The sequence below is a fragment of the Allokutzneria sp. A3M-2-11 16 genome, assembly GCF_024213555.1.
GTDB lineage: Bacteria > Actinomycetota > Actinomycetes > Mycobacteriales > Pseudonocardiaceae > Allokutzneria.
Genome location: NZ_JANAVO010000004.1, coordinates 461,372 through 511,587 on the forward strand (window position 1 = coordinate 461,372; position 50,216 = coordinate 511,587).

Genomic DNA, 50,216 nt, shown 5'->3' on the forward strand with positions numbered 1-50,216 from the left:
GTGGTCCGGCGCGACGACGAGTACTCCGACCACTTCCCGGTCGCGGGGTCCGCGGGATGAGACGGCTTTGAGACGCTTTCGGCAACAGTGAGCCCGTTTTCGCAGCTCAACGGCTCATAACCTGCTCACATGGCCCTCCCGATCACCGTCGACCGCGACCGCGGCGTCCCGCTCCACCGGCAGATCGCCGAGCAGCTGACCGAGCTGGTCGAGCGCGGAGTGCTCGGGGCGGGCACGCGGCTGCCGTCCACGCGCGCCCTCGCCGCGTCCTTCGGCGTCTCGCGCGGGGTGGCCGTCGCCGCCTACGACCTGTTGTTCGCGGCTGGGGTGCTGCGCGGGCGGCGCGGCGCGGGCAGCTACGTGCAGGGCTTGCCGAGCGTCCGCAGGACGACGGGCCCGATGCACGGGATGCCGCCGCCGATCGATCTTCGGCCCGGGCAGAGCAACCTGACCCGCTTCCCCCGCGAGGCGTGGCGGGCGGCGTGGCGCGCGGCCGGGCACGTCCTGCCGAGACCCGCGCCACCACTGGGATTGCCCAGGTTGCGGGCCGCGCTGACGGACTACCTGGAGCGCAACCGCGGACTGGCGATGGCCAATCACGAGGTGATCGTGACTGGCGGGCCGAGCCATTCGGCGGAGCTGCTGGTCCGCGCGGTGTGCAAAGCCGACGACATCGTCGCGGTGGAGGACCCGGCGCCGTGGCCGCTGCGCGCGTTCGTCGGCGCACTCGGCCCAATGGTGCGGCCGGTGCCGGTGTGGCCGGACGGCTTGTGGCTGGACCTGCCGTCCAAGGCGCGCCTCGTGTTCACCTCGCCGGACGGCCACGATCCGCTCGGCACGCGGATGCCCTTGTGGCGGAGGCGGGCGCTGCTGGACTGGTCGCGCGCGGCGGACTCGGTGCTGGTCGAGCTGGGCCAGGAGGTTCCGGAGCACCACGAGCCGGTGCCGAGCCTTCTCCAGCTCGGAGACCGAGCATCGGTGGTGCACATCGGTTCTCTGCGCTCGCTGTTCGGTTCCGCGCTGCCACTGGGCTATCTCGTGGTGCCGCGGCGGTTCGTGCCCCGGCTGGAGGTGGTGCTGACCGAGACCGTCGCGCGGCCCGCCCCGGTTCCACAGGAGGCGGCGGCCGAACTCCTCCAGCGCGGCGCGGTGCAGCGCTACCGCACCCGGCTCACCGAGCTGCACGCGCTGCGGTTGGCCGCGGTCCGTTCCGGGTTGGAGGACCTGCCGGTGGAGGTGCGCGGGTCGATCAGCGCGGGCACGGCGACGGTGCTGCTGCCGCAGGGCGTCACCGCGGGCGCCGTGCTGGAGCGGCTGCGGCCGAAACTCGTGGTCGACCCGATCGTGTTCAACGGGGGCGAGGGCCTGGTGCTCGGCTGCGCGCACCTCGACGAAGGCACCTTGCGCACCGCGATCTCCTTGCTGGGCAAGGCGATCGCCGATGTGCCACCCATGCTCAGCCGCGCGGGCTGACCTGTTCGGTAACCCAGTCGAGGTAGTCCTGCGAGCCACCGGTGATGGGCACGGCCACCAGTTCGGGCACCTCGTAGGAGTGGTGCGCGCGCACGTGCTTGCTGAGCTCCTCCATGCGCTCCTCGGCCGTCTTGATCACCAGCTGCCACTCCTGGTCGACGCACACCTCGCCCCGCCACCGGTAAACGCTGCGCACCGGGCCGACGACCTGCACGCACGCGGCGAGGCCATCGGCGACCAGCGAGCGCGCCAGGTCCTCGGCGGCGTCCGCGCTGTCCAGGGTGGTGAAAACCATCAGGTGTCCCACACCACGAGGCTAGGACGAAGCCCCATGCTTGTCACGCAACAGGATCGCGCGCTGCACAGCCGTCCACGCGGTGGTGACCAACAGGTAAATGCCTGCCGCGAGCGGGACGAACAAGGCGATCACCACGGTCACGTAGTGCACCATCCGCAGGCACCCGGGGCCGCCCGGCGGCTGTCTGCGCGCGGTCCACCAACCGACCAGCGTGATCAACCCGAGCAGCGCGCCGAAGACGACGACCGCCTCCACGCTGAACCCGACCCCGAACACGTACGAGCCCAGCGGAACCCCGAGCACGTCCTCGGTGAGCAGGTCGTTGGCCTGCCCGTTGACGGCGGGCATGCTGAACAGCCGGTACATGACCACGAAGAACGGGATCTGCGCGAGCGTGGGCAGCATCCCGACGAAGATCCCGGAGCTGCGGTAGAACGCCAGCGTCTCGCGCTGCAACCGCTCCTGGTCGTCGGAGTACTTCTCCTGGAGCTCCTTCAGCCGCGGCAGCAGCACCTCGCGCTTGCGCTCCGCCTTGGCCTGGGCGAACCCCAAGGGCAGCAACAGGATTCGCACGGCCATGGTGAACAGGACGATCGCGACGGCCGTCGCCGCGCCCCCGAAGACGGATTGGACGGCACCCGCGATGGCGCTGACGAGGTGGTAGGCACCTTCGATCGGCGCACCGAAGACGGTGTCGAGGAAGTCGGACATTGCACCGTCCACAGTAGATGGTCAATCCCGGTGCGCCCGGAACCGCATCTTTTCCTTCGGGCGCACGGTCATTTCTACCCTGTCGAAGCCCGCCGCGCGCAGCCTCCCGGGCAGCGTGTCCGGATCGACCGGGTTGAAGGTGTCCCCGATGTGGATCAACCTGAAGCCCAGCGAGTGGACGCCGTCCGAACCGGTGAACACCCCGCCGGGCCGCAGCACCCGGAACGCCTCGGCGAAGAGCCGGTCCTGCAACGCCGCGGTGGGCACGTGGTGCAACATCGTGAAGCACACGACCGCGCTGAAGTCCTTGTCCGGCAAGGGAAGTGCGGTGCCGTCACCCTGGAGGACGCGAACCCGGCCACCGTGCAGCCGCTCCAGCCGCCCCGCCATCGCCTCGTCGATCTCGACCGAGGTCAGCCGGGGAACCAGGTCGACGAGGGCCCGGGTGGTGGCGCCGTATCCCGGCCCGATCTCCAGGACGTCCTCACCCAGGTCCGTCCCGTCCAGCGCCCACGGGATCTGCTTGTCCCGCACGTCCTTCGCCCACGTCTCGGAGCCGCACAACCACTGGTGGTACCGGTTCATCCCCATGCCGCGACGGTAGGGACGGCGCCGCCGTGACCGCTACGAGCTACGCTGCCAACTGATGTCGCTCAACGGCCAGCTGGTCCCGGAACCCTCCTTCAACGTGATCATGGTGGGCAGCCTCGACATGCCGGGCGGGCTGCGCTTCGAGCGGCACACCCATCCCGTGCACCAGCTGAACTGGGCGACCGACGGCGTGATCACGGTGACGGCCGACAACGGCACCTGGGTTCTGCCGAGCACGCGCGCGCTGTGGATTCCGGCCGAGGTCGAGCACAGCACCGCCGCGATCGGCCCCGCGGTCATGCGCAGCGTCTACTTCCCGTTGCGGGACTGCCCGATCGACTGGTCCGAGCCGACCGTGATCGCGGTCAGCCCACTGCTCGGCCAGCTCATCGACCACCTCAGCCGGGACGGCCTCGCCCCGGACGAGCGCACACGCGCCGAGGCCGTGGTTTTCGACCTGCTACAGCCGGTTTCGGTGACCACGTTGGAGCTGCCGATCCCTGCCGACGCACGGGCCCGCGCGGTGGTCGACGCGCTGCGCGCCGATCCCGCCGACGACCGCGACCTCGCGAGCTGGGGTCGCTTCGCCGGGGCCAGCGAACGAACACTGGCCCGGCTCTTCGTCGGCGAGACCGGCATGACCTTCGGCCACTGGCGCGCGCAGAACCGCATGTGCGCCGCCCTGCCGCTGCTCGCGGAAGGGATCGCGGTGGGCACGGTGGCCCGCCGCGTCGGCTACGGCACCGCGAGCGCCTTCGTGGCCGCGTTCCGCCGTGCGTTCGGGGTTTCCCCCGGCAGCTACTTCTCGAGGGCCTCTTTGTGAGGTCTCGTTCGATGAGAGTCGGGATCGAGGTCGTTCCTGGCAAGACTCGGGGGAGGCCGCGTACCGGTGTTGTACGTGGCCTTCGCCGAGGCGCAGCCAGGGGCGGGCTCGGCCCGGCTATCGCGAACACGGACCTCTCAAAGAGGCCCTAGATAGGTGTCTGTTCGTTCTCGGGCCAGGGCGAAGTCGTCCGCGGCGGAGAGCAGGTCCCCCGCGGCCGCTCCGAGCAGGGCCATCGCGTCCTGCAGCTCGTAGCCCGATCCCGGCTCCATCACCGAGTTCAGCTCCGGCCGCAGCTCGTCGAGGATGCGCCCGGCGAGCTCGCGCAGCTGCTCCTCCGGGAGCGTGCCGCGCGCCATCGCCAGGCGCCGGTGCACCGCGCCGATGGAGGTCATACGTCCTCCCGCGCGGCGCGTTCGCGGACGGCGGCCTCGCGCAGCAGTTCCGCGGCGCGGTGCAGCCGGTAGACCGCGTCGTTGATCTTCTGGACCCCTGTCGCGGCATACGCCTGGGCCGTGGCGGCTTCCGGATGGGACGAGCCGACCCACGTCAGCACCAGTTCGGAGTGCGCGTGCTCGGCGGCTTCGCGGTGCCCCGCCGTCTCCCCCGCGCACTCCCCGGTGCGGTCGGCGAGGGCATACAGCACCTCGGTCCCGGTCTCCAGCGTCGTCAACGCCTAACCCTCCTCGCCAGCTCCCGGCCCCGGACGCGTACCCCTTGATCGTGCCAGCAACCGCGGCCCGCCCGCGCGCGGGTCACCGCTACGGAGTACTGGCGGAAACGGTGGACCCCGCGAGGAAAGTCAAGTCTTTCGACTCACGAAGAAAACTGTTAGCCGGTTCGGCCCAACCTATTCACACGCGGTCCACAAAAAACCGCCGCCGCCCTCATCGAGGACGGCGGCGGAGTGAACTCAAAATGTCACCCGATAGCGGCCTTGAACGCCGCGAGGTAGCCCTGGGAATGTCCGTTGGTGTTCGGGTGGTAGGACTCGTTGATCGGCCAGGACAGGCCGTTGAGCCATTCCGCGCTGGAACAGATGCCGTGTCCGTTGAACCGGTCGCGGATGTCGGCGAAGCGGAAGCCCGCCGCGGCGACCCGGCCGGAGATGACGCCGGAGAGGATGTCGGCGCCCTGGTTCAACCGCTCCCGCTTGGCCTTGCTCAGGCCGCCGAGGCCGCAGGTGCCCAGGTCGAAGAGGCGGGGGTAGTTGAACACCACGACCTTGGCCGACGGCGCCTTGGACTTGATCTTGGAGTAGGTGGCGTCGAGCTTCGCGGGCAGGGTGGTCCGCGCCTGGTTGACCGCCTCGGCCACCTTGTCGAAGCAGCTCTGGTCGCTGCCGAGCTGGCAGGAGGTGAGCACGCTGGCGAAGCCGACGTCGTTGCCGCCGACCGACAGGCTGATCAGCGAGGTGGACGCGGTGAGCTGGTCGGCCTGCTTCTGCACGTCCGGCGTGCGCCCGCCGGAGCACGCGATGAACTTGAAGGAGGCCGGGTTGTTGGCCTTCGCCCACAGCGGCGCGTAGGCCACCGGGCTCCTGCGGCAGTCACCGCTGGAGGAGTCGTAGGTCCGGGTGCCCACCCCGGAGTCGTACGAGTCGCCCATCGCCACATAGTTCTCCGCCGCCCTCGGAGCCGCAATTGCGGGCGTCGCGGCGACAATGCTTAACGAGATGGCCGCGGCTGCCACCGCGAAATATGCCTTTGCGCCCACAAGGGCCTCCCCACGACGTTGCGTGACCTAACACATAACTCATGAGTAGCACGCAGCGTCGCGGGGAGGAAGATGCAGAATTCGCCGGTGAGGCGAAATTAGCCTGAACAGCTCTCCTTATCTGCTCCATCCGCCTGACGACGTCAGGCTGGCACCACGCAGACCGGCCTCGGCGTGCTCAGCGCGGTACCGGCCCGGGTGAGCCCGCCGGTGGCCCGGTCCACCTGGAACACGGCCACCCCGGGCGAGCGCTCGTTGGCCACGTACAGGAAGCGGCCGTCGTTGGTGAGCACGATGTGCCGCGGCCACGCACCGCCGCAGGAGGGCGTCCCGACCGGCTTGAGCGCCCGCCCGGCCGCGCCGACCGCGAAGATCGCGATGCTGTCGTGGCCGCGGTTGGACAGGTACACGAAGCGCCCGTCCGCGGAAACGATCACCTCGGCCGGGTAGTTGCGCACCGCCCCGCCCGCGGGAGCAGTTGGCACCGTGGCGCCGGGCGTGAGCTTGCCGGTCACCGCGTCCCACGCGCAGACGGTGATCGTGGAGTCCAGCTCGTTGGCCACGTAGGCCGCGGTCCCGTTGGGGTGGAAGGCGATGTGCCGGGGACCCGCGCCCGGCTTCAGCTTCGCCTGCGAGTGCCGCTTCAGCTTCCCGGTGCCCAGATCGAGCCGGTAGACGTACACCGAATCGGTGCCGAGGTCGACCGCGTGCAACCACCGACCGCTCGGGTCGGTCAGCACCTGGTGCGCGTGCGGTCCCTGCTGCCGATCGGGGTCCGGCCCGGAACCCTTGTGCTGCACCAGGTCCGTCGCCGGGCCCAGCGCTCCGCCCTCGCGGATCGGGTGCACCGCGACCGATCCGGAGGAGTAGTTGGCGGTCAGCACGTACCGCCCGCTGGGGTGGACCGCGAGGTGGCACGGGTCGGCGCCGAGCGCGGACTGCGATCCGAGCGCCTTGAGCCCGCCGTTGGCGTCCACCGCGAACGCGCTGACCCGGCCCTCCGTTGTCTCGTTGACCGCGTAGACGGTCCTGCGGTTCGGCGCGAGGGTGAGGAAGGACGGGTTGACCACGCCTTCCACCGTGGAGACGACCTTGAGCGCTCCGGTATGGAGGTCCGCGTCGGCCAGGCCGATGCCCTTCCCGCCACCCGTGCCCAGGGTGTAGCAGCCGAGGTACACCCGCCGCGTCGCGACGCCGTGCGTCGACGCCTGCGCCCCGTGCGTCATGAGCACGCTCCCCCCGACCACACCACCGAGCACACCGAGGAACCGCCGCCTGCCGAAGCCGTCGCTCTCGATCATCCCAGACCCTTCCGCTCGTCCGCCGCAGCAGCACAGTGGACTGGACCATTGACCTTTGGGAAGGGCTCTTGGCAAAGATTGCACAGCGGGCAATCCGCGGCCCCCGCGATGCCTGCCGATGGCGCAGCGGATGCCGCCATCGGGTGGAAAACCGGCCCCGAACACCCCTTGACACAACGGATCACCGTGGAATCACCCGATCGCGCAACAAACCGCTGCCCTGAGCAACACCTGACGGCTGAAATCGTCGGCTGGCGCGGCTTAGCCTTACGGCATGACCGCCATCGCCGATCGCCCGACCACCGGCCCGCTGAGCTCCTCGGCCGAGTTTGTCGCCCTCGACGAAACCTGGAGCACGCACAACTACCACCCGCTCCCGGTCGTCATCGCCCACGCCGAGGGCGCGTGGGTGACCGACGTGGAAGGCCGCGGCTACCTCGACTTCCTCTCCGGGTACTCCGCGCTCAACTTCGGCCACCGGCACCCCGACCTGGTCGCCGCCGCCGTCGAGCAGCTGAACCGGGTCACGCTGACCAGCCGCGCCTTCCACCACGACCAGCTCGGCCTGTTCTGCCAGGAGCTGGCCGAGCTGACCGGCACCGACCTGGTGCTGCCGATGAACTCCGGTGCCGAGGCGGTCGAGTCCGCGATCAAGGTCGCCCGCAAGTGGGCGTACCGGGTCAAGGGCGTCCCGGCGGACCAGGCGCAGATCATCGTCGCGGGCTCCAACTTCCACGGCCGCACCACCACCATCGTCTCCTTCTCCGACGACGAGGTGGCCCGCGCGGACTACGGCCCCTACACCCCGGGCTTCGTGGCGACGGCCTACGGCGACGCGACCGAGGTGGCCGCGGCGATCACCCCGAACACCGCCGCCGTGCTGGTCGAGCCGATCCAGGGCGAGGCGGGCGTGCTCGTCCCGCCGCCGGGCTACTTCACCGAGCTGCGGCGGATCTGCGACGAGAACAACGTGCTGCTGATCGCCGACGAGATCCAGTCCGGCCTGGCCCGCACCGGTGAGCTGCTTGCGCTGGACCACGAGGGCGTGCGGGCCGACCTCTACACCCTGGGCAAGGCGCTTGGCGGCGGCATCGTCCCGGTCTCGGCCGTGGTCGGCCGCCGCGACGTGCTCGGCGTGCTGCGGCCCGGCGAGCACGGTTCCACCTTCGGCGGCAACCCGCTGGCCTGCGCGGTGGGCCGCGCGGTGATCAAGCTGCTGGCCACCGGCGAGTTCCAGCGGCGTTCCCGCGAGCTCGGCGAGCACCTGCACGGCCGCCTCGCCGACCTGGTCGGCAAGGGCGTCTCGCAGATCCGCGGCCGGGGCCTGTGGGCCGGTGTGGAAATCGCGCCCGGCGGACCGGCGGGCCGGGAGGCGTCGAAGGCCCTGGCGGCGCGCGGGATCCTCTGCAAGGAGACCCACGACAACACCCTCCGCGTGGCCCCGCCGCTGGTGATCACCCGCGAGGAGATCGACCGCGGCGTCGACGCCATCGCCGAGGTCGTCCGCCCCTGACCCACAGCGTTCCTGACCCACAGCGTCACTGCCCCACAGCACCCCTGACGCACCGCGTCCGTGACCCACCCCGTCACTGACGCACCGCGTCACGAAGGCCCGCTCACCCCCGCGGTGTGCGGGCCTTCTCCTTTCCGCGCAGGGGTTCACCCGTCTTCAAGTCCTACGAACCCACCCCTCAGCGGTCGCTAACCGCCCCCAACCCCCAGCACCTGTGTGCCGACAGCCGGGGGGTTTGTCGTCGTTTGCGACCGCTGGAGCGGGGGTCGGCGGTACTTGAAGACGGGCGAACCCGGGTGGGACGCGGCGGCGGGCCCACGGGTGGGTGATGTGGAGGGCGGAGGGCGCGGGGGTGCTCCACGCTGACGGCATGACTACGCGGCGGGCGTTGCTGGGCGGGATCGTTGCGGCGGCGGGAGCCCTGGCGGTGGGTGCGGGGGCGACCGCCAAGCCCCGGGCGCGCAACGCCGGAGGGCTCACACCACCGGGGCGGAGCGATCTCGCGATCACCGCGCGGAAGCGGGCCGCGTGGGGCGCCAACGAGGCGGTGCGGGTGAAGCCGGACGGCTCGGAGCAGTGGCCGTTGCGGTTCTCACCGGTGCAGGGGCTGGTGGTGCACCACTCCGCGCTCCCCGTCGAAGCCGACCGCGACGCGACGATGCGCGGCATCCACGACCTGCACGCGGTGCGCCGCCAGTGGGCCGACATCGGCTATCACCTGATCATCGATCCCGAGGGCGTGGTCTACGAGGGCCGCTACTCCGGGCGTGATCCGGTCCCGGTCTTCGACGCGCACCCGGTGCAGGGCCGCAAACCGCTCGTGGTGACCGGCGGGCACGTGTCCGGGCACAACATGGGCAACATCGGGATCTGCCTGCTCGGCGATATGACCGCGGTGCAGCCCGGAGCGGGCGCGCGGTCAAGCCTGGTGCGCACCCTCGCCGGGCTCAGCCTGCTGTGCGGCGTGGACCCCGCGGGCTCCTTCGAGTACGTCAACCCGGACAACGGCGCCCGCGTCACCAAGCCGGTGATCAGCAGGCACCGCGACTGGGTCGGCACCGCGTGCCCCGGCGAGGCGTTCGCCGCGCAGTTCGACACGGTGCGGGCCGAAGTCGTGCGGCTGGTCAAGGGTCACCGTGCGCGCTGAACCCGGGCCTCGTCCCAAACCGGCTCATCCGACTCGACCACCGAACCGTCCGAGCGGAACACCACGAACCGATCGAACGAGCGGGCGAACCACCGGTCGTGGGTCACCGCGACGACCGTGCCGGTGAACTGCTCCAGCGCGGACTGCAACGCCTCCGCCGAAGTCAGGTCCAGGTTGTCGGTCGGCTCGTCGAGCAACAGCAGCGTGGCGCCGGTCAGCTCCAGCAACAGGATCTGGAACCGCGCCTGCTGCCCACCGGACAGCGTCTCGAAGCGCTGGTCCCCAGACTCCGCCAGGCCGTAGCGCTGCAACGCGCCCATGGCCTTGCCGCGATCCAGACCGGAACGCTGGTCGTCGCCGTGCCACAGCACCTCGGTGAGGGTCTTGCCGACCCACTCGGGATGCTCGTGGGTCTGCGCGAACAGCCCCGGCTCGACCCGCGCGCCCAGCCGACACGCCCCCGTGTGCGCCACGGAAGCCTTGTCCGACAACAACCTCAGGAAGTGGCTCTTGCCGGAGCCGTTGGAGCCCAACACAGCCACGCGGTCGGCGAAGAACACTTCCAGGTCGAACGGCTTCATCAGCCCGGTCAGCTCAAGCCGCTCGCAGGTGATCGCGCGGATACCGGTGCGGCCACCGCGCAGGCGCGGCGTCACCTTCTCCTCGCGCGGCATCTCCGGCGGTTTGCCCGCCTCCTCGAACTTCCTCAGCCGCGTCTGCATCGCGCGGTACCGCGACGCCATGTCCGGGCTGTTCGCCGCCTGCTGTTGCAGCGTCCGCACGAGATCCTTGAGCCGCTGGTGCTCTTCGTCCCACCGCCGGTGCTGCTCGGCGACGCGTTCCCAGCGCGCTTCTCGCGCCGCGTGCCAGGTGCCGAAGCTGCCGACGTGCGTCCAGGCCGTGTGCGCCTCGACGGTCACCACGTGCGTGGCCGCGACCGCGAGCAGTTCGCGATCGTGCGAGACGAGCAGCACCGCCTTGTCGGTCTCGGCGAGTTTCTGTTCCAGCCAACGCTTTCCGGGCACGTCGAGGTAGTTGTCCGGCTCGTCGAGCAACAGCACCTGCTCGCGGCCGCGGAACAGCGCCTCCAGCACGAGCCGCTTCTGCTCACCGCCGGAGAGCGTCTTCACCCCGCGGTACTGCGCGCGGTCGAAGGGCACGCCCATCGCCGCGACGGTGACGGTGTCCCACAGCACCTCGGCGTCGTAGCCACCGGCCTCGCCCCACGCGGTGAGCGCGTTGGCGTAGCGCATCTGGGTGGTCTCGTCGTCGACCTCCATCAGCTTCAGCTCGACCGCGTCCAGCTCCGCCGCGGCAGCTCGAAGTGGTTGGGGCGCAACGGAAAGCAGCAGATCGCGAACCGTGCGCTCATCGCGGACGGAGCCGACGAACTGCGGCATCACCGCGAGGCCGCCGTGTACGACGGAGGACCCCTCGTCCGGCTTCAGCTCGCCGGAGAGCAGCCGCAGCAGGGTGGTCTTGCCCGCGCCGTTGGCGCCGACGAGCGCGACGACCGCGCCCGCGTTGACCTTGATGGCGACGTCCCGGAACAGCTCTCGTCCGTCCGAGAGGTGATAGGACAGACCAGCCGCGTCGAGATATCCCACGGTCCCCATGATGCAGCAGGGCGCGACCGATTATCGGTTGGCCATGCGCGAAAGGGCGGTGAGCCTGCTGATCGCGCGCAGGTACTTCTTGCGGTAGCCGCCGCGGAGCATGTCCTCGGTGAACATCGCCGACAGCGGGCTCCCGGAGACTGCGACGGGGATGTTGCGGTCGTACAGGCGGTCCGCGAGCACCACGAGCCGCAACGCGACGTCCTGGTCCGCCGCGGGGCGCACTCCGCTGATCAACACCAGGGGCACGTCGTCGACGAGGCGCCCGTAGCGCGAGGGGTGCAGGCGAGCCAGGTGCGCGCACAGCTCGTCGAAGGTGTCCAAAGTGGCGCCTTCGACTTCCGAAGCACGCGATGCCAGCTCGTCGTCGGTCAACGGCTCCGGCGCCTCCGGCAGCCCGCGATGGCGGTAGTCGGGCCCGTCGACCCTGGCCACGTCGAAGCGCGCGGACAGCGCCTGGATCTCGCGGAGGAAGCTGTCGGCGGCGAAGCGCCCCTCGCCGAGCTTGTCCGGCAACGTGTTCGAGGTCGCCGCCACGTGCACACCCGCGTCGGTCAGCTCCGCGAGCAGGCGGGTCACGAGCATCGTGTCACCGGGATCGTCCAGCTCGAACTCGTCGATGGCCAGCAGCTTGTGCGCGGACAGCCGCCGCACCGCCTCGCCGAAGCCGAGCGCGCCGACCAGGTGGGTCAGCTCGACGAAGGTGCCGTAGGACTTGGGTTCGGGCGCGGCGTGCCAGATGGAGGCGAGCAGGTGCGTCTTGCCGACGCCGAAGCCGCCGTCGAGGTACAGGCCGGGCTTGCCCCCCGGCTTGCCCCCGCCGAACAGGCTGCTCCACCACGACGTGGCGCGCTCGTCCTCGACCACCCGTTCGGCGAAGTCCCGGCCCCGTTCGAGGGCCTCGGCCTGGCTGGGCTCCTCGTGGCTGGGCAGGTAGGTGTCGAAGGAGACGTCGTCGAACATCGGGGGCGGGACCATCGCCGCGACCAGCTCATCGGTGCTGACCTCCGGCAACCGGTCCACCAGGCGGGGCGCGGACATGCGGCTGAGCCTATCCGTGCTGAGATGGGGTGGTGGACGGACTGTGGCCAACGACCGGTTTCGACGACAGCCGGATCGAGGAGTTCTACGCCTACCCCCCGGGGCTGGACCGGCCGTGGGTCCGGGTCAACTTCGTGTCCAGTGTGGACGGTGCGGTGACGGTGGCCGGCCGCTCCCGCGGGCTGTCCACCCCGGCCGACCACCGGGTGTTCCAGCTCGGCCGGGACCTGGCCGACGTCGTGCTGGTCGGCCTCGGCACGGCGGCGGTCGAGGGCTACGGCGGGGTGCCCGTCGGCGAGCGCCGCACCGAGCGGCGGCGGCGCCTCGGCCTGTCCCCGGTGCCGCCGATCGCGGTGGTGACCGGGCGGTGCGCGTTGAGCCCGGACTCGCCGCTGCTCACCGACACCGCCGTGGCACCGCTGGTGTTCACCTGCTCGTCCGCCCCGGGAAGCGCCCGCGAGGACCTCGTGGCCGCGGGCGCTGAGGTGATCATCGCCGGGGAGGACCGGGTGGACCTGCACCGGATGCTGGCCGAGCTCGGTGAGCGCGGACTGCACCGCGTCGACTGCGAGGGCGGACCGACGCTGTTCGGGAACCTGATCGCCGATGACCTGGTCGACGAGCTGTGCCTGACCCTCTCCCCGCTGCTCGCGGGCGGCGACGCCGGGCGGATCGCGACCGGGCCGCTGCCCGTGGAGCCGCGCGCGCTGTCGCTGGTCTCCGTGCTGCACGAGGACGACACGCTGCTGCTCCGCTACGGACGGGGGCCGGGGTCTCCGGTCGGGTGACGCATCGGGATGATCTCCCCCGCACCGGCGTGATCGGAAAGGGAGCACCCATGGCTCAGAAGAACGAAACGGCCCTCGCACCCGTGCAGCGCGCGGCGGCCCCCGCGCCCGCCAGGCTCGGCGACGACGCGGTTCAGGGCAGGACCACCATCGCCTCCTCGGTGGTGCAGAAGATCGCCGGTGTCGCGGCGCGCGAGGTCTCCGGCGTGCACGCGCTCGGCGACGGCCTGTCCAGGGCGTTCGGCGCGATCCGGGAGCACATCCCTGGTGGCGGCGGTGCGGTGAGCGCGGGCGTGGGCGTCGAGGTCGGCGAGAAGCAGGCCGTGATCGACCTCGACATCGTCGTGGAGTACGGCGCGTCCATCCTCGACCTCGCGCGGGCGGTGCGGCGCAACGTGATCACCGCGGTGGAGCGGATGACCGGGCTCGAGGTCGTCGAGGTCAACATCTCGGTCAACGACATCCACCTCCCCGAGACCGAGTGAGCGGAGGGGGACCCGGCTCGCTGGAGATCCACCCCGGCGTGCTCCGCAAACTGGTCGAGCGGTTCGTCGACGACGCGCCGGAGACCGCGCGCGAGTGCACCGCCCGGATCACCGGGACCGCGCCGGTGATCGACATCGCGCTCCGGCTCGCGCTGCGCTACCCGGCTCCGGTCCGGGACGCGGCCGAGGCGGTGCGCGACCGGCTCGTCGCCGAGGTCGGCCGGGTCACCGGCTATCACGTGCGGCGACTGGACGTGACCGTGTCCGCGCTGGTGCCACGAGGTGACAAGTGATCTGGCCGTGGCCGTGGAGGAAGCACGACCTGGTGCTGAACTCGTGGCTGAGCGTGACGGCCGACGCGGTGAACGAGCTGATCAGCGCGGAGGCGGGTGCGATCACCGGAGTCAGCCGCGCCCGCGCACGCCTGCGCGGCAGGAAACCCGCGCTCCGGCTGGTCCTGTGGCTGACCGAGGACACCGACCCCCACGAGGTCCGGCGGTCCATCGAAGCCGACGTCCTGCCCGCGATCCGCTCCGCGCTCGGCATCACCACGCTCCCCACCACCCTCCGCCTGAAACGGGGTCAGCTGTTGAAGCCGCGGTCGCCGAAGCGTTCCTGGCGCTGGTCGTAGCGCGACATGTAGCGGTCTTTGCCGCGGTGGCCATCGCCCACGCTCGCGATCAGCGCCCCGCCGACGCCGCCGACCAGCAGCAGCCCCGCCGCGGCGAGACCGGCCACCCATGCCTTGGCGTGCACCATCTTCGGCTGCTTCGGGGCGGGCGGCGGGGGCACCGGGGCGGCCTGCGCCTCGGGCTGTTCAGGTTGGGACTGCTCGGGCTGTTCCGGCTGGGGCTGCTCGGGCTGTTCGGGCTTGTCGTTGCTCATCTTCTTCTCCTCAACTCAGTTCCACGACAGAGCGGATACCGGTGGTGCACTCGACGGAGCCGTCGAGGCCGACGACGACGGCGTCGTAGCCGTCCTGGGTCTGCAACCACTCCAGGGCGCCGACGCCGCGCACGAACGCGGCGGTGGCCAGGACGTCGGCCCACATCAGCGACGGTCCGACCACGGTCACCGACCCCAGCTCGGCGGCGGGTTCCCCGTTGTCCGGGCGCACCAGGTGACCGCCGCGGTGGGCGTTGCCGGAGGTGGCGATCCCGCCGTCGAACAGCGGCAGCACGCCGACGAGCGTGTCCGCCGACCCGCCCTCGATGCCGATGCGCCACGGCCGGTCTCCCCTGGAGCACAACGCGATGTCGCCGCCCGCGTTGACGTAGTAGTCACCGGCCCACCGCTTGCCGAGCCGGGCCGCCGCGCGCTGCACCGCCCAGCCCTTGACCAGCCCGGAGGGGTCAAGCCGGTAGGTGCCGTCCGGCTCCGGCAGCAGCACGTCGAACCAGCCGTCGGTGGCGGCGCGGGCCTCGTCGGAGAGGGCGAGCACCTCCGCGACCAGTGGATCGCAGTCGCCGAGTTCGAGTTCTCCCTTGCCCAGCAAGCTGATCTGGCTGTCCGGGCGGTAGGTGCTGAACAGCCGGTCCACTTCGCGCAGCTCGGCGAAGACGTCCGTGACCGCCTTCGGCGCGCGCTCGCCCACCTCGGCTCCGCGCAGGTGGATGCTCACCGGCATGCCCATGATCTGTTCGACCCATGCCGCCGTCATGTCAGCCCCGCCTCGTCCAAGGCCGCCTGCAACGAGTCGCGGTAGCCCTGGCTGGTGGCCGTCGCGCCGGTGACCGCGTCGATGTCGGCGCTCTGCGCGCGCACGGCCTGCGCGTTGAGCTGCGGGATCGCGCGGCTGTTGATCTCGCGGTGCCGTCCGGGCTCGTTCGGGAAGCGGACCGCCTCGGATACGGAGATCTTGTTGTCCTGCAAGGTGATCCGCACCTGCACTACACCGCGGCTGGTGGTCACCGCCGGACCCGTCACGGTGCGCGCGCCCGCGACGGGAGCGGGCGCGGGCACCGCGGGAGCGGCCTGCACCTGCTCGGCGGACTCCCCCGTGCTCGTGCGGTAACCGAAGAGCAGCACCAGCACCGCGACGGTGCTCAACAGCGCGAAGGAAATGCGCCCCATCATCTTCTCCCAGTCACCATGCGAAGCGTTCGAAGTGGATGCGCGCGCGGGGCACTCCCGCGGTGCGCAGCGTCGCGACGACGGTTTCCATCCACGGCTCCGGGCCGCACAGGAACACGTCCCGCTCAAGCAGATCGGGCACCATCCGGTACAGGGACTCGACATCGTCGCCGTACCCGCGCGGCAACCACGAGTCGCCGCGCGGTCCGTCCAAATAGGACACGTTCACGCCGCGGTTGGCGGCGAACCACTCCAGTTCCCCGGCGAAGACCGCCTCGGCCCGCGACCGGACCCGGTAGAGCAGCGTCACCTTGCCGGGCTGGAAAGCCAGCTCCTCCAGCAGCGACCGCATCGCGGTGATGCCCACTCCGGCCGCGATCAGCAGGGACCGGTCCGAGCTCCGCTTCGCCGAGGTGACCGCGCCGTAAGGCCCCTCGATCAGCACCCGCGTCCCCGGGCGGAGGGTGGCGACGCGCGCCCCGCCGTCACCCAGGTCCTTGACCGTGATCCTGAGCCGATCCCGTTGCGGCACAGCGGAAAGCGAGAACGGGTTGGCCCGAGTCCTGCCGCGGCCGTCCAGGAATCGCCACAGGAAGAACTGCCCGGCCCGCGCGGGGAGCTTGTCGAGTCCGTGGCCCGCCATGTGCACCGAGACGACGCCGGGGGCCTCGGGGGTGACGGCGACGACCCGCAACTTGTGGCGCCACGACCGCCACAGCGGCAGGCCGACGCGGAAGACCAGGACGGCCGCGAGCGTGCACAGGTAAGCGCTCCACCAGTACGCGGTGGCCAGCGGGGAGTCGAGGAAGTCGGAGCCGGTCCACAGCTGGTGCGGCAGCGCGAGCCCGACACCGAGGTAGGCGTAGAGGTGGATCAGGTGCCAGGACTCGTAGCGCAGCCTGCGCCGGGCGGCCCTGATGGACAGCACCACCACGGCGACCAGCGCGACCGCTCCGGCGAAGGCGAGCAGCATGCCGGGTTCGGTGGTCACCAGCAGCCAGCCCTGCTCCAGGAAGCCCGTGCCCGCGTCCGCCGCGTACCCGGTGGTGATCAGCACGATGTGCGTGATCATCAGCCAGAACGAGGTGAACCCGGTGACGCGGTGCAGCCTGGCCAGCTTGTCCTGGCCGAACCGGCGCTCCAGCAAGGGGATGCGCGCCATCAGCAGCACCTGGATCAGCAGCAAGTTCGACGCGATCAGCCCGCCGAGCCTGCCCAGCGCGGACACGGCGCCGCCCTGGGCGAGACCGCCGTTGCCCTGCCACAGCGCGACGACGAAGAGCAGGGACAGGGCGGCCGCGCCGATCAGCGCTCGCCCGGCCCACGGGCCGGGAGCGCGGTGCCGCGCCGCGGGGAGCGGGCGGGCTACTGGAGATGTCGTGGTCACACCACAACGGTGCTGGCGTCACATAAGCGCCGCTTCAACCCACCATGAGAAAAGGATGAGACCCGCCCTCACAAGCACTTCACAGCAGGTGGGCGTAGCCGTGGTGGATTGCCTGCGCGGTGAGGAAGGCGGCCAGCTCACCGGTGCCGGGACCGAGCTCCACGACGTCGGGGAGCCCGAACTCGCGCTCCGGGTTGTGCAAGACGAAGCCCCGGAACCCGAGGCCCTCGCGCTCGGGTTCCGGGGTGGCGGGCAGGAGAGCCACGAGGCGGCGCGCCTCGGCGCCGGACAGGGTCCAGCGGGGGTTGGGAACCCCGCTGAACACGTCGAGTTCGATCTCCATCGCGTTCTCCTCCCCGCCGGGGCGGTCAGCGGATCAGCAGGCCCACCGGCACCCAGAAGTATCCGCAGAACTGCGTGTACGGGCCGCGGTTGCAGTTCGCCGGGTTCAACGACCCGCCGATCACGTTGCCGGAGTTGTCGGTGTTGCGCGCCGCGGTCTTACCGGGCTTGTGCCCCCAGAAACCGTCGGAGTGGTAGCGGTACCAGTGGTAGTCGCCGCCCGGCCAGACCACGAGCGCGACCAGCCGCTGCTGCCCGTCGCACGAGGGCCGGACCCCGTCGCACAGGGCCGCGGCGCGCACCGCCGCACAGGTGAGCGAGGTGTACTGGTGCCCGCACTGGCGGCCCGGCTGGGCGAAGGTGTTGGTGCGGCGGTTGACCGCGTAGTTGTAGCAGTTGTTGGTGGTTCGGACGGTGGCGTCGTTGTTCCAGAACCCCGGGTTGTACGGCGTGTGGTACGGCTGGCACGGCGCCGCGGGCTGGAGGTCGGCCTTGGCCTCGATCGAGCGGCTCTCCAGGTTGCCGCGCAGTGCCCGCATGACGTGCTCGCGGATCTGGTCGTCCACGTGGTGCCGCGAGGTTTCCAGCAGCCAGCTGACCGCGTCGACGGACTCGTCCGCGGTGAGCGCGTCACGCGAGTCCTGCGCGACGCCGACCGCGAACCGTTGCGGCAGCTCGCTTTCGGTCGGGTCGTCGGTGTCCGCGGAGATCACCAGACCGCGGAACCCGAGTTGGTCCGGCAGGTCGGCCGGTTCGGCGAGGGAGCGCCCGGAGAACCGGTCGAGCGCTTCCCTCACCTGGCTGTCGTCCAAGTGCCACACCGGGTTCGTACGTCCGGAGAAGACTTCCAGTTCGACTCGCATGGCAGGACCCCTTCTGTGGAGTGCCCCTCACTCCACAGCCCAAGCTGCTCGGGATCCCGTTGCCGGATAAGGGTATTTCTACTCACCGGCTTCGCACGAAGGGGCAGACTTCCGGGCCGGGAACCTAGAGATCAGGTCGACCTACCGGGAGGCGAAACCGCACCGTAGCACCGATGCCATCGATTGGTTCGACGAACTCCACCGAGCCCCCGTGCGCCGCCGCGGTCTGCGCCACGATCGCCAGCCCGAGCCCGGAACCCGGCAGGCTCCGCGCCGACTCCGAACGCCAGAACCGTTGGAACACCATGGCTCTCTCGTCTCGGGCGATTCCCTGTCCAGCGTCCGCCACGGTGATTTCCCCTGCCACCGAATGGATGCGCACGGTCGAGGACGGCGGCGAGAACTTCACCGCGTTGTCCAACAGGTTCAGCACCGCGCGCTCCAGCTCGCCCGGATCGCCCACCACCGTCCAGGGTTGGCTGTGCACGTCGAAAACGTGGCCCCTGGCCCGGGCTCGCGCCCGCTCGACCGCGCGTTCGACGACCGCGCCCATCGACACCGGAACGCGCTCGGTCTCGTGCTCGTCCCGTGCCAGCACAACGAGCTCGCCCACCAGGTCGCCCAGTTCCCTCGCCTGGTCCTGCAAGCTCGCCAGCAACGCGCGCCGCTGCTCGTCCGGGATCGACCTGCCGGTCTTCTCGCTGCGCACCAACAGGTCGACGTTGGTGCGCATGCTCGTCAACGGCGTGCGCAGCTCGTGCGCGGCGTCCGCGACCAGATCCTGCTGGCGTTTCCTCGACTCCGCCAGGGCCTTGGTCATCCGCGAGAACGCGCGGCCCAACCTGCCGATCTCGTCGCGGCCGCGCACGTCCACCGGTGCGGCCAGGTCCTCGGTCTCGGCGATGTGCTCGACGGTCTTGGTGAGCCGCTCCACCGGGCGCAGCGCGAGCCTGGTCAGCAGCAGCCCGGACACCGCGGCCACCAGCACGCCGACCACCGACACGATGGCGAGCACGGTTCCCAGCTGCCGCAACGTGTCCCGCACATCGGCCGTGGAGCGACTGGTCACCACCGAGTACCCCGCGCCGATCGGCTCGACCAGAACGCGCACGCCCACGTGGCCGTAGGTCATGCCGTCGCGGAACGTCGGCACCGGCTCCCGGTCGCGCGGGCCGAGCTTGACCTTGTCGACCCCCTTGGGGCAGCACGTCGTCCCGTTCGGCCGCAACAGCTGAACACCGACGATGTACTTCTGGTAGCCCTCTTTGTCCTGTTCGCTGCCGCACAGCGACTCCGGGTCGACGCCCGGCTTCTTCAGCTCCTTCGCCGGTGACGACGTTTGGAGCGACACGTCGATCTGGCGGCGCATCGTCACGTCCGCGCCGAACCACGCGAACACGCTCACCACGATGATGCCCAGCGCCACCACCAACGCCGTCACCAAGGCGACGCGGCTGCGCAGCAGGAGTCTGCGCTCCCTCATGAGCGCGACCGCAGCACGTAGCCGACGCCGCGCACCGTGTGCAGCAACCGCGAACCGCCCTCGGCCTCGGTCTTGCGCCGGAGGTAGCCCACGTAGACGTCGAGGATGTTGGTCCCTGGGTCGTAGTCGTAGCCCCAGACCTCGCGCAGCAGCTGCTTGCGGGTGAACACCTGCTTCGGCGCGGAGAGGAACAGCGCCAGCAGGTCGAACTCCGTGCGGGTCAACTCGATCTCCTGGCCGCCGCGGTGCGCCTCGCGCGTGCCAACGTTGACAACAAGATCTTCGTACTTGAGCACCCCGTCGGACTCCGCCACCACCCGGCCCCGCCGCAGCAGCGCGCGCAGCCGGGCCAGCAGCTCCTCCAGCGCGAAAGGCTTCGGCAGGTAGTCGTCCGCGCCCGCGTTCAGCCCCGACACCCGGTCGCTGACGGCGTCGCGGGCGGTCAGCATCAGGATCGGCACGTCCGCCCCCGCCGACCGCAACCGCCTGCACGTCTCCAGGCCGTCCACGCCCGGCATCATCAGGTCCAGCACCAGGGCGTCCAGCTTGCGCCCGTCCGGATCGAGCACCCGCTCCAGCGCACGCTGACCGTTCTCGGCCGTCTCCACCGTGTACCCCTCGAAGAGCAGACTGCGCTCCAGGCTCTCGCGCACGGCGGGCTCATCGTCCACCACCAGCAGGTGCATGCCCGCCATCTTCACCCATCCCCCCGGGTACAACCGTCTCCAAGTGGAGTACGGCCGTCTTCAAGTCCCCCCAACCCCCTCCCCCGCAGTCTTCAACCACCCCCAACCCCCCACGCTGACGTGCTGAATGAGTCATCGGGGTGACTGAACGCACCGAATGAGTCATTGAGGTACTTGAGCGCCCTCAATGACTCATTCAGCACGCTCAACGCACCAAACGCGTCATTGGCGGCACACGATCACGAACCTGAACACCGGAGCACATCGTGGGGTTATGCCCTGAACGGGTCGTTGAGGGCACTGAACGCCCCGAACGACCCGTTCAGGGAACCCAACGCCCCAAAGGCGGCGTTGGCGCGCGGGGGTTGGGGGCGGTTTGAGACGCGTGGAGGTGAGGTTCGTAGGACTTGAAGACCGGAGAACCGGGCTCAGCGAAGGAGAGCGCGCATCCGGGCGATCTCGGCGGTCTGCGTCGCGATCACATCGTCGGCCATCTGCTCGACGAACACGTCGGCGCCGTCGCGGCGGACCTGTTCGGCCATCACCAGCGCGCCCTCGTGGTGGGCGATCATCAGCTCGACGAAGCGCTTCTCGAACGCCGCTCCGGTGAGCCCGGCCAGCTCCCGCAGTTGCTGCGGCGTCGCCATGCCCGGCATTCCCACATGCTGGGAAGCATCTCCGCCGTGGCCGTGCCCGGTTCCGGGGACCGGCTTGCCGTTGTTGCGAAGCCAGCCCTTCATCCCCTCGATCTCCGGCCCCTGCGACTTCTCGATCCGGTCGGCCATCGTCTTGACGGGTTCGGAGCCCGCCCGCGAGGGCACCAGCCTGGTCATCTCCAGCGCCTGCGCGTGGTGCGGGATCATCCGCTCCACGTACAGCGCGTCGGCGTCGTTTGGCTTCGGCTTCTGCTGCGCTCCGGCCGCCTGATCTGCGGGAATGGTGCGCGCGGACTGCCCGGGACCGCCGGGGAGGATCACCGGGGCGCTGGTCTCCTCGCGGCTGGAGGCGGCGCATCCGGCGGCCACGATCGCGGGCACCGACATCGCCAGCACCAGCCCAGCGGCGCGCAGCGCGCGACCGCGCCGGTTCCCGTTCGTCACCTCGTCCGCCTCCACGCTCGTCGACCTCGCACGTCGAACGGTAATGGCTAGCACGGTATTCCCGGGCGCGCGGGCACATCAAGATGCTCTATTCGGCCCTATGACCGCCGGTTTCCACCGCGCAGACTCCCCCGTGGGCGGGCGTGATGCCCGCCTGTGGTCGAGGGGAGCAACTTACGTGACGCCGGGCAAGAAGAGGACTACGGCGCGAGCGATCGCGATCGCCGCAGCCGGTCTGCTGGCGTTGTCGCTGACGACCGTTCTGGGCGGAACGGCCGCGGCACAGGACACCGCCGGACGGCAAGACACAGTTGCGGCTCCGGGCGAGAACGAGATCTCGTCGAGCCGCAACATCCGTCAGATCGCCAACATCCCGAAGCAGGCCCCGTTCAACACCGAGGCCGCGCTGGGCACCGACATCGCCTTCACCGGCAAGTACGCGGTGGTGGGCAACTACGACGGCTTCATCATCTACGACATCTCCCGGCCGGCGAAGCCGAAGATCGTCAGCCAGGTGCTCTGCCCTGGCTCGCAGAACGACGTGTCGGTCTCCGGGGACCTGCTGTTCCTATCGACCGACTCCTCGCGCAGCGACGACAGCTGCAACAGCTCGCCCAAGCCCGCGACCGAGAAGGACGCGTGGGAGGGCATCAAGGTCTTCGACATCAAGGACAAGGCCAACCCGAAGTACGTCTCGGCGATCGAGACCAAGTGCGGTTCGCACACCAACACCCTGGTGCCGGACAAGCGGAAGCAGAACGTCTACATCTACGTCTCGTCCTACAGCCCGAGCGCGACGTTCCCGGACTGCCAGCCGCCGCACGACCTGATCTCCATCGTCAAGGTGCCGGTGAAGAACCCGGCCGCGGCCAAGCTCGTCGGTGAGCCCGTGCTCTTCCCCGGCGGCGGCAACCCCGGCCTTCCGGGCTCGTTCCCGGCGCCGTACGTGACGCCGACCTCCGGCTGCCACGACATCACCGCGTACCCGGAGAAGGACCTCGCCGCCGGCGCCTGCATGGGCGAGGGCGTGCTCTTCGACATCTCCGACCGCGAGAAGCCGCGCGTGATCAACACGGTCAAGGACGACAAGAACTTCGCGTTCTGGCACTCCGCGACCTTCAACAACGACGGCACCAAGGTCGTCTTCACCGACGAGCTCGGTGGCGGCGGTAGCCCGGCCTGCACCGCGGCGATCGGCCAGGTCCGCGGCGCCAACGGCGTCTACGACATCACCGGCCGCGGCGACAAGCGCAAGCTGGAGTTCCGCAGCTACTACAAGATCCCCCGGGTGCAGACCGAGACGGAGAACTGCGTCGCCCACAACGGCTCGCTGATCCCGGTCTTCGGCCGCGACATCATGGTGCAGGCGTGGTACCAGGGCGGGATCTCGGTGTGGGACTTCACCAACTCCGCCCGCCCGGTCGAGATCGCGCACTGGGAGCGGGGCCCGTACAACGCCAACAAGCTGGTGACGGGCGGCTCGTGGTCGGCGTACTACTACAACGGCCACATCTACTCCAGCGACATCCAGAAGGGCCTGGACGTGCTGGAGCTCAACGACTGGCGCACCTTCAGCGCCCAGTTCGTCCGGATGCGTGAGTTCAACCCGCAGTCCCAGGGCCACTACCTGGGCTGAGCCCGACCACGAAGAGGGCCGTCGCTCGATCGAGCGACGGCCCTCTTTGGCATTTCCCGTGATCTCCCCGTGCCCCGGCCGCGCTCCTGGTTCCATGGGCATGCGGGGGTGGCAAAGCGAGGTGGGGAATGTCGGGTTCGTCCGCAGGCCAGGACCAGGGTCCGGCGCCGTACCAGGTCTCGGAAATTCCGCAGGTGGTGATCGGCGGCAGCGCTCCGGCGGGCGGCTACTCCGTCAGCCCGGAGTACGCCCCGATGCTGATCAAAGGCTTGCGGGAGGCACAAAAGAAGCTGCAGGAGATCGACCGGCAGCGGCAGCACCTCCAGTACGTGAAGGATCCCGACACGGATCCGTACAGCATCATGGTCGCGGCCGCGATGCGAAGAATGCTGGGTGATGAGCCAGGTGGCTACGGCTACGCCAACCGCCGAGCCCAGGAACAACTGGTCAGGCTGATCGAGAGGCTGGAGGCTTCGCTGAAGGTGTACCGGGACAACGAGGACCGCATCCGGCGCAACTTCATGCGGGGGAAGTGATGCGCGGACCAACCGCCTGGGCCGTCACAGCAGTTCTGCTGGTCGTGGCGACTGGATGCACGGCGATCAGCGCGGGAGAACCAGTCCCCGGAGTCACAAGCGGCTCAACCGAGAACACGGTCGCGCCGCCGGTGACCCAGCCAGCGCTGTCCTTCGGGCGTTTCACATCCCAGCCCTGTCAGATCCTGCGTCGGGAGCAGCTGGCCGCGTCGGGGACGACCAAGGACCCGGGTGAGGCGAAGACACAGGTCGTCGGACCCGAATGCGGTTGGCAGGCGGACGCTGTGTCAGGAACCCACATCGCAGTGACATTCCTGACCAACACCCGCGGTCTGGACGCCCTCTACTCCACCCGGGACGAGGGCTTCGGGTACTTCGCGCCGACCGAGGTTTCCGGCTATCCGGCGGTCAATACAGACAACAGGAAGCCCATCGGAAGAACCACGCCGGAAGGGGTGTGTTTCACCGCGGTGGCGGTCGCCAAGGCCGTGGCGTTCCAGGTGCACGTGACGGCGTTCAACCCGAATCCTGACAATGACGCGCCGTGCAAGGCGTCGGAGCGGATCGCGGCGATGGTCCTGGAAAACCTCAGGGCGGGCTGAGCGATGTTCACCAACGAGATCGCGGGAGAACCCAGACCGGCGGGCTACGACGCGGAGACCATCTACAACTGGTTCCACGACAGCGAAGGCCCGCAACCGATCCTCTCCGCCAGCGAGACGATCCTGAGGCAGATCGTCACCGGCCACGCCGAGGTGAACGCGATGATCAAGCGCGTGATCGAGGACTCCCGGGCGGTGTGGGACGGGCGCGCCGCCGACGCCGCGCGGGGTGGGATCGGCCCGATGGGAACGTGGGCCGACCAGATCACCGACGGAGCGACCAGCGCGCAGGGCCAGGTCGCGGCCGCCCGCGACGCCTTCCACCGCGCGAAGAACAGCGTCGAACCGCCGCTCCGCCAACCCGATCCGCGCCAGGTCACCATCGAGTTCACCCCGTTCGGCGGAATGGACCCGACGAAGTTCGTCAAGGCGGTGGAGAAGTGGCAGGCGAACCAGAGCCACAACGTCCACGTGCTGGAGAGCTACGGGACGAGCACGAACACCGCCGTGCGCGCCCTTCCCGAGTTCGTGCTGCCGGAGGGCGTCGGCGGCGAGGTCAAGCCACCCGCCCCGCCGTCACCGGACCCCGGCGGACCGCCGATCGGGCCGCCCAGCGATCCCGGTGGTCGCGGGCCGCGAGGCGGCAACCTCGACGAAAGCGGCCCCGGAGTCACCAACGGCTCCGGGCAGCGCGGCGAGTCGGAGAACGCCGCGTTCGCACCGCAGCCTGGGCAGCACGGCCAGGCGGGCCCAGCGCCTTGGCGGCCCGAGCCGGGCAACCAGGGCACCCCGGACCAGAGCGGCTTCACCGGTGCGATCGGCGGCTTGGGCGCCTTCGGAGGCGGCCTCGCAGTCGGTGGTGGAGTCGGCGCCGGTGGCTGGGGCGGCGGCGACTCACGCGAGAAACCCGGCCAGGGCGGACGCGGCGCGCCAGGCGAGAACAACCGTGGCACCACCGGAACATCCTCGACCACCCGAGGCGGCGGGAAGCCGACAGCCACTCCCTTGGCCGGGCCCCTGCCCGGGCCGACCGGCAAGGCCGAGGACGAGGAGCGCCAACGGCCGTCCTGGCTGGTGGAGGTCGACGACGTGTTCACCAACGACATGCAGCGGGTCGCGCCCCCGGTGATCGGCGAAGACCCCGGGGACTGACCCCGCTACAGGCCGACGAGGCGGTACAGCTCGCCGATCTCGGTCGCGGTGAGATCGCGCATGACACCCGGCTTCTGCGTGCTCAGGAAGACCGGCCCGATCGCGGTGCGGACCAGCCGCTGCACCGGGTGGCCGACCGCGTCCAGCAGCCGCCGCACGATGTGGTTGCGGCCCTCGTGCAGCACCACCTCGACCAGCGCGCGGCCGGAGTTGTTGTCCTTCATCTTGAAGCCGTCGACGACGACGGGGCCGTCCTCCAGCTCCACCCCGGCCCGCAGCTGCCTGCCGACCTCCTTGGAGACCGGTCCGGGCACCTCGGCCAGGTAGGTCTTGAGCACCTTGTACGACGGGTGCGTCAGCCGGTGCGCCAGCTCCCCGTCGTTGGTCAGCAGCAGCAGCCCCTCGGTGTCCGCGTCCAGCCTGCCCACGTGGAACAGCCGCTCGTCGCGCTCCCGCACCAGGTCGCCGACGCAGGACCGGCCGCGGTCGTCGGACATCGTGGTGTGCATGCCGCGCGGCTTGTTCAGCGCCACGTGCGCCAGCTCGTCGGTGATCATCACGCGGAGGCCGTCCACGTGGATGACGGCGGTCTCCGGGTCGACGCGGCGGCCCTGCTCGGTGACGACCTCGCCGTTCACCTTGACCCGCCCGTCGGCGATCATGTCCTCGGCGACGCGGCGCGAACCCACGCCCGCCTTGGCGAGGACCTTCTGCAACCGGACGCCATCCGGCTCTTCGTCATACATCGTCGATCATGTCCACTTCGGGCAGCAGGGGGGCGAGTTTGGGCAGGTCCTCCAGCGAGGTCAGCCCCAGTCGCTCCAGGAACAGCTCGGTCGTGCGGTAAAGGATGCCGTTGGTGTCGGGGTCGGCGCCGGTCTCCTCGATCAGCCCACGGGCCAGCAGCGTACGGATGACGCCGTCGACGTTCACCCCGCGCACCGCGGCGACCCTGGCCCGGGTCACCGGCTGCCGGTAGGCGATCACCGCGAGGGTCTCCAGCGCGGCCCTCGTCAGCTTCGCCCGCTGCCCGTCCAGCAGGAAGCGTTCCACGTACGGCGCGAACCGGTCCCGCGTGTAGAACCGCCAGCCGTCGGCGACGCGGCGCAGGTCGATCCCGCTGCCCGCCTCGGTGTAGCGGGCCGACAACCGGCGCAGCGCCGCCGCGACCCTGGCCACCGGCTGGTCCACCGCGTTGGCGAGCACCTCGTCCGAACCGGGGCTGTCGATCACCAGCAGCAGCGACTCCAGTGCCGCCTCCAGCTCGGACTCCTCGACCAGTTCCGGTCCGGCTTCCTCGATCTCCTCGCCCTCCGGCTCGGGTTCGGGGTCCGGCTCGGGCGCGGGTCCGGGTTCCGGTGCGGCGTCGACGGTGGGCGCGGGCGCACCCGTCGCGAACCGCCCGGCCGCCTCGGAGTACGCCGCGATCCGCCGGGACTCGGCGTCGTCCTCGGGCACCTCTCCCGTGACGGCGACGGTCTCGGCCTCGGCCACGGCCGCTTCCTCAGCGGCGGCAACGATCTCGGGCGCCTCCACCGGTTCGGTCACCTCGGCGCAGGCGGCGTCGACGGCCTCTTCCGCCGAAGCCACCGGCTCGTCCTCTGGCCGGGGCAGGCCGAGCAGCAGCTCCACCGGCTGTCTGCGCGTGGTCTCCGAGGCCCGCATCCACTCCGGCCGCGGCCGGTCCCCGGAACCTGAACCGTCCACAGTGGACTCCGGGTCGTTCACCCGTACTCCTCCTCATCGCTTTCGGCCCGCTCCAGTGCGACGGCCGCGTCCCGCCTGGCCTCCTCGGCGCTGCCGCCGACCCACCGCACGGCCAGCTCGCCGAGCGGCTCCGGCTGGTCGAACTGCAGCACGGCCTCGCGGAAGAGCTCCAGCAGCGCCAGGAACCGCGCCACCACCTCGATCGGGTGCTCGCAGTCGGCGACCAGTTCGCTGAACGTGAGCTGCCCGCACTCGGCCAGCCGCACCCGGATCGCCGCGACCTCCGAGCGCACCGACACCTGGTGCATGTGCAAGTGCGCCAAGGACACCGTGGGCGGCGGCTTCGGCCGGAACACCGTCGCGGCGATCTCGGCGAACTGCCGGGGGCTGACGCCGAGCATCACCTCGGGCAGCAGGTCGGCGTAGCGGTCCTCCAGCGCGACCGAACGCGGGTAGCGGCGCAGCGCCCCCGCCTCCAGTTCGCCGAACAACGCCGCGACCTGCTTGTAGGCCCGGTACTGCAGCAGCCGCGCGAACAGCAGGTCGCGGGCCTCCAGCAGCGCCAGGTCCTCCTCGTTCTCCACGTCCGCCGACGGCAGCAGCCGGGCCGCCTTCAGGTCGAGCAGGGTCGCCGCGACCACCAGGAACTCGGTGGTCTCGTCCAGGTCCCAGTCCGAGCCCAGTCCGCGGATGTGCGCGATGAACTCGTCGGTGACCTTGTGCAGCGCCACCTCGGTGACGTCCATCTCGTGCTGCGAGATCAGTTGCAGCAGCAGGTCGAACGGGCCCTCGAAGTTCGCCAGGTGCACCCGGAACTTCCCGTCCGGCGGCGGCACGAGGACCGGCTCGCCACCGGCCTCGGCGACGAGTGCGTCTTCGCCAGAACTCACGCCATCACCGGGCGATCACCTCGCGGGCCAGCGCCCGGTACGCCTTGGCACCGCTGGAGCGCGGGGCCCAGCTGGTGATCGGCTCACCGGCGACGGTCGTCTCCGGGAACCGGACGGTGCGGTTGATCACCGTGTCGAACACGATTTCTCCGAACGCCTCGACCACTCGGGCCATCACTTCGCGGGAGTGCAGCGTACGGGGGTCGTACATGGTGGCGAGGATGCCGGTGATCTCCAGGTCCGGATTCAGCCGTTCGCGCACCTTCTCGATCGTGTCGATCAGCAGCGCCACCCCGCGCAGGCTGAAGAACTCGCACTCCAGCGGGATCAGCACGCCGTGCGCGGCGGCCAGCGCGTTCACCGTGAGCAGGCCGAGCGAGGGCTGGCAGTCGATCAGGATGTAGTCGTAGTTGTCGATCACCGGCCGCAGCGTGCGGCCCAGGGTCTGCTCCCGGCCGACCTCGGAGACCAGCTGCACCTCGGCGGCGGAGAGGTCGATGTTGCTCGGCAGCAGGTCCATGGCGGGGACGCAGGTGCGCAGCACCGTCTCCTCGACGGTGGTCTCGCGCTCCATGAGCACGTTGTAGATCGTCCGTTCGAGGTGGTGCGGCTGCATGCCGAGGCCGACCGAGAGCGCGCCCTGCGGGTCGAAGTCCACCAGCAGCACCCGGCGGCCGAACTCCGCGAGCGCCGCGCCGAGGTTGATCGTGGACGTGGTCTTGCCGACCCCGCCCTTCTGGTTGCACAGGGCCAGGATTCGCGCCGGGCCGTGCTCGGCGACCAGCGGCGGCTCCGGGACCTGGCGCAGCGGGCGGCCGGTCGGGCCGAGACCGCTCTCGCCGAAGTCGACGTCCTCCTCGGTGTGGTCGGCGGGCCGCGGTGCGAGATTGAGATCGTCCACCTCACCACGGGACCGTCCCCAGGACGGTTGCGGTGTCGACATGGCGAACCGGCTCCTCGTCTCCGCGTCCCCGGGCCGCCCCCGGAGGATCATGATCTGCGCATAACCTTCCGCAGCCTAGGCGGCGCCCGGCGACATCAGCAACGTACCGCCCGGCGTGTTGTCAAGGCAGGTCAGCACGGTGCACCCAAGCGGATGACGGAAGCCAACTCCCGCCATCCGCCGGGTGGGAGATCAGTAGCGGCTGATCGGGGCGAACTCGGTGGTGTCGTCCTGGTCCTCCGGCCTGCCGAGGCCGAGACCGGTCCGGGTGACGCTCTTCGCGCCCAGCCCGATGTTGGCGTACACCCTCGGCTTGCGGCCGCGCAGGCGGAAACCCCACAGCAGACCGACGAGCAACAGCACCAGGTAGCCGCCGGGGATCGCCCAGTGCAGCGTCGAGTTCGGCGGCACACCGAGCGTCACGTCGAAGTTCGCCAGCACCAGCACGAACGCCACCAGCGTGCTCGCCGCGGCCAGCACCGGAGCGATCGTGCGCTTCCACGCGCTCTCCGGCGTGAGCGTCCTCGCGAAGAACAGGACGATGGCGAAGGAGGTCAGCACGATCAGCAGCAGGATGCCCATGGCGCCCGCGCTGGTCCAGATGAAGAACACGTCCCGCAGCGGGTGCAGCCCCGCGACACCGAAACAGATGATCGCGACGAAGCCGAGCACGCTCTGCAGGATCGACCCGCCCCTCGGCGAGCTGTTGCGCGAGGAGGTCTGCCCGAAGAAGGAGGGCAGGAGCCGCTCGCGGCCCATGGCGAAGGCGTAGCGCGCCGCGGCGTTGTGGAAGGCGATCAGGCACGCCAGCACACTGGTGACGTAGAGGAACCGGCCGATGCCGACCATCATGACGCCGAGCTGGTCCCCGGCGAGCCGGAAGACCAGCTCCGACCCGTGGGTCCCGGCCTGCTCGGTGATCCGGCCGGGGCCGGTGGACACGCTCATCGCCCAGGAGCCGAGCACGTAGAGCAGCGTGGTCACGCCGAGCGAGAGGTAGGTGGCCACCGGCACCGTCCGGCCGGGGACCTTGGCCTCCTCGCTGAAGACCACCGCGGTCTCGAAGCCGACGAACCCGAGGACCGCCAGGCAGAACAGCGCTCCGACACCGGGCTCGAACAGGTGTTGCGGCGCAAGGGTTTCCAGGCTCACGGTGCCGCCTGCCGGATGCAGGAGGAAGGAGACCGCGTACACGAGGATCACCAGGCACTCGGCGATCATCAGCACCGCGAGGATCTTGCCGTTGAGGTCGATGTGCTGCGTGCCCAGGACCGCGACGATCGCCCAGCCGACCAGCGAGATGACCCACCAGGCGACGTCGATGCCGAACCAGGCTCGCAGCAACGGCTGCGCGGCGTCCCCGAGCGCGCCGTACACGCCGATCTGCATGGCGTTGTAGGACGCCAGCGCCAGCCAGCTCGCGGCGACGCCCGCGGGTCTGCCGAGCCCCTTGGCGATGTAGGCGTTGAACGCTCCCGCGTTGGGCACGTACGGGGCCATCGTCACGTAGCCCACGCAGAACACGGCGAGCACGACGCCCATCGCCAGGAAACCGATCGGGATGCCGATCTGGCCGGTGACCGCGTAGCCGGTGGTGGTCACACCGGCGAGCACGGTGAACGGCGTGCACATGGAGATGGCGAAGTACGTCACCGCCGGGACACCCAGCCGGTTGGCCGCGAGGGCCGAGGTGACTTTGGTGTCCCCTCCTGCTGCGTTTGTGTTGAACATTGGCACTGCTCCGGAGGGGAGAGGGGAACTGCTCGTCGGGGAAGGGGATCCGAGGCCGAAGGCCCGTGCGCGCCGCGATCTTCGCGACGCCGAAGGAGGGGATGCGCCGGTGGCTTCAGTAGCGGTTGATCGGGGCGAACTTCGCCGTGTCCGCCTGGTCCTCCGGTCTGCCGAGGCCGAGACCGGTCCGGGTGACGCTCTTCGCGCCCAGCCCGATGCTGGCGTACACCCTCGGTTTCCGGCTGCGCAGGCGGAAACCCCACACCAGGCCCAAGAGCAACAGCACCAGGTAGCCGCCGGGGATCACCCAGCGAAGCGGCGAGTTCGCGGGCACGTCGAGGGTCTTGTCGAAGTTCGCCAGCACCAGCACGAACGCCACCAGCGTGCTCGCCGCGGCCAGCACCGGAGCGATCGTGCGCTTCCACGCGCTCTCCGGCGTGAGCGTCTTGGCGAAGAAGGACACGATCGCGAAGGCGGTCAGCACGATCAGCAGCAGGATGCCCAGGCTGCCCGCGCTGGTCCAGATGAAGAACACGTCCCGCAGCGGGTGCAGCCCGGCGATGGCGAAGGCGATGATCGCGACGAGCCCGAGCGCGCTCTGCAGGATCGACCCGCCCCTCGGCGAGCTGTTGCGCGAGGAGGTCTGCCCGAAGAAGGCTGGCAGCACCCGCTCCCGGCCCATGGCGAAGGCGTAGCGCGCCGCCGCGTTGTGGAAGGCGATCAGGCCCGCGAGCACACTGGTCGCGTAGAGGAACCGGCCGATGCCCATCATCGCGACGCCGAGCTGGTCCTGCGCGAGGTGGAAGACCAGCTCCGAGCCGTTGGCCCTGGCCATCTCCGCGACCCGGCCCGGACCCGTGGCCACGCTGATAGCCCAGGAGCCGAGCACGTAGAGCAGCGTGGTCACGCCGAGCGAGATGTAGGTGGCCACCGGGACCGTGCGGCCGGAGACCTTGGCCTCCTCGCTGAAGACCACCGCCGTCTCGAAGCCGACGAACCCGAGGATCGCCAGCGAGAACAGCGCCCCGGCTCCGGGCTCGAACAGGTGCGCCGGGTCCAGCGTCTCGAAGCTGACCACCCCGCCCGCGGGTTGCAGCAGGAAGGACACCGCGTACACGAGGATCACCAGGCACTCCGCGGCCATCAGCACCGCGAGGATCTTGCCGTTGAGGTCGATGTGCTGCGTGCCCAGGAACGCCACGAGCGCCCACGCGCCCAGCGAGATGACCCACCACGCGATCTCCACGCCGAACCAGCTCTTGATCAGCGGCTGGGCGGCGTCGCCGAACGCCCCGTACACGCCGACCTGCATGGCGTTGTAGGACACCAGCGCCAGCCAGCCCGCCGCGACGCCCGCGGGCCTGCCGAGCCCCTTCGCGATGTAGGCGTTGAACGCCCCCGCGTTGGGCACGTAGGGCGCCATCGTCACGTACCCGACGCAGAACACGGCGAGCACGACGCCCATCGCCAGGAAGCCGATCGGGATGCCGATCTGCCCGGTGATGGCGTAGCCGGTGGTGACGGCGCCCGCCACCACGGTGAACGGCGCGCACATCGAGATGGCGAAGTACGTCACCGCCGGGACGCCCAGCCGGTCGGCGGCGAGGGCCGATGTGACGTCGGGGGCCCCTCCTGGCGCGTTTGCGTTGAACATTGCAGTGCTCCGGGGGATGTGGGGGGTGGGGGGAACAGCTACTGCTCGTCGGGGGCACCGAGCCCGAGTCCGAGCCCGGTGCGGGCCGCGCTCTTCGCGCCGCGGCCGATGTTGGCGTAGATCTCCGGCCGGTTGGCCCGCAGGTGCAGGCCCCACAGGACGCCGAACACCCCGATGAGCACGTAGGCGCCGGGGATCGCCAGCAGCACCGGCGAGGAGGAGGGCAGGTCGAACACCTTGTCCAGGTTGACCAGCACCAGGACGAGCGCGATCACGGTGCAGACCGAGGAGATCGCCGGGGCCACCACGCGCCGGAACACCGGCTCGCCGGAGGGGTTGCGGGCGAAGTAGACCAGGACCGTGATCGAGGTCAGCGCGAGCAGGATGAGGATGCCCAGCGCGCCGGCGGAGTTCCACAGGTAGAACAGGTCGCGCAACGGGTCACCGCCGATGACCGCGTACACGAGGATCACCACCAGGCCGAGCGCGCTCTGCGAGAGCGAGCCGACCTTCGGCGAGCTGTTGCGGTGCGAGGTCTGCCCGAACACGGCGGGCAGCACGCGCTCGCGCCCCATGGCGAAGGCGTAGCGCGCCGCGGTGTTGTGCACCGCGATCATGCACGCCAGCACGCTGGTGAAGTACAGGAAGCGGCCGATGCCGACCATGGCCGGGCCGAGCTGCTCGCCGGCGAGGTGGAACACCAGGCCGGAGCCGTACTGGTGGGCCATGTCGCCGATGTGGGCGGGGCCCGCCGCGACGCTCATCGCCAGCGAGGCCAGCAGGTACAGCACGGCCATCACGGCGAGCGCGGAGAAGGTGGCGACCGGGACGGTGCGGCCGGGCGAGCGCGCCTCCTCGCTGAACACCACCGCAGTCTCGAAGCCGATGAAGGCCAGCAGGGCCAGGGCGAGCAGGGCTCCGACGCCGGGCTCGAACAGGTGCGAGGGTTCGAGCGCGACCAGGCTGACCGAACCGTCCGCGGGGTGGAACAGCGACGAGACCGCGTAGACCAGGACCACGAGCACCTCGGCGGCCAGCAGCACCGCGAGGACCTTGCCGTTGAGGTCGATGTGCTGCATGCCCAGGAACGCCACGATCGCCCAGCCGACCAGCGCGATCACCCACCAGGCCACGTCGATGCCGAACCAGGCGCGCAGCAACGGTTTCGCCGCGTCGCCCAGCGCCCCGTAGAGCCCCACCTGCATGGCGTTGTAGGACAGCAGCGCCATCCAGCCCGCCGCGACGCCCGCGGGCCTGCCGATGCCCTTGCTGATGTAGGCGTTGAACGCCCCCGCGTTGGGCACGTAGGGCGCCATCGTCACGAACCCGACGGCGAACAGCGCGAGCACCGCCCCCATCACCACGATGCCGACCGGGATGCCGACCTGCCCGGTGATGGCGTACCCGCTCGTGATGACCCCGGCCGTGGCCAGGAACGGCGACCCCATGGAGATGGCGAAGTAGGTCACCGCGGGAACGCCGAGGCGATCCTTGGCCAGCACCGAGGTGACTTTTCCGGTCTTGCTGGGCTTCGGGGTGGTGTGCATCGGCCTACCTCGGCTCGGGGTGGTGTTGGCGTACCGGTGGTCAGCGTCGGTGTCGGAGGACCGCGTCACCCACCGCGGCCTCGGTTTCACTGAGCAGTGCGCGCAGCGCGGGCGGCAGCCCGGTGAGCTGGCGGCGCAGGGGCCGCGCCACCTCGGACGCGACGTGCTGGAAGACCTCCAGCTCCAGTTCGGTCGCCACCACGAGCCCGGAGAGCACGACGTCGGGGACGGGCAGCTGCTCGTTCTTGGACAGCGCGTTGGCCAGGCGGGCGGCGACCCAGGCGGCCACGTTCATGTCCGTCGGCACGTAGATCGTGCGGGTCTGCAACAGCCGCCGGACCTCGGTGGGGCGCAGGTGTCCCGCGTGCAGCAGCCGCTGCACGACCTGGGACTGCGCCTTCTGGCTGAGGTACTGCAACCAGTCGGGGACCGAGGTGACGTCGCTGTTGCGGAGCAGTTCCTCCAGCAGCGCGCGGGCGAGCGCGTCCCCGGGCGAGGGCGCGTCGAGTATCACGATGTTGCGGCGCTCGATGTCGATGGAGCCGAAGAGCACGAGTTCGCCGAGGAGGGCGCCGGCGAGTCCGAGCCCGGCGCGTCCCTCTCCGCACCGGGCCGTGCCGGAGACGTCGTCGTGCGCGATGAGGTAGTAGTCGTCGGCCAGCAGCAGGGGCACGGTCAGGACTCCCCGCCGGTGTCGGCATGCGGTCGAACGCCACAACGCCGCGCTTGTAAGACGCGCCGACACGCCATCATCGCTACCACCGTCACCTTTTCCCGCCTACTGGGCCCTGGAGAGGCGAAATGCTAGCGCCATCGCCAAGAGTAGTTTCGCCAATCTCCTTCACCCCGCCGCGTATCCAATCGGACAGCGAGGCGCGATCCATGACAGTGCGGGCGTCACAACCCGTTGATGACAACCCAAAAGAGTGAAAGGGATGGGGCTCAGCCCAGCGCCCTCGGGTGCGCCGTCGCGTACACCTCGCGCAGCGTCGTGACCGTGACCAGCGTGTAGATCTGCGTCGTGGTCACCGAGGCGTGGCCGAGCAGCTCCTGCACCACTCGAACGTCCGCGCCGCCCTCCAGCAGGTGCGTGGCGAAGCAGTGGCGCAGGGTGTGCGGGGAGATCTCGCTGCTCACTCCTGATCGTTCCGCAGCCCTTTTAAGCACTTGCCAAGCACTTTGACGCGACAACCGCCCACCGCGGGCGTTCAGGAAGACGGCCCCGGCGGGGCTTCTTTCCGCTGAGGCGGCAGATGTCCGGCGTCCGGCGAGGGCGGGGCGGGCGCGCACCAGGTAGGCGTCGAGCGCGGCCAGCGCCGGACGGCCAACGGGTACCAACCTTTGCACGCCACCCTTGCCGCGCAACAGAAGCGTGCGTTCAACTGCGTCGAGGTCGTCCAGGTCGGCGCCGACCGCCTCGGAGATCCGCGCACCGGTGGAGTACAGCAACTCCAGCAGCGCCCGGTCCCGCAGGCCGAGCGCGTCGTCTCCCCCGGCGTGGTCGAGCAGCCTCAGCACGTCCTCCACCGGCAACGCCTTGGGCAGTCGCCTGGGTGGCGCGGGCGGGCGCACCGCGCGCGCGACGTCCTTGGCCACCTTGCCTTCCCGCGTCGCGAAGCGGTGCAGTCCGCGCACCGCCACGACGGCCCTCGCGGCGGAGGAGGGCGCGAGCGGGGGTCTGCCATCGGCACCCTCGCGCAGCGCGACCAGGAACGAGCCCACGTGCGCCTCGGTCGCTTCGGCCAGCGCTGAAACCCCAAGCGCCGCAAGGTGTTCGAGGTAGCGGCGAAGATCGCGGCCGTAGGAGTCGAGGGTGTTGCGCGCCGTCCCGCGCTCCACGGTGAGGTGGTCGAGGTAGGCGGCGAGCAGGGCGGACAGGGCGGGCGGGATCTCCTCCCGGCCCGCCCCGCCCGCCGGATCCGCTGTCACGCCAGCAGGTCCGCCAGCTCGGCGTGCGGCAGCCCGTGCGCCTGCGCGACCTCGGGCAGCGCGATCTGCCCGCCGATCACGTTGGCGCCCTTGGCCAGCGACGGGTCGTCCAGCAGGGCCTTGCGCATTCCCTTGTCCGCCAACGCGGTCACGTACGGGAGGGTGACGTTGGTCAGCGCCCAGGTCGAGGTGTGCGGCACCGCGCCCGGCATGTTGGCGACGCAGTAGAACACCGAGTCGTGCACCATGAACGTCGGGTCGGCGTGCGTGGTCGGACGCGAGTCCTCGAAGCAGCCGCCCTGGTCGATGGCGATGTCCACCAGCACCGAACCGGGCCGCATCCGCGACACCAGGTCGTTGCTGATCAGCTTGGGCGCCTTCGCACCCGGCACCAGCACCGCGCCGATGACCATGTCCGCCCAGAGGCAGATCCGCTCCAGCTCGTAGGCGTTGCTGTTGATCGTCTGGAGGTGGCCGCGGTAGACGAAGTCGATCTGCCGCAACCGGTTGATGTTGGTGTCGAGCACCACGACCTCGGCCTGCAGGCCCAGCGCGATGGTCGCGGCGTTCATGCCGGACACGCCCGCGCCGATCACCGCGACCTTGCCGGCCGGGACGCCGGAGACGCCGCCGAGCAGCACGCCGCGGCCGCCCTGGGCCCGCTCCAGGCAGTGCGCGCCGACCTGCGGCGCCATCCGGCCCGCGACCTCGCTCATCGGCGCGAGCAGCGGCAGCGAGCCGTCGGGCAGCTGGACGGTCTCGTAGGCGACGGCGTCGATGCCCGAGCGCGCGATGGCCTCGGTGCACTCCTTGCTCGCCGCGAGGTGCAGGTAGGTGAAGAGGGTCTGGCCCGAGCGCATCCGGTGGTACTCCTCGGCGACCGGCTCCTTGACCTTGAGCACGAGGTCGGCCTCGGCCCAGACGTCGTCCGCGTCGTTGAGGATCTTCGCGCCTGCGGCCAGGTAGTCCGAGTCGGGGAAGGACGAGCCGGCTCCGGCGTCCCTCTCGATCACGACATCGTGGCCCCTGCGCACCAGCTCCACCACGCCGGCCGGGGTGATGGCCACTCGGTACTCGTGGTTCTTGACCTCGCGGGGTACTCCGACCTTCACGCCGATTTCCTTCCTCGAAGAACACCGGACGGCGCCATTGCCACCCGGATGGACGCAGCCTAACCGGCCCGGGACGCCCTGGCTGTGGGTCTTTGACGGGTTTCCTCGGACAAGTCGGAGGTCATTCACAGCGGAGGTGGACAGACTGCACGCGGGTTAGCCTGCGCCCGTGCCCAACATCGCGAACGCGCGCGTTCCCACCCGCGCGGAACTGCTGGATTTCCTCCGCCCGCGCCACAACGGCGTGCTCATCACCACTCGCCGCGACGGCCGCCCCCAGGTCTCCCCCGTCTCGTGCGGACTGAGCACCGAGGGCCAGTTGGTGGTCTCCACCTATCCCGAGCGCGCGAAGGCCCGCAACGCCGAGCGCGACCCGCGGGTCACCATGTGCGTGCTCTCCGACGACTGGAACGGCGCCTACGTCCAGGTCAACGGCCGCGCGGAAGTGGTCCACCTGCCCGAGGCCGTCGAGGCGCTGGTCGACTACTACCGCTGCATCGCGGGCGAGCACCCCGACTGGGAGGAGTACCGAGAAGCCATGCGGCGCCAGGGCAAGTGCCTGATCCGCATCACCATCGAGGACTGGGGCCCCATCGCCACCGGCGGCTTCCCCCCGAACCACACCACCTGACCCCACCCAACCCCCGTTTCGTACTCATAACGGAGAGTTGGCCCGTTTCGTACTCTTAGCGGGAAAAAGAGCGCTCCCCAACCCCGCTAAGAGTACGAAACGGACGAAAACGACTTCCGTGGTCAGGAGCGGCGGCGCTCCGCCCACCGGTGCGGGCGGTCCTGCCACGGCGCCGAGGCGGGGCGCGGGTCCACCGCACCGCTCAGCACCGCGTGCGCGGCCAGGATCCCGCCGACCGACGAGGCGTTGACGATCTCCCCGCCGAGCACCATGGACATGGCCTCCCGCAACGGGACCCGGCGCAGCACGAGGTCGGACTCCTCGTCGTCGGCGATCTCCCCACGGTCCACAGTGGACAGACCACGAGCGAGGAACACGCGAACGACCTCGTCGGTGAAGCCGGGCGAAGCGGCGACGTCGACCAACGTGGACCACGAAGAAGCGGCGAGCCCGGCCTCCTCGGCCAGCTCGCGCGCGGCGGTCAGCTCCGGGGCCTCCCCGTCCACGTCGAGCAGACCGGCGGGCAGCTCCCACAGCCGCCGCCCCACCGGGTGCCGGTACTGGTGGATCAGCACGATCCGCTCGTCGGAGTCCACCGCGGCGATGGCGACCGCGCCCGGGTGCTCGACCACCTCGCGCACCGCGACGCTGCCACCCGGCATCGCCACGTCGTCCACGCGCAGGGCCATCACCCGGCCCGCGTAGAGGTCCTGGCTGCGCACCGCGTGGAACTCGTGCTCACCGGCGGCCACCTCAGACCCCCGCGCTCTCGGCGATCTCGACCGGCAGCCGGTCGGCGGCCCGGTAGTCCAGCGCCGCGCCGATGAACGCCGCGAACAGCGGGTGCGGGCGGGTGGGCCTGCTCTTCAGCTCGGGGTGCGCCTGGGTCGCGACGAAGAACGGGTGCTCCTCGCGCGGCAGCTCGACGAACTCCACCAGGTGGTCGTCCGGCGAGGTGCCGGAGAACACCAGGCCCGCCTTGGTCAGGTCCTTGCGGTAGGCGTTGTTCACCTCGTAGCGGTGCCGGTGCCGCTCAGAGACCACGCTCTCCCCGTACGCCTGCGCCACCACGGAACCTGGCTTGAGCCGGGCCGGGTAGGCGCCCAGCCGCATGGTGCCGCCCATGTCCCGCTCGCCCGCGACCACGTCCTGCTGGTCGGCCATGGTGCTGATCACCGGGTGGGCGCAGGTCTCGTCGAACTCGGCGGAGTTCGCCTCGGCGATCCCGGCCAGCCCGCGCGCGGCCTCGATCACCATGCACTGCAGGCCCAGGCACAGGCCGAGGGTGGGGATGCCCCTGGTCCGGCTGTAGGTGATCGCGCCGATCTTGCCCTCGATGCCGCGCACCCCGAAGCCGCCGGGGATGAGCACGCCGTCCACCCCGGCCAGCGCGTTCGCGGCACCGGCCGCGGTCTCGCACTCGTCGGAGGGCACCCACTCGATCTCGACCTTGACCCGCTGCGCGAAACCGCCCGCGCGCAGGGCCTCGCTGACCGACAGGTAGGCGTCCGGCAGGTCGACGTACTTGCCGACCAGCGCGACGCGCACGGTGTCGCGCGGGTTGTGCACCCGCTCCAGCAGGTCGCCCCACACGGTCCAGTCGACGTCCCGGAACGGCAGGCCGAGGCGGCGCACCACGTAGGCGTCCAGGCCCTCGGCGTGCAGCACCTTGGGGATGTCGTAGATCGACGGCGCGTCCGGCGCGGCCACCACGGCCTCGGTGTCCACATCGCACATCAGCGCGATCTTGCGCTTGAGCCCGTCCGGGATCTCCCGGTCGGCGCGGCAGACGATCGCGTCGGGCTGGATGCCGATGTTGCGCAGCGCGGCCACGGAGTGCTGCGTCGGCTTGGTCTTGAGCTCCCCGGAGGGCGCCAGGTAGGGCACCAGCGAGACGTGCAGGAAGAACACGTTGTCCCGGCCGACGTCGTGCCGGACCTGACGGCAGGCCTCCAGGAACGGCAGCGACTCGATATCGCCGACGGTGCCGCCGACCTCGGTGATCACCACGTCGGGGGCGCGGCCGTCCACCCCGGGGGTGGCCATGCCGATGATCCGGGACTTGATCTCGTCGGTGATGTGCGGGATCACCTGGACGGTGTCGCCGAGGTACTCGCCGCGCCGCTCCTTGGCGATCACCGCGGAGTAGACCTGGCCGGTGGTCACGTTGGCGTTGCCGTCCAGCGAGCGGTCCAGGAAGCGCTCGTAGTGCCCGATGTCCAGGTCGGTCTCGGCACCGTCCTCGGTGACGAAGACCTCGCCGTGCTGGAACGGGTTCATCGTGCCGGGGTCGACGTTGAGGTACGGGTCCAGCTTCTGCATGGTCACCCGAAGCCCTCGGGAGGTCAGCAGCTCGCCGAGGCTGGAAGCGGTGAGCCCCTTGCCGAGGGAGGAGGCGACGCCCCCGGTGACGAACACGTGCTTTGTCGTACGGCCTTGCAAGACCAAGGAGGGCTCCCGTGGTGTCCAGTTCATCGAGCTGATGAGGTAGGCCAGAACGGCCATCCACGGGGTTTCACGGTAACACCACACTCGGACGGAGCAGTAATCCCGCCCGCCGTGTCGCCCCAGGCAGCCGAGGTCCCCCCGTCTTCAACTACAGCACCCCCGCCCAGACAGTCGTCCAGAGCGGGGGTGCGGGGTACTTGAAGACCGGCGAACCCTAGTTCGACATCTGCGGAGCGGGCGCCTGCGCGTTGCCCGCGATCCCGTAGCGGCCGGAGCGGCCCTCCAGCTGTTCGCGCACCGCGAGCACGGTCACCACGCGCCCGGCGAACGAATCCACGTTGTCCACAGTGGACAGAATCGAGGTGGCAGCGGTGTCGGCGCGGACCACGCCCACCGCGCCCGTGCCGTCTGCGGAACCACCGCGCCCGGCCAGCACCACCCCGGCGCCCGCGCGGTCGAGCTGCGTGGCGAACCGCGAGACCGTCGCCGCCCGGTCGCCCGCCGCGTCCCCGCCGATCGCGCCGCCGGTGAGCACCACGGCCAGCTGCGCGGGCCGCAGGTTCGGCCCGATCCGGACGAAGCCGCCGTTGGCCAGCCCGCTCAGCGCGGCGCTGCTCTCCTCCGGGCTCGCCTGCGACTTGTTGTTCTGCGGGTTGAGCAGCACCAGCTGGCCGATCAGGCCCCCGGCCAGCGTGCCCGGGTCCGAGGCGGTCGGCAGCTGCGCGCCCGCCGGCAGCACCCTCGGCACCAGATCGCGCAGCTGGTCGGCCTTGTTCGGGTCCACGAAGGTCTCGGTGAGCTGGAGCTCCCCGGTGATCGTGGCGCCCGCCGTGCGCAGCAGCTGGGTCAGCGCGTCCCGGTCGGCCGGGTTGGCGTCGGCGGTGGTGACCAGCACGACCGTGCGCTGGTCGAGCTGCCCGCGCACGGCCAGCGGGGCGATGGCGCCGCTGAACCGGTCGGCGTCGGCCAGCCGGGCGTTCAGCGCGTTGCGCTCGGCCTGCAGGTCGGCGACCCGCTTGCCGAGCGAGTCCTTGTCGTTGGACAGCCCGGCCAGCAGCGGCTCGCTGACCGTGGTCGATCCGAGGACGACGCCCAGCGCGAGCGCGAGGAAGACCGCGGCGATGGAAACCAGGTGGTATCTCAGCGAAATCATGAGAACAGTCCCTTGATCCAGGTCATCAGGTCGGAGAGCAACCGGCCGGCCTGCTCGGCGTAGGCCTGTCCGACGTTGGTCACGGACAGGGCGGCGACGAGCACCACGAGCGCGGTGAGGACGAGCAGCAGCACCGCGCCCAGCGAGACGCGGCTGCGGTAGAGCGTGGCGACCGCCTTGCCGTCGAGCAGTTTGCTGCCCATGCGCAGCCGGGTCAGGAACGTCGAGGGGTTGGAGCCGTTGCGGCCCCGGTCCAGGAACTCCGCCAGCGTGGCCTGGAAGCCGACCGTGATCACCAGGCTGGCGCCGTGCGCCTCGGCCAGCAGCAGCGCCAGGTCCTCGGGGTTGCAGGAGGCGGGGAAGGTGACCGCGCCGATGCCGAGGTCCTGGATGCGCTCCAGGCCGGGCGCGTGCCCGTCGACCTGCGCGGGCAGCACGACCTCCGCGCCGGACTTCAGCGTCTCGTTGGTGATGCCCTCGGGGTCGCCGACGATGATGTCCGGCTTGTGCCCCGCGCGGCGCAGCGTGTCGGCCGCCGCGTCCACGCCGACCAGCACCGGCCGGTACTCCTTGATGTACTTGCGCAGCGCCGCCAGGTCCTCCTGGTGCTCCCGCCCGGGGGCCACCACCAGGACCGGGCGGTCCTTGATCGGCACGTACAGCTCGGGCACCCCGATCCCGTCCAGGATCAGCGTGCGTTCCTGGCGCAGGAACTCGATGGTGTTGGCGGAGAAGGCTTCCAGCTGCGCGGCCATCCCGGCCTTCGCCTCGATCATCTGGTCGGCGATGGACTCGGCGGTCTGCTGGGCCCCGTGCGCGAGCTCGTCGTCCCCGGCGTAGACACCGCCGTCGTACAACCGCAGCCGGGTGCCGTCCTTGATCCGGCGCAGCGCGTCCGGCCCGACCCCGTCGATCAGCGCGATGCCCGCCTGGACGAGCACCTCCGGCCCGAGGTTCGGGAACCGGCCGGAGATGGAGCGGGACGCGTTGACCACCCCGGCCACCTTCGCCTCGACCAGCGCGTCGGCGGTCTTGCGGTCCAGGTCGATCTGGTCGATGACGGCGATGTCGCCGGGCGCGAGCCGGCGGAGCAGACCACCGGTGCGGCGGTCGACGCGCGCGACACCGGTGACCCCGGGCTGCGCCTGGGTGTTCCGGTGGAGGAGTCCGGTGAGCTTCATGCAATCGATGCTCACAAAACCCCGCACCGGCACAGCGACGCCACGCCGAAACGATTTTCCCAGGTCACTCAGCCGAAGGACACGCGGTTACCGCGAGTTGAACAACTTCTGCACAATTTCCCCCATCCTCCGCTCGCGCCCCCGCCCCACATCGTCTCCACGCCGTTTTGCCCGTTTCGTACTCTTAGCAGGAAATGGGAGCGCTCTCTTCCCCGCTATGAGTACGAAACGGGAGAAGGGGGCGCGGCCCGGGTGGGGCTAGCGCTTGCGGGGCTTCTTGGCGCGGTGCGCCTCGCGGTCGGCCTCGGCGGTGGCGAGCAGTTCCTCGGCGTGGGCGCGACCGGACTCGGTGGCCTCCATGCCCGCCAGCATCCGGGCCAGCTCGACCACGCGCTGGTTGTGGTTGAGCATGCGGACACCGCTGCGGGTCACCCCGGCGTTGCCGCTGACCTTGTCCACCACCAGGTGCCGGTCCGCGTAGGCCGCGACCTGGGCGAGGTGGGTCACCACGATCACCTGGTGGCTGCGCGCGAGCCGAGCCAGCCTGCGGCCGATCTCCACCGCGGCCCGGCCACCGACCCCGGCGTCCACCTCGTCGAAGATCATCGTCGGCACCGGGTCGGCGTGCGAGAGCACCACCTCGATCGCCAGCATCACCCGGGACAGCTCGCCGCCGGAGGCGCCCTTGTGCACCGGCAGCGCGGGCGCGCCGGGGTGCGGGACCAGCTGCAGCTCGACCTCGTCGACACCCTCCGGCCCGGCCTGCAACGACCGCCCGCCGATCTGCAGCGCCGTCAGGTCACCGGCACCGGCCACCCGGTCGAAGACCGCGACCTCCAGCCGCGCCTGCGGCATCGCCAGCCCGGCCAGCTCCTTGGTCACCGCCTCGCCCAGCTCCTGCGCCGCGGACACCCGCGCGGTGGTCAGCTCCCCGGCCAGCTTGGCCAGCTCCACCGCGAGCTCGTCGCGGCGCGCGGCCATCGCCTCAAGCGCCTCCTCGGAGACGTCCATCCCGGCCAGCCGCCGCCTGGCCTCATCGGCCCACGCCAGCACGCCGTCCACGTCCGCGGCGTACTTGCGGGTCAGCTGCTTCAGCTCGGCCTGCCGGGCCAGCGCGCGCTCCAGCTCGGCCGGGTCCACGTCCAGCCGGTCCAGGTAGCCGCCCAGCTCCGTGCCCACGTCGGCCAGCAGCGCGGCCGCCTCGGCCAGCCGGGAGTCCAGCTCGCGCAGCGCCGGGTCCTCGCTGGCGGAGATGCGCCTGCGCGCGTCGCCGACCAGCCCGAGCGCGCCGAGCGCGTCACCCTCCGCGTCCTGCGAGCCGGTCAGGTCGAACTGGGCGCCCGTCGCGGCCTCGCGCAGCACGTCGACGTCGGCGAGGCGGCGGGTCAGCTCGACCAGCTCCACGTCCTCGCCGGGCTTGGGGTCGACGGACTCGATCTCGGTCAGCCCGTGCCGCAGCAGGTCCGCCTCGCGGGCCAGCTCGCGCGCGTTCTCGGTGCGCTCGGTCAGCTCGCGGGAGACCTTCATCCACTCCGCGCGCACCTTGCGGTACTCCGCGAGCGGGCGGGAGACGGCCGTACCCGCGGAACGGTCGAGCACGTTGCGCTGCTCGCCGGAGCGCAGCAAGCGAAGTTGATCATTCTGGCCGTGCACCGCGAGTAGCTGGTCGGCCAATTCGGAGAGCAGCCCGACCGGCACCGTGCGGCCACCGAGGTGGGCGCGGGAGCGACCGTCCGCGCTGACGGTGCGCACGGCGATGAGGCTGCCGTCCTCGTCGGGGGCGGCGCCGGAGTCCTCGGCGACGGTCAGGGCGGGGCTGTTCTCGGCGAGGCTGAACCTGCCCTCCACCACCGCCCGCTCCGCACCGGTGCGGACCCGCGACGCGTCGGCGCGGCCACCGGAGAGCAGGTGCAACCCGCTCACCACCATGGTCTTGCCGACACCGGTCTCCCCGGTCACGACGGTCAGGCCCTGGTGGAGTTCGAGGGTGGCGTCATCGATCACGCCGAGGCCCTGGATGCGCATCTCGGCTAGCACAGACCGCACCCTAGCGCCTCGCCCCGACACCGCCCGCCGCGCGGGGTCACCGGGCCGGGCCCCGCCAGCCGTGCGTCGGCAGGGAGAACTTGCGGACCAGCCGATCGGTGAACGGCGCCTGCCGCAACCGCACCAGCCGGACCGGCAGCGATCCGCCGGTCACCTCGACCCGCGCGCCCGGCGGCAGCTCGAAGGTCCGCTGCCCGTCGCAGCACAGCACCGCCGGGTGCCCGCCCCCGTCGAGCTCCACCGCGACGACGGACTCCGGCGAAAGCACCAGGGGCCGCGCGAACAGGGCGTGCGCGTTGCTCGGCACGACCAGCAGCGCCTGCACCTCCGGCCACATCACCGGCCCGCCAGCGGAGAACGCGTAGGCCGTCGACCCGGTCGGGGTCGCGCACAGCACACCGTCGCAACCGAACCCGGACACCGGGCGCCCGTCGACCTCCAGCACCGCGTCCAGGATGCGCTCCCGGCTGATCTTCTCGACGCTGGCCTCGTTCCAGGCCCAGGTCCTGGTCAGCACGGTGCCGTTGACCTTGGCGACGACGTCGACGGTCATCCGCTCCTCGACCTGGTACTCCCGGTCGACCACGGCGGAGACCACCTCGTCCAGCGCGTCCGCGTCGGCCTCGGCCAGGAACCCGACCCGCCCGAGGTTCACCCCGAGCATCGGCACCCCGGCGGGCCGCGCCAGCTCGGCCGCGCGCAGCAGCGTCCCGTCACCGCCGAGCACGAGCACCACCTCGGTGCCCTCGGCGGCCTCCGGCGCGTGCTTGACGACCGAGCCGTAGCAGGCCGGATCGAGGTCCGGCGACTCCTCGCCCAGGATGCGCAGGCGGATGCCCGCGTCGGTCAGCCGGTTCGCGACGTCCTTGGCGGTCTTGATGTTCTCCTCGCGCCCGGTGTGCACGACGAGCAGCACCTCGCGCGCGGTCACCTCGGTCCCGCCTCGACCGCCGCCCGCACCAGCCGTTCCACCTCGGTCCTCGAGGAAGGTTGTTCCTTGCGCAGCCACAGGAAGAACTCCACATTGCCACTAGGTCCCGGCAGCGGGCTCGCGGTGACCCCGCGCAGCCCGAGTCCCGACTCCGCCGCGGCCATCGCCACGTCGGTCACCGCCTCCGCGCGCAGCTCGGGATCGCGCACGACCCCCTTGGCGCCCAAGCGTTGTTTGCCGACCTCGAACTGCGGCTTGACCATGGGAACCAGGTCAGCGTCGGGGCGGGCGCACGCGGCGAGCGCGGGCAGCACCAGCCGCAGCGAGATGAAAGACAGGTCGGCGACCACCAGATCCACTTGGCCGCCAATGGTTTCCGGCGTCAGCGTGCGGACGTTGGTGCGGTCGTGCACGTGCACCCGCTCGTCCGTCTGGAGCTTCCACGCCAGCTGGCCGTAGCCCACGTCGACCGCGACCACCTCGGCGGCCTCCGCGCGCAGCAGCACGTCGGTGAACCCGCCGGTCGAGGCGCCCGCGTCCAGGCACCGCCGCCCGGCCGGGTCGATCTCGAACGCCTCCAGCGCGCCCAGCAGCTTGTGCGCGCCGCGCGAAGCCCAGCCGGGATCGTCCTCGGCCTCGCGGACCACCACCGGCGCGTCGGCCTCGACGGCGGTCGCCGCCTTGGTCGCGACCGAGCCCCGCACGGTGACGCGTCCAGCGGTGACCAGCTCGACGGCGTGGTCGCGGGATCGCGCCAGCCCCCGGCGGACCAGTTCGGCGTCCAGCCGCGCCCTCTTCGGCACGCGCCTACACCCGGTCGATCGCGGAGAGCGCGTCGGTGAGCGCGGAGTGCACCGCGTCGAACCGCCCGACGTGCTCGGCCAGCGGCACGGCCTCCAGGTCCTCGATGCCGATGAGCGCGGCGTCGATGCTCTCGGCGCTCATCTGGGCCGAGGGAGTGGCCAGTGCCATCGGCGACGGCCGATAAGGCTGTTCTGGCGTCATGGGTGTGCGCTCCTGTGTCCGGCAGTGCGGGTGTGCGGCATCACGCTAGCCGATCCCACGGACATTCCGGGTCAGTCCAGCGCCAACCGACGCAAAGCCGCCTCTGCCGCGTGATCGGCGGCCACCACCTCAGGTGACCCGGTACCGCCGGACCACCACGCGGCGCACAGGGACCGCAGCGCGGAGAGGTCGTCCTCGGCCCCGCCGTCGTGCGCGAGCACGATCCGAGAACCGTCCACAGTGGACTTCCAACCGGCGGGCCCGGAGATCTCCGAGTCGGCGGCGGGTGCGAGCAGCCCTTCCAGCCCAGCGGAGACATAACGGGGCCGCTGGTTGGCCGGGGCGCCGAGCAGCGAGGCGGGCGTGGCGACCCCGGTCAGCACGAGCAGCGAGTCCATCCCCGCCGCGTCCGCGCCCTCGATGTCGGTGTCCAGCCGGTCGCCCACCACGAGCGGTTTGGCGAGATCGGCCGAAGCCGCCGCCTGGTTGAGCTGCGTCGCGGCCGGTTTGCCCGCGACGAGGGGATCGGCACCGGTCGCGGCGCGCACGGCGGCGACCAGCGCGCCGTTGCCCGGCAACATCCCGCGCTCGGTCGGCAGCACCAGGTCCAGGTTGCAGGCCACCCACAGGGCTCCCGCCTGGATCGCCAGCGTGGCCTCGGCGAACTCCGGCCACCCCAAGGTCTTCGACAGGCCCTGCACCACGCCGACCGGTCCCTCATCGGCGCTGCGCACCGGCGTCAGGCCGACCAGGCGGACCTCCTCGACCAGGCCTTCGGAGCCCAGCACCAGCACCTTCGACCCGGCGGGCACCCGCTCGGCGAGCAACGCCGCCCCGGCTTGGGCGCTCGTGCTGACCTCGTCCGGGCCCGTGTTCAGGTCCAGCTCGTTGAGGTGGTCGGCGACCTCCGCCGGGCGCCGCGAGGCGTTGTTGGTGACGAAGCGCACCGCGCGCCCGTGGTCCCGCGCCGCCCGCACGACCTCCGCGGCCGACGGCAGCGGTTGCTCGCCGCGGTACACGGTGCCGTCCAGGTCGAAGAGCAGGCCGTCGTAGTCCTCAAGCAGCACGCTGTCCACTCCCTGTCGATCGCTCGCCCCAAACGGAAAAGCCCCCGCACCCAACGGGCACGGGGGCTTTCCACCACGGTACTTGCTCGATACCGATGCTCGACCCCGCAAGCGGGTCTTCGGTAACGATGCTCGACCCCGCAAGCGGGTCTTCGGTCAGGACGCGTTGTCGTTCTTGTCGTCCTTCTCGCCGTCGTCCGTGTCGCTGTCGTCCGTGTCGCCGCTGTCCTGGACCGCGACGTCCTCGGCGACCGCGTCGTCATCACCGGCGCCGTCACCGGCGTCGCTGTCGTCCGCCGCTTCGGCCTTGTCCTCGTCGGTGTCAGCCTCAGCCTTGTCGGTGGCGATGTCGGCCGCAGCAGCGGTGTCCTCGGTGGGCTGCTCCGTCTTGGCCGGGGCAGGCGGCGTCGGGACCTGCACGTGGAACTGCGCGGGCGCGCCACCGCTGAGCTCCGAGGCCCGCTCGGAGGCGTCGGTCTCCTCCTCGACATCGGCCTCGGCGGCGTTGATGAACCACTGGACGGCTTCCTCGGTCCGCCCGGCGGCGGCGAGGTTGTCGGCGTAGGCGTAGAACAGCCGGGCGCTCCACGGGTCCCGCCGCTTGGCGTCCAGGTCGTCGCCCTGCAACGCGACCACGGCCGCGTCCAGCTGGCCCATGTCCCTGCGGGCGCCCGCGATCACGATGCGCAGCTCGACCGCCTGGTCGGCGCTGAGCTGGGCGGCCTCCGGGCTCCTGGCGAACTCCAGCGCCCGCTCCGGCCGGCCGAGGGCCCGCTCGCAGTCGGCGAGGATCGCCAGGTGACCGGGCCCGCCGCCCATCCGCCGCGACGCGCGCAGCTCGGCGATGGCCTCGGCCCACTCACCCGCGTGGTAGGCGGCCAGGCCCGCGGCCTCGCGCACCAGCGCCACCCGCCCGGCCTTGGACCGCGCGTAACGGGCGTGCTCCAGCGCCTTCTCCGGCTCGTCGTCGATCAGCTGACCGGCGGCGACGATGTGCTTCGCGATCGACTCCGCCGCGCCCTTGGGCAGGCTGCGCAGGTCGGCGCGCACCTCGGCGTCGAGGTCGCTGGCCTCGATGCCCTCGGGCAGCTCCGGCTCGGGCAGGCGCGGCGCGTCCGAGTCGAATCGCCGGTCGTCGCCTCCACGGGGCCCACGGTCGTTCCGGTCGAACTTGCGGCCGCCGGAGCGGTCGTCCCGCGAGCCGAACTTGCCGCCCGGACGGCGGTCCCCACCACGGTCGTCACGCCGATCCCCACCACGGTCATCACGGCGGTCATCACGGCGGTCGCCGCCACGATCGTCACGCGGGAAACGCCGCTCACCACGGTCATCGCGCGGCGGGAACTTCCGCTCACCACCACGGTCATCTCGCGGAGCGAACTTGCGCTCCCCACCACGGTCGTCACGAGGCGTGAACTTGCGCTCACCACCACGGTCGTCACGAGGGGTGAACTTGCGCTCGCCGCCCCGGTCATCACGCGGCTGGAACTTCCGCTCGCCACCACGATCGTCGCGCTGGAACGGACGGTCCCCACCGCGATCGTCGCGACGGGAGGGCCGATCACCGCCACGGTCATCCCGCTGGAACCGGCGGTCCCCGCCACGGTCATCACGCGAGCCGTATCGACGGTCGTCGCCGCCCGCGCGCTCGTCCCGAGAGCCGTAGCGCCCCCGGTCCCCACCGCGGTCGTCCCGGTTGTCACGCCGGTCGCGGTCATCGCGCTGGAACTTGCGCTCGCCGCCACGGTCGTCACGCGGAGCGAACTTCCGCTCGCCACCACGGTCATCACGACGGTAGCCGCCGCGGTCGTCGGAACCGCCACGCTCATCGCGAGATCCGGACCTGCGGTCGCCGCCCTGGTCTCCACGGTTGTCCCGGAAGCCACGGTCGTCCCGGTTCTGGAACCGACGCTCACCCGAGCCGCCACGGTCTCCCCGGTCATCGCGACGGAAGCCGCCACGGTCATCGCGGGCCTGGAACTTCCGCTCGCCACCACGGTCGTCACGGGGCTGGAACTTGCGCTCCCCACCACGGTCGTCGCGAGGAGTGAACTTCCGCTCGCCACCACGATCATCACGCGGAACGGAGGAGCGTCCACCGCGGTCGCCACGGTCATCCCGGCGCGGTCCACGATCGTCGCGGTACCCACGGTCCTCACGCGGACCACGGTCATCGCGCTGGAACTTGCGCTCCCCGCCCCGGTCGTCACGCGGCTGGAACTTGCGCTCGCCCCCACGGTCGTCGCGAGGAGTGAACTTCCGCTCGCCACCACGGTCATCGCGCGAGCCGCGGAAACCGCCACGGTCCTCACGCTCGACCCGCGAGCCGGAGCTGCGGTCGCCACGCGAGTCGCCCCGATCGTCACGGCGCGGACCACGGCTGTCGCCGCCCTGCCAGCCACCACCCTGACCCGGGCCTTGACCACCTCGGCGGTCGTCCCACTTCCGGTCGCCCCGGTCGTCACGGCGGTCATCGCGTCGCGGGCCACGGCGGTCGTCGCCGTAGCCGCTGCGCTCATCGCGCGTGCCGTAGCTGCGCTTGGAGTCATCGCGGCGAGGGCCGCGGTTGTCCCCGCGGCTGTCGTTTCCGTGGCGGCGTTCCCCGCCGGAGCTGGGGCGGCCGGAGTGCCCGGACCGCTCCTTGCCGGGGCGTCGTTCGCCTCCGGAACGGCCCGCATCGCGGCCGCGTTCGCCTCGGCGGTCGTCGCCGCGCCCATCTGGTGTTCCGAACACAACAACCTCCCGAACAAAGCGAAAAGAGGCAGGCCCACGATAACCGTGGACCGGCCCCTTTTCGAAGAATTGTTCGGCGGCGTCCTACTCTCCCACACCCTCACGAGTGCAGTACCATCGGCGCTGGAGGGCTTAGCTTCCGGGT

The 50,216-nt window shown here is 70.8% G+C and carries 52 protein-coding genes and 1 rRNA gene (1 of these 53 cut by a window edge); 14 read left to right on the forward strand and 39 right to left on the reverse strand.

Going from position 1 to position 50,216, the window contains the following annotated elements; translation table 11 throughout:
* Both NLX83_RS26040 and NLX83_RS26045 read left to right on the forward strand, forming a co-directional pair.
* On the forward strand, positions 1-60 hold the end of the coding sequence (locus NLX83_RS26040) for an endonuclease/exonuclease/phosphatase family protein (RefSeq protein ID WP_254237790.1). 855 nt of this gene lie to the left of the window's left edge; the window shows 60 of its 915 coding nt (coding positions 856-915); its start codon lies beyond the left edge, outside the window; it ends in the stop codon at positions 58-60.
* Positions 61-129: 69 nt separating this feature from the next.
* Positions 130-1,473, forward strand: coding sequence for an aminotransferase-like domain-containing protein (locus tag NLX83_RS26045; protein ID WP_254237791.1), 1,344 nt, complete (start codon positions 130-132; stop codon positions 1,471-1,473).
* Here the strand turns inward: NLX83_RS26045 and cutA are convergent.
* From cutA to NLX83_RS26060, 3 genes are read right to left on the reverse strand one after another with little or no spacing between them, the layout of a single operon-like run.
* Positions 1,457-1,780, reverse strand: coding sequence for a divalent-cation tolerance protein CutA (gene cutA, locus NLX83_RS26050; RefSeq protein WP_254237792.1), 324 nt, complete (start codon positions 1,778-1,780; stop codon positions 1,457-1,459). The genes NLX83_RS26045 and cutA overlap by 17 nt on opposite strands.
* A gap of 9 nt (positions 1,781-1,789) precedes the next feature.
* A complete protein-coding gene (locus NLX83_RS26055; RefSeq protein ID WP_254237793.1) occupies positions 1,790-2,482 on the reverse strand; it encodes a YidC/Oxa1 family membrane protein insertase in 693 nt (230 codons plus the stop codon).
* 21 nt (positions 2,483-2,503) lie between these two features.
* Positions 2,504-3,073, reverse strand: a complete 570-nt coding sequence (locus tag NLX83_RS26060; RefSeq protein WP_254237794.1) for a class I SAM-dependent methyltransferase — start codon at positions 3,071-3,073, stop codon at positions 2,504-2,506.
* A 55-nt stretch (positions 3,074-3,128) separates the two neighbouring features.
* Here NLX83_RS26060 and NLX83_RS26065 point away from each other — a divergent pair, with 55 nt between their 5' ends.
* Entirely contained in the window at positions 3,129-3,896 is a 768-nt protein-coding gene (locus NLX83_RS26065) for an AraC family transcriptional regulator (RefSeq protein ID WP_254237795.1), read from the forward strand.
* A 137-nt stretch (positions 3,897-4,033) separates the two neighbouring features.
* On the opposite strand, the gene NLX83_RS26070 is transcribed toward NLX83_RS26065, so the two are convergent.
* The 4 genes from NLX83_RS26070 to NLX83_RS26085 all read right to left on the reverse strand — a co-directional run bounded on the left by NLX83_RS26070 (position 4,034) and on the right by NLX83_RS26085 (position 6,913).
* On the reverse strand, positions 4,034-4,291 hold the full coding sequence (locus tag NLX83_RS26070; RefSeq protein WP_254237796.1) for a hypothetical protein: 258 nt from the start codon (positions 4,289-4,291) through the stop codon (positions 4,034-4,036).
* Positions 4,288-4,569, reverse strand: a complete 282-nt coding sequence (locus tag NLX83_RS26075) for a hypothetical protein (RefSeq protein WP_254237797.1) — start codon at positions 4,567-4,569, stop codon at positions 4,288-4,290. Before NLX83_RS26075 ends, NLX83_RS26070 begins: the two co-directional genes overlap by 4 nt.
* 248 nt (positions 4,570-4,817) lie before the next feature.
* Positions 4,818-5,504, reverse strand: a complete 687-nt coding sequence (locus NLX83_RS26080; RefSeq protein WP_254237798.1) for an SGNH/GDSL hydrolase family protein — start codon at positions 5,502-5,504, stop codon at positions 4,818-4,820.
* 251 nt (positions 5,505-5,755) lie between these two features.
* Positions 5,756-6,913 (reverse strand): lactonase family protein, encoded by a 1,158-nt coding sequence (locus NLX83_RS26085; RefSeq protein ID WP_254237799.1) that lies wholly within the window; start codon positions 6,911-6,913, stop codon positions 5,756-5,758.
* Positions 6,914-7,187: 274 nt separating this feature from the next.
* Here NLX83_RS26085 and rocD point away from each other — a divergent pair, with 274 nt between their 5' ends.
* Positions 7,188-8,426 (forward strand): ornithine--oxo-acid transaminase, encoded by a 1,239-nt coding sequence (gene rocD, locus NLX83_RS26090; protein WP_254237800.1) that lies wholly within the window; start codon positions 7,188-7,190, stop codon positions 8,424-8,426.
* 370 nt (positions 8,427-8,796) lie between these two features.
* Positions 8,797-9,573, forward strand: a complete 777-nt coding sequence (locus NLX83_RS26095) for a peptidoglycan recognition protein family protein (protein WP_254237801.1) — start codon at positions 8,797-8,799, stop codon at positions 9,571-9,573.
* Here the strand turns inward: NLX83_RS26095 and NLX83_RS26100 are convergent.
* Together NLX83_RS26100 and zapE are read right to left on the reverse strand one after the other, a co-directional pair.
* A complete protein-coding gene (locus NLX83_RS26100; RefSeq protein ID WP_254237802.1) occupies positions 9,558-11,189 on the reverse strand; it encodes an ABC-F family ATP-binding cassette domain-containing protein in 1,632 nt (543 codons plus the stop codon). The genes NLX83_RS26095 and NLX83_RS26100 overlap by 16 nt on opposite strands.
* 21 nt (positions 11,190-11,210) lie before the next feature.
* On the reverse strand, positions 11,211-12,230 hold the full coding sequence (gene zapE / locus NLX83_RS26105; protein ID WP_254237803.1) for a cell division protein ZapE: 1,020 nt from the start codon (positions 12,228-12,230) through the stop codon (positions 11,211-11,213).
* A gap of 32 nt (positions 12,231-12,262) precedes the next feature.
* On the opposite strand from zapE, the gene NLX83_RS26110 reads away from it, so the two are divergent.
* The 4 genes from NLX83_RS26110 to NLX83_RS26125 are packed head-to-tail and all read left to right on the forward strand — an operon-like array spanning position 12,263 to position 14,134.
* Positions 12,263-13,018 (forward strand): pyrimidine reductase family protein, encoded by a 756-nt coding sequence (locus tag NLX83_RS26110; RefSeq protein ID WP_254237804.1) that lies wholly within the window; start codon positions 12,263-12,265, stop codon positions 13,016-13,018.
* Between the two features lie 50 nt (positions 13,019-13,068).
* Positions 13,069-13,503: an Asp23/Gls24 family envelope stress response protein gene (locus tag NLX83_RS26115; RefSeq protein ID WP_254237805.1), complete on the forward strand. Its 435-nt coding sequence runs from the start codon at positions 13,069-13,071 to the stop codon at positions 13,501-13,503.
* The gene (locus NLX83_RS26120) at positions 13,500-13,796 is read left to right on the forward strand and encodes a hypothetical protein (protein ID WP_254237806.1); all 297 of its coding nucleotides are present in this window, start codon (positions 13,500-13,502) and stop codon (positions 13,794-13,796) included. The genes NLX83_RS26115 and NLX83_RS26120 overlap by 4 nt, the downstream gene beginning before the upstream one ends.
* Positions 13,793-14,134, forward strand: a complete 342-nt coding sequence (locus tag NLX83_RS26125; protein ID WP_254237807.1) for a hypothetical protein — start codon at positions 13,793-13,795, stop codon at positions 14,132-14,134. The genes NLX83_RS26120 and NLX83_RS26125 overlap by 4 nt, the downstream gene beginning before the upstream one ends.
* Here NLX83_RS26125 and NLX83_RS26130 read toward each other — a convergent pair.
* The 9 genes from NLX83_RS26130 to NLX83_RS26170 form a co-directional block, all read right to left on the reverse strand.
* The gene (locus tag NLX83_RS26130) at positions 14,086-14,388 is read right to left on the reverse strand and encodes a hypothetical protein (protein WP_254237808.1); all 303 of its coding nucleotides are present in this window, start codon (positions 14,386-14,388) and stop codon (positions 14,086-14,088) included. The genes NLX83_RS26125 and NLX83_RS26130 overlap by 49 nt on opposite strands.
* A 10-nt stretch (positions 14,389-14,398) precedes the next feature.
* Positions 14,399-15,163: an FAD:protein FMN transferase gene (locus NLX83_RS26135; RefSeq protein ID WP_254237809.1), complete on the reverse strand. Its 765-nt coding sequence runs from the start codon at positions 15,161-15,163 to the stop codon at positions 14,399-14,401.
* A complete protein-coding gene (locus NLX83_RS26140) occupies positions 15,160-15,576 on the reverse strand; it encodes an FMN-binding protein (RefSeq protein WP_254237810.1) in 417 nt (138 codons plus the stop codon). Before NLX83_RS26140 ends, NLX83_RS26135 begins: the two co-directional genes overlap by 4 nt.
* A gap of 13 nt (positions 15,577-15,589) precedes the next feature.
* Positions 15,590-16,963, reverse strand: coding sequence for a ferredoxin reductase family protein (locus tag NLX83_RS26145; RefSeq protein WP_254237811.1), 1,374 nt, complete (start codon positions 16,961-16,963; stop codon positions 15,590-15,592).
* A 79-nt stretch (positions 16,964-17,042) separates the two neighbouring features.
* On the reverse strand, positions 17,043-17,306 hold the full coding sequence (locus tag NLX83_RS26150; protein ID WP_254237812.1) for a hypothetical protein: 264 nt from the start codon (positions 17,304-17,306) through the stop codon (positions 17,043-17,045).
* A gap of 25 nt (positions 17,307-17,331) precedes the next feature.
* Entirely contained in the window at positions 17,332-18,168 is an 837-nt protein-coding gene (locus NLX83_RS26155; RefSeq protein ID WP_254237813.1) for a hypothetical protein, read from the reverse strand.
* Between the two features lie 124 nt (positions 18,169-18,292).
* Positions 18,293-19,651 (reverse strand): HAMP domain-containing sensor histidine kinase, encoded by a 1,359-nt coding sequence (locus NLX83_RS26160; protein ID WP_254237814.1) that lies wholly within the window; start codon positions 19,649-19,651, stop codon positions 18,293-18,295.
* Entirely contained in the window at positions 19,648-20,337 is a 690-nt protein-coding gene (locus NLX83_RS26165; RefSeq protein ID WP_254237815.1) for a response regulator transcription factor, read from the reverse strand. Before NLX83_RS26165 ends, NLX83_RS26160 begins: the two co-directional genes overlap by 4 nt.
* Positions 20,338-20,765: 428 nt before the next feature.
* Positions 20,766-21,452: a DUF305 domain-containing protein gene (locus tag NLX83_RS26170; protein ID WP_254237816.1), complete on the reverse strand. Its 687-nt coding sequence runs from the start codon at positions 21,450-21,452 to the stop codon at positions 20,766-20,768.
* Positions 21,453-21,615: 163 nt separating this feature from the next.
* Here NLX83_RS26170 and NLX83_RS26175 point away from each other — a divergent pair, with 163 nt between their 5' ends.
* The 4 genes from NLX83_RS26175 to NLX83_RS26190 all read left to right on the forward strand — a co-directional run bounded on the left by NLX83_RS26175 (position 21,616) and on the right by NLX83_RS26190 (position 25,363).
* Entirely contained in the window at positions 21,616-23,073 is a 1,458-nt protein-coding gene (locus NLX83_RS26175; RefSeq protein ID WP_254237817.1) for an LVIVD repeat-containing protein, read from the forward strand.
* A gap of 128 nt (positions 23,074-23,201) precedes the next feature.
* Positions 23,202-23,609, forward strand: coding sequence for a hypothetical protein (locus NLX83_RS26180; RefSeq protein ID WP_254237818.1), 408 nt, complete (start codon positions 23,202-23,204; stop codon positions 23,607-23,609).
* Entirely contained in the window at positions 23,609-24,211 is a 603-nt protein-coding gene (locus NLX83_RS26185; RefSeq protein ID WP_254237819.1) for a DUF3558 domain-containing protein, read from the forward strand. The genes NLX83_RS26180 and NLX83_RS26185 overlap by 1 nt, the downstream gene beginning before the upstream one ends.
* A gap of 3 nt (positions 24,212-24,214) precedes the next feature.
* Positions 24,215-25,363, forward strand: coding sequence for a hypothetical protein (locus NLX83_RS26190; protein WP_254237820.1), 1,149 nt, complete (start codon positions 24,215-24,217; stop codon positions 25,361-25,363).
* Positions 25,364-25,368: 5 nt separating this feature from the next.
* Here NLX83_RS26190 and NLX83_RS26195 read toward each other — a convergent pair whose 3' ends face one another.
* The 10 genes from NLX83_RS26195 to ald form a co-directional block, all read right to left on the reverse strand.
* Complete coding sequence (locus NLX83_RS26195; protein WP_254237821.1) at positions 25,369-26,109, reverse strand: pseudouridine synthase; 741 nt, start codon at positions 26,107-26,109, stop codon at positions 25,369-25,371.
* Positions 26,102-26,911 (reverse strand): SMC-Scp complex subunit ScpB, encoded by an 810-nt coding sequence (gene scpB / locus NLX83_RS26200; RefSeq protein WP_374118812.1) that lies wholly within the window; start codon positions 26,909-26,911, stop codon positions 26,102-26,104. The genes NLX83_RS26195 and scpB overlap by 8 nt, the downstream gene beginning before the upstream one ends.
* A 176-nt stretch (positions 26,912-27,087) precedes the next feature.
* Positions 27,088-27,906, reverse strand: a complete 819-nt coding sequence (locus NLX83_RS26205) for a segregation and condensation protein A (RefSeq protein WP_254237851.1) — start codon at positions 27,904-27,906, stop codon at positions 27,088-27,090.
* Between the two features lie 58 nt (positions 27,907-27,964).
* A complete protein-coding gene (locus NLX83_RS26210; RefSeq protein ID WP_254237822.1) occupies positions 27,965-28,903 on the reverse strand; it encodes a ParA family protein in 939 nt (312 codons plus the stop codon).
* A gap of 192 nt (positions 28,904-29,095) precedes the next feature.
* Positions 29,096-30,634 carry an APC family permease gene (locus NLX83_RS26215; RefSeq protein ID WP_254237823.1) on the reverse strand — a complete coding sequence of 513 codons (1,539 nt, stop codon included), beginning with the start codon at positions 30,632-30,634 and terminating at the stop codon, positions 29,096-29,098.
* 115 nt (positions 30,635-30,749) lie between these two features.
* Positions 30,750-32,288 carry an APC family permease gene (locus NLX83_RS26220; RefSeq protein WP_254237824.1) on the reverse strand — a complete coding sequence of 513 codons (1,539 nt, stop codon included), beginning with the start codon at positions 32,286-32,288 and terminating at the stop codon, positions 30,750-30,752.
* Between the two features lie 38 nt (positions 32,289-32,326).
* On the reverse strand, positions 32,327-33,835 hold the full coding sequence (locus NLX83_RS26225; protein WP_254237825.1) for an APC family permease: 1,509 nt from the start codon (positions 33,833-33,835) through the stop codon (positions 32,327-32,329).
* 40 nt (positions 33,836-33,875) lie between these two features.
* Positions 33,876-34,508, reverse strand: coding sequence for a GOLPH3/VPS74 family protein (locus NLX83_RS26230; protein ID WP_254237826.1), 633 nt, complete (start codon positions 34,506-34,508; stop codon positions 33,876-33,878).
* Between the two features lie 269 nt (positions 34,509-34,777).
* A complete protein-coding gene (locus NLX83_RS26235) occupies positions 34,778-35,725 on the reverse strand; it encodes a site-specific tyrosine recombinase XerD (RefSeq protein ID WP_254237852.1) in 948 nt (315 codons plus the stop codon).
* Positions 35,726-35,760: 35 nt separating this feature from the next.
* Positions 35,761-36,876 (reverse strand): alanine dehydrogenase, encoded by a 1,116-nt coding sequence (gene ald, locus NLX83_RS26240; RefSeq protein ID WP_254237827.1) that lies wholly within the window; start codon positions 36,874-36,876, stop codon positions 35,761-35,763.
* Positions 36,877-37,045: 169 nt separating this feature from the next.
* Between ald and NLX83_RS26245 the strand changes: the two genes are divergently transcribed.
* On the forward strand, positions 37,046-37,507 hold the full coding sequence (locus NLX83_RS26245; RefSeq protein WP_254237828.1) for a PPOX class F420-dependent oxidoreductase: 462 nt from the start codon (positions 37,046-37,048) through the stop codon (positions 37,505-37,507).
* Between the two features lie 122 nt (positions 37,508-37,629).
* On the opposite strand, the gene NLX83_RS26250 is transcribed toward NLX83_RS26245, so the two are convergent.
* The 11 genes from NLX83_RS26250 to rrf form a co-directional block, all read right to left on the reverse strand.
* The gene (locus tag NLX83_RS26250) at positions 37,630-38,259 is read right to left on the reverse strand and encodes an NUDIX hydrolase (RefSeq protein WP_308209377.1); all 630 of its coding nucleotides are present in this window, start codon (positions 38,257-38,259) and stop codon (positions 37,630-37,632) included.
* A gap of 1 nt (position 38,260) precedes the next feature.
* A complete protein-coding gene (locus tag NLX83_RS26255) occupies positions 38,261-39,955 on the reverse strand; it encodes a CTP synthase (RefSeq protein WP_305884201.1) in 1,695 nt (564 codons plus the stop codon).
* Positions 39,956-40,169: 214 nt separating this feature from the next.
* A complete protein-coding gene (locus NLX83_RS26260) occupies positions 40,170-41,108 on the reverse strand; it encodes a copper transporter (protein WP_254237829.1) in 939 nt (312 codons plus the stop codon).
* Complete coding sequence (gene steA, locus NLX83_RS26265) at positions 41,105-42,289, reverse strand: putative cytokinetic ring protein SteA (RefSeq protein WP_254237830.1); 1,185 nt, start codon at positions 42,287-42,289, stop codon at positions 41,105-41,107. The genes NLX83_RS26260 and steA overlap by 4 nt, the downstream gene beginning before the upstream one ends.
* 258 nt (positions 42,290-42,547) lie before the next feature.
* Positions 42,548-44,326 (reverse strand): DNA repair protein RecN, encoded by a 1,779-nt coding sequence (gene recN / locus NLX83_RS26270; protein ID WP_254237831.1) that lies wholly within the window; start codon positions 44,324-44,326, stop codon positions 42,548-42,550.
* A gap of 46 nt (positions 44,327-44,372) precedes the next feature.
* Positions 44,373-45,266, reverse strand: a complete 894-nt coding sequence (locus tag NLX83_RS26275; RefSeq protein ID WP_254237832.1) for an NAD kinase — start codon at positions 45,264-45,266, stop codon at positions 44,373-44,375.
* Positions 45,263-46,069, reverse strand: a complete 807-nt coding sequence (locus NLX83_RS26280; RefSeq protein ID WP_254237833.1) for a TlyA family RNA methyltransferase — start codon at positions 46,067-46,069, stop codon at positions 45,263-45,265. The genes NLX83_RS26275 and NLX83_RS26280 overlap by 4 nt, the downstream gene beginning before the upstream one ends.
* 4 nt (positions 46,070-46,073) lie before the next feature.
* On the reverse strand, positions 46,074-46,271 hold the full coding sequence (locus NLX83_RS26285) for a hypothetical protein (protein ID WP_254237856.1): 198 nt from the start codon (positions 46,269-46,271) through the stop codon (positions 46,074-46,076).
* 71 nt (positions 46,272-46,342) lie between these two features.
* Positions 46,343-47,347, reverse strand: coding sequence for an HAD-IIA family hydrolase (locus tag NLX83_RS26290; protein ID WP_374118810.1), 1,005 nt, complete (start codon positions 47,345-47,347; stop codon positions 46,343-46,345).
* Between the two features lie 147 nt (positions 47,348-47,494).
* Complete coding sequence (locus tag NLX83_RS42420) at positions 47,495-50,071, reverse strand: hypothetical protein (protein WP_441296817.1); 2,577 nt, start codon at positions 50,069-50,071, stop codon at positions 47,495-47,497.
* Positions 50,072-50,142: 71 nt separating this feature from the next.
* A 5S ribosomal RNA gene (gene rrf, locus NLX83_RS42425) occupies positions 50,143-50,216 on the reverse strand; the annotation flags it as partial.

Coding starts and splice junctions, on each gene's coding strand:
- NLX83_RS26045 (WP_254237791.1), top strand. CDS start 130: ATGGCCCTCCCGATCACCGTCGACCGCGACCGCGGCGTCCCGCTCCAC.
- NLX83_RS26055 (WP_254237793.1), bottom strand. CDS start 2,482: ATGTCCGACTTCCTCGACACCGTCTTCGGTGCGCCGATCGAAGGTGCC.
- NLX83_RS26060 (WP_254237794.1), bottom strand. CDS start 3,073: ATGGGGATGAACCGGTACCACCAGTGGTTGTGCGGCTCCGAGACGTGG.
- NLX83_RS26065 (WP_254237795.1), top strand. CDS start 3,129: ATGTCGCTCAACGGCCAGCTGGTCCCGGAACCCTCCTTCAACGTGATC.
- NLX83_RS26070 (WP_254237796.1), bottom strand. CDS start 4,291: ATGACCTCCATCGGCGCGGTGCACCGGCGCCTGGCGATGGCGCGCGGC.
- NLX83_RS26080 (WP_254237798.1), bottom strand. CDS start 5,504: ATGGGCGACTCGTACGACTCCGGGGTGGGCACCCGGACCTACGACTCC.
- NLX83_RS26085 (WP_254237799.1), bottom strand. CDS start 6,913: ATGATCGAGAGCGACGGCTTCGGCAGGCGGCGGTTCCTCGGTGTGCTC.
- rocD (WP_254237800.1), top strand. CDS start 7,188: ATGACCGCCATCGCCGATCGCCCGACCACCGGCCCGCTGAGCTCCTCG.
- NLX83_RS26095 (WP_254237801.1), top strand. CDS start 8,797: ATGACTACGCGGCGGGCGTTGCTGGGCGGGATCGTTGCGGCGGCGGGA.
- NLX83_RS26100 (WP_254237802.1), bottom strand. CDS start 11,189: ATGGGGACCGTGGGATATCTCGACGCGGCTGGTCTGTCCTATCACCTC.
- zapE (WP_254237803.1), bottom strand. CDS start 12,230: ATGTCCGCGCCCCGCCTGGTGGACCGGTTGCCGGAGGTCAGCACCGAT.
- NLX83_RS26115 (WP_254237805.1), top strand. CDS start 13,069: ATGGCTCAGAAGAACGAAACGGCCCTCGCACCCGTGCAGCGCGCGGCG.
- NLX83_RS26130 (WP_254237808.1), bottom strand. CDS start 14,388: ATGAGCAACGACAAGCCCGAACAGCCCGAGCAGCCCCAGCCGGAACAG.
- NLX83_RS26135 (WP_254237809.1), bottom strand. CDS start 15,163: ATGACGGCGGCATGGGTCGAACAGATCATGGGCATGCCGGTGAGCATC.
- NLX83_RS26140 (WP_254237810.1), bottom strand. CDS start 15,576: ATGGGGCGCATTTCCTTCGCGCTGTTGAGCACCGTCGCGGTGCTGGTG.
- NLX83_RS26150 (WP_254237812.1), bottom strand. CDS start 17,306: ATGGAGATCGAACTCGACGTGTTCAGCGGGGTTCCCAACCCCCGCTGG.
- NLX83_RS26155 (WP_254237813.1), bottom strand. CDS start 18,168: ATGCGAGTCGAACTGGAAGTCTTCTCCGGACGTACGAACCCGGTGTGG.
- NLX83_RS26160 (WP_254237814.1), bottom strand. CDS start 19,651: ATGAGGGAGCGCAGACTCCTGCTGCGCAGCCGCGTCGCCTTGGTGACG.
- NLX83_RS26165 (WP_254237815.1), bottom strand. CDS start 20,337: ATGCACCTGCTGGTGGTGGACGATGAGCCCGCCGTGCGCGAGAGCCTG.
- NLX83_RS26180 (WP_254237818.1), top strand. CDS start 23,202: ATGTCGGGTTCGTCCGCAGGCCAGGACCAGGGTCCGGCGCCGTACCAG.
- NLX83_RS26185 (WP_254237819.1), top strand. CDS start 23,609: ATGCGCGGACCAACCGCCTGGGCCGTCACAGCAGTTCTGCTGGTCGTG.
- NLX83_RS26190 (WP_254237820.1), top strand. CDS start 24,215: ATGTTCACCAACGAGATCGCGGGAGAACCCAGACCGGCGGGCTACGAC.
- NLX83_RS26195 (WP_254237821.1), bottom strand. CDS start 26,109: ATGTATGACGAAGAGCCGGATGGCGTCCGGTTGCAGAAGGTCCTCGCC.
- NLX83_RS26210 (WP_254237822.1), bottom strand. CDS start 28,903: ATGTCGACACCGCAACCGTCCTGGGGACGGTCCCGTGGTGAGGTGGAC.
- NLX83_RS26215 (WP_254237823.1), bottom strand. CDS start 30,634: ATGTTCAACACAAACGCAGCAGGAGGGGACACCAAAGTCACCTCGGCC.
- NLX83_RS26220 (WP_254237824.1), bottom strand. CDS start 32,288: ATGTTCAACGCAAACGCGCCAGGAGGGGCCCCCGACGTCACATCGGCC.
- NLX83_RS26225 (WP_254237825.1), bottom strand. CDS start 33,835: ATGCACACCACCCCGAAGCCCAGCAAGACCGGAAAAGTCACCTCGGTG.
- NLX83_RS26260 (WP_254237829.1), bottom strand. CDS start 41,108: ATGATTTCGCTGAGATACCACCTGGTTTCCATCGCCGCGGTCTTCCTC.
- steA (WP_254237830.1), bottom strand. CDS start 42,289: ATGAAGCTCACCGGACTCCTCCACCGGAACACCCAGGCGCAGCCCGGG.
- NLX83_RS26285 (WP_254237856.1), bottom strand. CDS start 46,271: ATGACGCCAGAACAGCCTTATCGGCCGTCGCCGATGGCACTGGCCACT.